Origin of the sequence: Mesorhizobium sp. BR-1-1-10 (assembly GCF_020165595.1) — a bacterium.
Lineage (GTDB): Bacteria > Pseudomonadota > Alphaproteobacteria > Rhizobiales > Rhizobiaceae > Mesorhizobium > Mesorhizobium australicum.
The window spans coordinates 169,799-227,469 of record NZ_JAIUIL010000009.1 but is presented as its reverse complement, the minus strand read 5'-3'; the positions used below and the strand labels follow the sequence as shown (position 1 = coordinate 227,469).

Genomic DNA, 57,671 nt, shown 5'->3' with positions numbered 1-57,671 from the left:
GGCTACTGGGGTTCTCGAAGGCATTCGTGAATTCAACGTCTGTGTATTCGTACAATTTCGGGCTCCCAAGTCCGGCGCCACTATCGTTTGGTCTCTCGGCGGCGCTTCCGGCGGCGGTGCTTCTTGGGGCTGGCGTGTCTCTCGTCAACGCTTATGCCGTTCTTTTTGCTGGCTGGCTGAGCGTCGCTTTCGCGGGGGCATATTTCCTCGCCCGCTATCTGGAAGCGGGCGTCCTAGCGTCACTCTTTGCGGCATTAATTTGGTGCAGCTTCCCGATGATCACGCAGCATCATTTATTCTGCGCCTTGGCCCTCGGGATGGCCCTGCTGCCGTTGTATTTTTGGTCCTGCATGAGGGTTGTTTTCTCTGAAAGGCTCTCCCTTTGGAGCTCTGCCTGGCTGGTAGTTATAACGATCGTGGCTGCTTTCATGGACGGGTACACGTTCATGATGTTCGCAACTGGAACGGCCATTATCTGTGTCTGCGAATGCGTGAAAAGAAGGCGAAGCGCCAGGGTTGACCTGATCTACCGAGCGGCAACAATTACTACAGCCTTCGGGGTCGCCTATGGACTTTACGCTCTGTACGAAGGAACTCCAACGCTCGCCCCGGTCGAGCTCGATTTTTTCCGGGGTTGGGCCGCCAACGTTGAGTTCTTCTTCATCCCGACAAAGATGGTGCTGGCCCTCCCGGACCTGCTGAACTTGAGTGTCGAGCGGGCTCAAGACGATTATTTCGGAGACTACACAGTCTACCAGGGCACCTTCTGCACGGCGATAGCCGGCGTGGCTGCATATGGCTTAGTGACAGTCAAAGGCAACCGATTCTGGCTGGTGGCCTTTGGGTTAATAGCTCTATTTGGATTTTATATGGCGCTCGGGCCTACGGTGAAATTCTTCACATATCGCCCTCCTAATGGGCCGACGATCATGCCGGCCGAATACGGATGGTTTCCAACCGGCAGTGCTGTGATCTCAAAATACTTGCCGGGTTTCAACAACATGAGGGCAAGCTATCGATGGGCCGTCGTTGCCATATTCGGGTGCTGGGCCGTCTTCGTCGTCATGATGGCAAGTGGCAAACTCTCAACGGATGCGAAAGCTGCGCTGGTCGCCTTCCTTTTTATGTTCAACATTCCGAACCCTCACCAATTTAGCGAGGCAAAGCGGTTCCATGATCTGGTCCAGGACGTAAGCGACGAGGTCGCGTCATGGGACCCATACTTTGCCGACGGCGAGAAGGTGGCATTCCTTCCGTACCGCAACGACTTTCTAATCAACTACGTCGCGGCTGATCTGAACATCAAAACGTACAACATTGGCGGAGACAAAAACCTTGAATGGGCCGTTGGCGACTGGCCGCCCGAGATGGCGGCGTTCCAGCAAGGCGCAATTTCCCCTGACTTTGAGAGTAATGTGCGCAGTCTTCTAAAATCGAGAAAGGCTGACGCCGTAGTGCTTTCCTACGCAAATATGATGCTTGGCGCTTATGTTTGGCCGTTCGATGATGACGACAAGGATCAGTTATTGCCCATAGCGCGCAAGCTTGATGCAGACAGCCAATTTCATGTAGTCTTCGCCCCGCATTTCGCGATCGTGCGATTGGCGGACAACCTCCAGGCTGGTGGGTAACGGACGTCTCGTCGTGATCTTGCAATGTGTTGTCGCACTCGCCGCTCTCGCGCGTTCTGTGCTCTGTATGACTACCCAACCGGCATCAGCTACGCGAGCCCCTGGCGCCTCCCCCAGTGGCTGGCCAGCCCGGCCTAGGAGTGGAGCGAGACAAGAGGTCAAGGCTAGAGACGTCGCCGACTAGGGTGACAATGATATTGGCGCTGGGCAAGGACCATGTCCGCAGCTTGATGTAGTCGGCCTCTAGCCAGACACGAGGCTCTTTATAGTAGACGGATAGGCACGGAGAATAGTGTCCCAAGTCAAATTGCGAACATCATTAAAATCTCTTTCGCTATTCGCTCCAAATAATAGTATATCTCTGATGTGCTGTTTAAACTCGGCTGGGTCATCAGATATATTAACCCCTGGAAGAGTTGCATAATCTTCAAAACCAGAAAAGCTCTTGGAGGTGCCGACAACTGGCTTCAAAGAAAGGAGGGCTTCAGCTGTTTTCAGGTTAGACCCACCGCCGGAGGTTACCGGCAGCACGACAACCTCGGCCAATCCAAATAGCGCGTTTAGTGCATCTTCCTCTTGGCGCCCAATTAGCAGCGTTGTCTCAGCAAATATGGCGCGATTCGTAGAGTATAGTGGTGAAGACGTGATAAGGTCACAAACCCCGCCAACGACAACGAGCTTAGCTTCTGGCGGTATACATCCAGGGGCGGGAAGAAACATCCGAAAAAAACCTTCCGCGTTAGGGGGGTGCGCGCTGCCGGTAAAGATCGCAATCTTCTGATACCGGAGTTCATGCCGCCAAGAGCGCAATAGACTCTCGGACGCGTGGCGACGAATGTGACCGTTGCCAAATACACAAACCTTCCGGGCTCCCCATTTAACGTAGATGTCGGCGTCGCGTCTTGTGCAGGCCAGTACCAAATCCGCCGCTTCCACCAAATCTCTTTCCAGCTTCTCCGCCGCCTTTCGATCATGCAGAGACGGCATAAGTTGCGACTCGACGTTCTGGCTCGAGTAAACGATCTTCACGTCTTCCAAGCCGCTTTCGCGAAGATCGGATAGCAAGGCCGAATGCCACGGCTGTTCGAAGATTATTACCTTAGGTGAGCATCGATTGATCCTAGCCAAAAGACTGTTCTTGTACGAGGGCTCTGCGTCAAAAATCGAGTATGCATGAAGATCGAGCTTTCTTCCGTCTGAAAAAAGCGCCGTATGAAGGTCCCTACCAAAAGCAAATTCCCTCTCCTTCTCATCATACTCGGGATAAGAAACCCCCGAAAAGATCGGTATGTAATCGACCCGGATCCCACTGTCGATTAGCGCATCAACAAGTGCTCTGACCCTCCTCTGCCCACCGTGATACGGCTTGCTGATGGGATAGATTCCGATGTAGCAAACGTCATAAGTCATTTCGAAACTTCTGTAATTTCCAGTCTAGTCTATTCGCCTGTCAGCGGCAGACTGCATTCCCCCAAGCATATGCTGTATGATTGGAGCGGTAAAATTGTCCCAACTATAAGGCCTGTAATTCTCTATAATAAACCTTGATCGATTCTGCAAACAATCATCGTCAAACATATATTCTTCAATCTTCCTGATCCATTCCAAGCCATCAAGTGTATCCACGTGGTCGGCAAGTCCCTGGCCGGCTTCTTCTATAGACGATCCTGTCGACGCTACGCAAGGTTTTCCAAATGCCAGACTTTCGGCCACCGTCATGCCGAAGCCCTCGTAGTGAGACGGAAATATTGTAAAGGCGCAATTGGTGTACAGCCAGCGCAGCTGATTGTCGCTGACGCTACCGAAGTGTATGATGTGGTGCCCCCCGATAACAGGATCGTGAGAGATTCTCTTCAGGAGACTCTCTGTGTCCCAGCCTTGTTTACCGGCAAAAACCAAGGGAAACAGATTGGTGCCATGCTTCAAGGCAAGGCGCCGCCACAAAAGGTATGCGAACTCGTGGTTTTTTCGCGACTCAATAGTGCTTACAAAGAGTACGAATTTTCCTGGAGTGATGGCATCTATACCGGGAATGCGGGGATGTTCCGCTAACGCACCGGCGTCGAGGACAAACCGCGCAGGCCCCAGTTTGCAAATTTGCGTCTTACTCTCCGAGATTGAAGGGTAGCCGCATGTCTCAGCATAGCGTCGGAGATCTAAGGCGGTGCTGGAAGAGATACAGAAAAAGTGATCACATGACCACAACAGGTAATGAAGACATTTAGCAAAATTTTGAGCAGCCCCGGATTCCGAAAATTGTCGAACGACAATAGGAATCAGATCGTATAACAATACACCTATATAAATATTTCTTTTCGATTTTGTTTTCCAAATCCATTTTGCTTTGTTTCCTTCCCAGAAGACGCCAGGCAGGAGTATTGCAGAAATCGTGTCCATCGAGATCGGGGTCGAGTCAGGTGGAGGGGCACTGTGGACTAGGGTCATACGAAGACCACCCAATGATGCCTTCAAATCGACATTACGACCAACCGACCAAAATCTAGCAAATCTGCCTAACATCCCGAAGTCGATAGAATCGAAGTGATCTGCCACAAACTGCTTGGCACGTGTTACCCCTCTGACGCGCCATGCGCTGGATCTCGAAGCGCGCGCTATCATGTAGTTAGCAAATAAAACTCCGGCGAAGAAGGTATTTACATAAGACTTTGTGGAAACGGGTTCCTGCAGCGACCGCTCAACAGGAGCTTCTTTGCCAAGCTCGGGTGCGTGACCGGCAGATGCCGAGTTCGTGATCATCTGGACAACGATATCTTGTGAGATTTCGCTATATTGCTGCGCGTCGTCGGAATAAAAGCCAAAAACTACGCTCTCTGCAGACGTCGCAAGGAAATGCCTAGCAACCTCGTGCTCGCATCGAATTATTCCAACAGGAGGAGAGGACCGATGACGCCAGCTGGTGCTTAGGTCAACAAGTATACGACCGCCAGGCGAATTACGATCGAAATTGATGTTAGATTTATATATACCGGTTCCAACCATGCCCGTAGTCACAATTGTCCTCTGAACACTGATTTTGTATTTATCATTTAAAGGCACTAAGGAAAAGGCGGTGAATTCTGCTTAGTATCGTCTTTTGTAAATTGGCAATATCATTGTGAATAAATGATATCGTTGAGTCGACGCCGGTCATTTTTACGCTAAGCCGATCAATTTCGCCGCCTTGCATTTCTAACCGACTTTCCAAAGAAGCGGTGATATCCCGAAGTGTAGTCCGTTCCGACTCCATCAATTCCATCTGTGCGATCAGGCTTTCGAGCAACTGTCGGGCGTGATCTGCATCAGCTAATTTTCTGGCTATTTCGTTGTCAGCGGAATGAAGCCAACCCTTAATACTTGCAAGGTCGGCGGGCGTCTCTTGCGATATAGCCCTTACAAAATCAGCGAGAGGCTCGGTTCCGAATTTCGAATGCTCCTTTCTTGCTAAACACGCATAGTCTCTTGCGCCCTCAAACATGAGATGGACGCTGCGCTCAATCGGGCCTGCCTCGATCATCGGCGCGCCGTTCAGCCTCAGGATCGCCGTCTCCGCAAAGCCGGCCTGTCCCACCAGGAACTCAAGCAAGCCCGGCGGCAGGGGGCTTTTATGGGTCGGGTCCAAATGGAAGGTATTGGTGCTGACCGAAATATTTTCGGGATTGGGCGTTTCCAAGATCAGCAGGCCGTCCTCGGCCAGCACCCTCTGGCATTCGTCTAGCAGACCGATCAGATAATCGGTCGGCACATGCTCGACCATGTGAAAGGCTGTAATGATCGCCACGCTGTTGTTAGGCCTGCCCCCGAGATGTTCAAGCGCGTCCTGCAATTCTATTCTGAGGCCGTTGTCGGCGGCCTCCTGCGCCATTCGCGCATTGGTGTCCACGCCTATCGCTTCCAGCCCGGACTCTGCAAGTATCTCCAGCCATTCGCCGCGTCCGCAGCCGAGATCAATCGCAAGGGGCGGTCCTTCGGCCTGCCGAGGCACCTGCGCTAACAAAGGCTGATAGATCTGGAGGCGCTCCTTAACGTGCTCCCTTGACCCACGAAAGCGGTCCTCGAAGGCCTTGTACAGATCGTCAAAATTCTTTTTCATCGGACGATTTCGAACGCGTGCTCAAGGCGGCTCGTCCCGACAAAGAAGGGGCGGTCTGAATTGATGACGTCGAAAACCTCCACATTTTCAATCCAGTCGAAATTGTTGTCGATGTGAACATCTCCCGTATGGAGCGAAATAGAAAGCCCGTATGAGCCTTGGCCAAGGGCGCAGGCAAGGTGCAGGTTACATTCGAACCCGCTGCCTGCTGCAATATTTGAAAGCACCTGACCCGTATGCCACGTATTGGTTCCCCAAACAGTGTGGCCGGCGCGATCTTTCAACATGAACCCGATGACAAGTTCCGAAATATCCTCTTTTGCAGCGACCCGGGCTCGAATTGTCAGGCTCTGTCCTGAAATGGCGGTTTTGATCGGCTTCCCACTTTCGCCGTCGATCAGCGCGACCGACTCAACAGCGGCCGCCTTAGTTCCACTCCTGCTGTAGAGCCAATTGTCCTTTTCCCGCCGTTGCTCGATGGTCAGCCTCGCGTTCTCTTTGGTTGCGATCAGGGCGTTATAGTAATCGACCACCTCGTCAGGCGGCCCATCCTTCAGCACATGTCCCTTGTCCAGCAGAATCACCCTATCACACAATGATCTGACATCGCCCAAACCGTGAGTGACCAGAATGATCGACGTGCCTGCGGCCCTGAAACTGCGTATCCGGTCAAAGCTCTTGTGCTGGAAATAGCTGTCGCCAACCGAAAGCACCTCGTCGACGATGAGCACGTCCGGCCGTTCCGCTGTGGCGAGCGCGAAGGCCAGGCGCGCCTGCATGCCGCTCGAGTAGGTTCGCAGCGGCTGGTCGAAGAAGTCGCCGATTTCTGCGAAGTCCTCGATATGCGGCATGAGTTCGGCCAGGCGCGCCTGCGAGAGACCCATCAGCCCGCCGGCATGGTAGGCGTTCTGCCGCCCGGTGAATTCCGGGTTGAAGCCGAGCCCGAGTTCCAGGATGGCGCTTATGCGGCCCGAGACGCTTGCCGCACCCTTCGTTGGCCGTACAGTGCCGGTAATCAGCTTCAAAAGCGTGCTCTTGCCGGCGCCGTTCTGCCCGATCAGCCCAAGCGCTTCCCCGTGGGACAGGGAAAACGAGACGTCCCTGACTGGCCAGAATTCCTCCGTCGGCGTAACCGGCGCTCCGAACCAGCCGGCAAACCTCTCGAGGTTGCTGGCATAGTTCGCATAGCGTTTCGACAAATGACTGACGGAAAGCACGGTCATGGTTACAGCACGTCGACGAGTTCGGGGCTTGCACGGCGAAAAAACATCATCGCGAAGACCATGCTGAGCAGCCCCAGAATGGCCGGCATGATCAGGCTTTCAAGGCTGGGCCAGCGGTTGAACAGCAGCGCATCTTGATAGAGCGCCACCAGCGGTGCGATCGGATTGAAATTGATCATGAAACTGTATCTCTCGGGCACTACGTTAGCCGGGTAGACGATCGGCGTCAGCCAATACCAGAGCTGCAGTAGGATCGTCATGACCTGCGCGACATCGCGAATGAACACATTCATCACGCCGAGGATCACGCCAAGGCCAAATCCGATCGCCGCGATCAAGATGATTCCAATCGGCAACAAAATCAGAGCACGGCCCGGAACATGCCCGAGGAATATGAAGATGACGAACAGGGCGACGAGCAGCAACAGATGGTTGATGAGTGCCGTTCCCCCTACGATCACAGGCAGGCACAAACGCGGAAATGCGATCTTCTTCATCACGGGTGCTTGCTCGATGAAAACGGTCATGCTCCGCGTGAGGATCTCACTGAAGAGCGTCCATGCGGCCATGCCAGAGAGGAGATAGATGGGATAGGCTGCGGGACTGTTTGCTTCGGGAAGTCGTGCCTCGAGAACCTCCGAAAGAACGATGGAAAAGATGAGCGCCTGCGCAAGCGGGTGAAGGATGAACCAAAGGCCGCCCAGGCGCGACCGCACGAAACGCCCCTTCAAGTCGCCTCTGATGGAGGAAATGATGAAATGGCGGTAGTGCCATAAGCTTCGCAGCATGTGATCGACCCTTTGCGCGCTGCGTCTTGCCGTCAGCGGGCGTTACATAGCCGGTGCCAATATCCGAAAACGTCGGCAATTGTCTGTTCGAACGGCACCAAAGGCGTCCAATTCAGCCTATTGTGTGCTTTTGCCGCATCACCGCACATGACGGGAATGTCATTGGGGCGGAATTTGGCCGGGTCGGTACGCACCTCGATGTTGATGCCCGACTGCGCTATGAGCATGTCCAGTATATGCTGGATCCTCCGCGGTCGTCCTGATGCGATGTTATAGACATGGTCGGGCCCGGCATCCAGCTCCAGAAGCGCCGCACTCGCATAAGCGCGCACCACGTCGCGAACATCGAGGAAGTCGCGCTCGGCTTCGAGATTTCCGACGTGAATGACGGGCTCGCTTTTTCCCGACACGATCTCGGCAATCTGCCGCGCGAAGGCGGAAACCACATAGGCGTCCGACTGACCAGGGCCGGTATGGTTGAACGGGCGAAAGCGCACCGCGCGCAGGCCGTCATAGGCCATTTGCCCGATCATCAAGTCCGCAGCCGCCTTGGTGGCGCCGTAGACCGTCATCGGTTGAAGCGGCACGGTTTCCGTCACTGGGCCGGCCACGCTCGCAAACGAAGCCCCATAGGCTTCCGAACTGCCAATGTAGACGAACCGGGCCTTCGGCGCGTGGCGCATCACCGATTCGGCAAGGTTCATCGTTCCCGTGAAGTTGACGTTCCAGGCATGGCGCGGCGCGTTGCGGGCATCGGAAGGTGCTGCAACCGCGGCCAAATGAATGAGCGAGGTGGGCTGGACCTCCCGCACGGCGGTGTCGACCGCATCCCGGTCCAGCAGGTCGATGGCATTTCGCTGGCCTTCGCCATGGCCAAACGCGAACACCTCGCAGGAACTGTGTTCCCGTTCCAGGAGGCGCAACAGCGCAGAGCCGACAAATCCGCTTGCCCCGGTAATCAGGATACGATGCTTCAAATTACCGACCATGAGGCAAAAACGGTTCCCATCCAGCTTAACGTCTGGCTGGGTTCGCGTGGCGTTCGAGATCCGCATCCACCATTTCGCGGATCATCTCTTCCAGCGAGATCGTCGCCTCCCAGCCCAGCTTCGCCTTTGCCTTGGCTGGATTGCCGAGCAGGATTTCGACTTCCGCCGGCCTGAACAAGTCGGGGTCGATGACAAGGTGATCGTCAACATTGAGCCCGACGTGCTCGAATGCAATCCGGCACATGTCGCGCACAGTCGTCGTCCTGCCTGTCGCGATCACGTAATCATCCGGCTGGTCCTGCTGCACCATCAGCCACATCGCGCGGACATAGTCCTTGGAATGACCCCAATCACGCTTGGCGTCGATGTTCCCGAGCCGCAATTCCTTTGCCATGCCCTTCTTGATGCGCGCGACCGCGTCAGTGACTTTGCGGGTGACGAACTCAATGCCGCGAAGCGGGGATTCATGATTAAACAGGATGCCGCTCGAGGCATGCAAACCGAAACTTTCACGATAATTGATCGTAATCCAATGGCCATAAAGTTTCGCCACCGCATATGGAGAGCGTGGGTGGAAAGGTGTCGTCTCGGATTGCATCGGTTCCTGGATAAGGCCGTACATCTCCGAGGACGATGCCTGATAGAAACGGGCTTCAGGCGATTCGAGGCGGATGGCCTCAAGCACATTGGTCACGCCTATGCCGGTCACGTTGCCGGTCAGGATCGGCTGCTGCCACGACGATTTGACGAAGGATTGAGCGGCAAGATTATAGACCTCATCCGGCTTCACGTCGCGCATCGTTCTAGCCAGACCAGACAAATCCGTCAGGTTTCCGTCCACGATCCGAACATCTTTTTCAATGCCAAGCCACTTCAGGCGCGTGGTGTTCACATCGGCGGTGCTTGAACGCCGCGCAAGTCCGTGAACCTCATATCCTTTGGCAAGCAGGAGTTCCGCCAGATAGGCGCCGTCCTGCCCGGTAATGCCGGTAATCAAGGCTTTCTTTGTCATCAATGTTCTCGGTTCTATCTAGTGGTTGCTCGCCAAGCACAGCGAGCCAACCGGTTGTCAGGCGCGGCCGTATACGTCGTCGAAGCGCACGATGTCATCCTCGCCGAGATAATCGCCGCTTTGTACTTCAATGATCACCAGGTCGATTCTTCCCGGGTTTTCCAGCCGATGTTTGTGGCCGCAGGGGATGTAGGTCGATTCGTTGGTCGCCAGAAACAGCTCCTGGTCGCCATTGACTATTTTCGCGGAGCCGCTGACCACGACCCAGTGCTCGGAACGATGGTAGTGCATTTGCAGGCTCAAACGTCTACCGGGCTTCACCTCGATGCGTTTGATCTTGAAGCGCTCGCCTTCCTCCAGAACCGTATAGGTACCCCACGGGCGGTGCACCGTGCTGTGAAGCAGGTGCGCTTCATGTCCAGAAGCCTTGAGGTCGTCAAACAGCTTCTTGACGTCCTGAACACGGTCGCGGGATGCGACAAGCAACGCATCCGGGGAATCCACGATCACCAGGTCGCTGACGCCGACCGTGCCGATGACGCGCTTATCGGAGCTCACATAGCTACCGGTCGTGTCGATCATGTGAACATCGCCGCGTATCCTGTTCCCGCTTGCATCGGGAGCGATCAGGTCGGCCATTGCGTTCCACGACCCGATGTCGTTCCAATCCATGTCACAGGGAACCACGGCAAGATTGTTTGTCTTCTCCATGACCGCGTGGTCAAGCGAGACTCGCGGGGCGGAGCCAAAGTGCTCGGGCGCGAGTTCGATCTTGGCAAAGCCTTCGCCTTGACTGAAGTGGCCGTTCTCATAGCTGTCGGAGACAGCCTGGATCACCGCGGGACAATGCAAAGCCATTTCGTCGAGCATGGTTTGTGCGCTGAAGCAGAAGATGCCGCCGTTCCAGAAGAAGCGCTTGGATGCGACATAGGCCTTGGCCGTCTCGAGATCAGGTTTTTCAACGAAACGGACGACTTTCTCACCATCCGCTTCGATATAACCGAATGCAGTGTCCGGTCTGGTCGGGCTGATGCCCAATGTGGCGATCCGCCCCAGCTGCGCGTGTTCGATGGCCCGGCCCATCACGGCCAGAAAAGCAGGCAGGTTGCCAATCATGTGATCCGCCGGGAAGACACACAGAATCACCTCAGGACCCTGCGTTGCCTTGGCATGGATAGCGGCCGCCGCCACCGCGGCGGCCGTATCGCGGCCTTCCGGTTCGAGCAGAAATGTGCGCGGCAACATCACGGAATCCAGTTCGTCGAAATCGTCTTTCGTCAGGAACAGGTGTTCTCCGGACGTTACCACGACGAGTTCCACGACATGCTCTATCGAAGCTGCGCGCAACACTGTGTGCTGAATAAGAGAATGTCCGTCAGCCACTTTGAGGAAAGGTTTGGGGTGCGATTGCCTCGAGGCGGGCCATAGTCGCGATCCGGCTCCACCGCTGATGATGACGGGAACCACTTTCATTACGCGACCTCTGCTTCGTTTGTGGATGTGATTGCCCGCGCTCTTTCGAGCGTCAGCGCCACGATCGCTGTCGCTCTGCTTGGGTCCATAGCCTCTGAATAACAGCGAAGCTCCGGCGCGTTGCCGGACGGCCGCAGATGGATGATCTCGCCGGTTTCCATTTTTGTCCTTAGCCCGTCAGTCTCGTCGACGTCGGCAACGGTCCCGAACGGCGCCAGAAATCGCTGCAGTGCATCCCGGTCCGCAAGCCGGCGCATCAAGCTGCGGGAACTCTCCACCGGAAAATTTTCGAGACGTTCGCTTGCGCAGGCGGGAAGATTCCACAGTTCGCGCAAACGCGACAGGGATTTTCCTGTCGACGCGACCATACCGAGAACGGCGAGGATGGGGAGCAGGGAATCTCGTGTCGGCAATGCCGTCAACGTTTTTCCGTGAAGTGAACAGTCCGCCCCCAGGAGAACGCCACCATTAGCCTCGAAGCCAATGACGGTTTTTTCGGGATGGTAGGAAGCTTCCATGGCTTCAACGACAAATGGAGATCCCACCTTTGTCCTCAGAACCGTAAAACCGAAAGCTTCCGAAATGCCTGAGTTGGAGGTCACGGGCGTCACTACGCTATCAGCCCGCAAGAACAAGGCCGTGGCGAGGCCGATCAGGTCGCCACGAAACAGATCGCCATTCTCGTCGGCGATAAGTGGTCGATCGGCATCGGCGTCGGCCGACACGATGGCGTCGAGCTTGAATTCTCGAGCCCAACCCTTGAACTTTGCAATTGTGGTCGGGTCAACGGCTTCGGTGTCGACAGGTACGAAGGTATCGGATTTCCCGACAGGTATCACATGGGCGCCAAAAGATTGGAGAACCTTCACGAGAAGGTCCGCCGCGACCGAACTGTGCTGATAGACGCCGAGCCTCATGCCTGAAAGGGATCCAGGCTCCAGGATGTCGTCAGCGCGCGCGCGATAGGCGGTAATCGCCTGGTCATGATGTCCTGGCAAAGCCGTTCCTATTGCCGGCGGGGCGTTATAAGCGTCTGACCTTTCCGCGGCATAGCGTGCTATAGCGGCTTCATCGGCCTTGCTGATCTCACCCTGCGGGTTATAGAATTTGATGCCATTGCGGTCAGCGGGTATATGCGAACCGGTCACCATAAGCGCCGCTGCGCCATGCTGCCGAGCATACAACGCCAAAGCTGGTGTTGGAATGGCACCGCAATCGATCGGTTGAAATCCACCAACCACCAAGGCAGCCATGCAGTTGGCTGCAATGGTCGGGCTACTATCGCGCAAGTCGCGACCTATGAACACCTTGGCCTTCGGCTGGAGCCCGCCTGCTGCTAGGCGCCAAGCGAAGGCTTCAGTATAAAGTCCACTCGGTTTGCCGACCAGTTCCGAAGCCAAGCCTCGAAGGCCACTCGATCCAAATTTCATTACTTCACTTTGGCTAGTGTGGGGGAAGGCCGTCATATTGCAGTGCGCCCATCTGTCAACCGGAAATCGTTTGGCCAGCCGTCCAGTGTTCCTCGGGCTCTCCAAATAGTGCGTCGGTAATGGCTTGGGCGAGACTTCGTGAGTAGTTGACCAGAAAGGCGGCGTCAAATCCGCCGAAATTTCCAATCTTTCGGCCGGTCTTGTAATCCACCTGAGTCGCGCGACAGTGTTTATAAGCGGAAGCTACTTTTCCAGTCGCTGTTACATGATATCTTCATCAACGCGCTCGTTCATGAGACGCCGGTGAAAAAATCCCTGGCGATGGCTTCAAGTCCACGCTATGCGATAAAGGCGGCGGGGGCCGAGAAATTTGCGCTAACATAGGTGGCCGGTGGCGAATGGTATTCGACCTGGCGCGGCATTGGTGTTGAAGTTCTCACGTCCGGAGTTCAGTACTGCCCAATGGTATCCTATATAGAAGCTGTGTTCGGGCTCAGGCCTCAGATGCGGCGCGCCTTCATCATGGTCCAGGACGTGGTCATGGTCCTGGTCGCCGTGGCGCTCAGCCTCGTCCTGTCGCGGTCGGATCTTTCCTTTGGGGCGCTCTCCACGGAGGGCCTTGTCACCTGGGCCGGCATCGTGGTCATCAGCCATCTGCTGTTCAGATATTGCGGCCTCTACACCACGGTCTGGCGCTTCGCTTCGACGCCTGATTTCTTCAACATCCTGAAGAGCTGCGCGATACTGACATTCGTCCTCTACGCCGTTTCACTGTTCGTGCGTTCCTTTCAGCCTGTCGCGGGGCTCAACGAGCGCCAGTTCATCGTCTTCCTGCTCGTCTCCTTCACCGTCATCTCGGCGCCCCGGCTGTTCTACCGCTTCCTGCGTGACGGCGCGAGCTGGGGTGTCCTCAGCGGCAAAGCCGACACGGCGCGCACCAAGCAGGCCCTGTTCGTCGGGCGGCTCGGCGAGGCCGACCTGATCATTCGTTTCACGCGCACGGCGCAACCCCCCGATCATACCATAGCCGGCATCATGGCCACCGAGCATGGCGCGCCGCTCGGCACGCGCATTCAAGGGGTCCCGGTGGTGGCGACCCGGCCGCGCCTAATCGATGTCCTGGAGGACTATGCGAGCGGCACCAAAAGCCTCGATCTGCTGATCTTCGGCAGCGGCGCCGAGCATGAGATCGAGGAATACTCGGAGCTGGTCCGTGTCGCGCGTCACGCCGACATAGCGGTCGTGCAGTTCGCAGGCCTTTCGCAGCTGGGCCAGGAGGGAAAGCTCGTTCTCGATGCCGTCGAGATGGAAACGATCCTGCGCCGCCCGACTGTGCCATCCGACATCGAGCGCATCGGCGCCTTCGTCGGCGGCAAGCGCGTCCTGGTCACGGGAGGCGCCGGCTCCATCGGGCGAATGCTGGTCAAGCGGTCGCTGGAGCTTGGAGCCGAGGCCGTGCTGGTCGCCGACAATTCCGAATTCGGCATCTTCCAGTTGAGCCAGTATATCGACGAGAAGCATCATGATCGCCTCAAGGTCCGCATCGTCGATGTCGCGGACCGGCGCCAGATGACGCGCGTCGTCACGGAATTCAAACCTGACATCATCTTCCATGCAGCGGCGTTGAAGCATGTTCCGCTGCTGGAGGAGAATTGGGAATCGGCCATCCAGACCAACGTCTTCGGCACGCTTGTCTGCGCCGAGGTCGCGGCTAAATGCGGAGTGGCGCAATTCGTAATGGTCTCGAGCGACAAGGCCGTCGATCCGACCTCCGTGCTCGGCATGACCAAGCGGGCCGCCGAACAGATCGTCAGCGCCCTGCACGGCACGCCGGCCGGCGAACCGGGCGGGCGTCGCGCCTCCACCAAGTTCATCGCCGTGCGCTTCGGCAACGTCTTCGGCAGCAATGGCTCGGTGGCGACCATATTCCAGGCGCAGATCGAGGCCGGCGGGCCGGTCACCATAACCGACCGGCGCATGACGCGCTATTTCATGACTGTCGCCGAAGCCGTCGATCTCGTCATCATGTCGGCGGCCGATGCCGCCTCGCGGCCGGCCGGCCAGGATTACGCCGTCTACATGCTCGACATGGGCAAGCCCGTGCCGATCGTCGAAGTGGCCGAAACGATGATCCGCATGGCGGGAAAAAGCCCCTATACGGACATTCCAATCCGCTTCACAGGCATCCGCCCGGGCGAAAAGCTCCACGAGACCCTGCACGGCGAGGACGAGGAACTGGTGGAACTCAGCATTGCCAAGATCTTCGGCCTGAGCACCGATGTCGCGCAGTGGTCGGATGTCCAGACAGCACTTGCGGCGCTTCAGCAGGAGATGAAGAGCCAGAACAAGGCAGCTTCGCTTGCCGCGCTTGCCGGTCTTGACCGCGCCAAGAAGGCGAGGGGGGCCACGCCTCAAGAGGTGATCCCGAAAACGGCTGGGCAGGCGACTTAGGCTGTGCAGAAAATAATCTTGAGTGCTTGATCTGGTCGGCGCCAATGCATCGTGGCAGGCGCGGATCTCCCGGCTGGGTCGCCTGTTCAAGGGCCAGTTCGCGGACTGGACCGATCTCAATCTTGCCGGCCTTGCCGTCAATCGCGATCTCCTTACGAAGGATGCGGTGGCGTGCCTCGACCTGTTCGCGAACGGTCGGCGAGGTTCCCTTTTCCAACGCCTGGGCGCCCTGCGCAAAAGCGGCGTCTATCGACAGACTTTTGCCGGCACCCTTGGACTCTATCTCGCCTTTGTCCTGGGTCGTATCTGAAATCGAGGACCGCGCGGCGCGCTTGGTTGGGAAGGCGACCTCGTGCTACGCCGGCCGGATTGACGGGCATCGCTGGCGGTTATCGCGTAGAGCCCTGGCAGGGAGCCCTATCGGCCACATGAAGACAGCCAAGAAAATCTTCGATCTCGCCGGTGCGGCTGTGCTGCTGGTGGCAACCTCTCCCATTCTATTGCTGGCCATTGTCGCCGTCCGGGTATCCTCGCCCGGTCCGGTGATTTTTTCACAAACGCGGATTGGCCGCGAAGGTGTGCTTTTTCGCTGCCACAAGTTGCGGACGATGTACCAGGGAACGCCATCCTTGCCCTCGCATGAAACCCCGGTGAGCGCCGTGACATCGGTTGGAAGGGGCTTGCGGAAATTCAAGCTCGACGAGTTGCCGCAGCTGTGGAATGTCCTGCGCGGCGAAATGAGCCTGGTCGGGCCGCGTCCTTGCCTGCCGACCCAGACGGAACTGATCGAATGCCGCAGGCGGCTGGGCGTTTTGCAGGCTTTGCCCGGGATGACAGGCTTGGCCCAGATCAGGGGCATCGACATGTCGAACCCGCAACTTCTGGCCGAAACCGATGCCACCTATCTCAGGAGCGCGTCGTTCTGGCTCGACCTTCGGATCCTGTTTGGAACACTTTATCGCGGCTGAGCAGCCCCGCTCCAGAAGCGGAACCGGTCTTTGGGCCGGGATCAAACAGGACGTCGGGGGTTTCGGAGCCGCGCTATCTCGGTCAGCCGCTCCAGCGTGCTGGGTTCCGGCGCCCAGCCTTCCGAGACAAGCAGCGACGGGTCGCATATTTGCGTCGCCGTCAGGCTGTCCCAGAACATCCGCTTGCCAAGCAGTGTGGCGGCTGTCCGCATCGGTCCAGCCGGCACGGTCATCAGGCGCGTCGGCCTCCGCAAGCCGCGGCGAAAGGCACCGATGACGGCAGCGACGGACACCGGCGGCTCGTCGCTGGCGAGATAGATCGGACGAAGTGGCTCGGAATGGCAAAGCAGATGCCACACCGTCCGTGCCGCGGATTGCGATGATAGCAGCGAGCGGTTCGCCGTCAATGCGCCCGTTGGCATCGGCAGAGCCGTATCGGCGAGCCGCATCAGCGTCGCCAGGTTTCCTTTCATCCCGATCCCGTAGACTGGAGGCAGCCGCAATATGGCCGCGTCGGCACGGCCATGCGAGGCATAGGCGCCCAACACGGCGATTTCTGCTTCACGTTTCGAGCGCCCGTAGGCGTCTTGTGGGTCGGGGATCGTGTTTTCGTCGATGGTTGCGCTGGCACGCGCGCCGATCACGGCCCGGATCGAGGAAAGATGAATGAACCGTCCGCTTGCCTGCGTGGCGGCGGCATGCGCCAGACGTGCGCTCAATTGCGCATTGGCTGCCCGAAAATCAGCTTCGGCGGCATTGCCCTGATCATTGTTCAGACCCGCGCAATGGACGACATCCGTAACATCCCTGGTCAGCGCCAGGAAAGCCTCGGCAGGTGCATCGTACCCCGGCATCTGCATCGTGTCGGGCCCGGCATCAAGTCTCTCCGGCTGACGGGAGGCAAGGCGAAGTTCGACACCGGCCTCACGAAGCCGATGGACCACCTGGCGGCCGATGAAACCCGTCGCGCCCGTAACCAGGACTTTCATTGTCTTGCCAGGACCGGCTATCGGGCGGCTGGCGGAGGTGCCAGGTCTGATGGAATGGCTTCCGTCACCAGTGGAACGGTTTGGCTTTTCGGTGGTGACGTCGCCTGGGCTCCCACCACTGGTGGAAGGGCTTGCCTTTCCACCAACGCGGCCTGGCGGCCACAGGCAAGATATGTTCCCGACACCAGGAAGACCATAAAGACCGAGTCAAGAATGTCATGGCCGATCAGGATGCCCGTCATGCCGGCAGTCAGGTAGGTGATCACGACGGCGACGATCATGGTGGCGCCGAACCGTTCGATCGGATCGGTGCTGTCACGGAGGACCAGGGCTGCATTTCTGACGGCAGCCACAAAGATCGCCGCCAGCGTCACCGCACCCAAGATTCCCGCTTGTACCAAGGCGGTCAGGAAGCCGTTGTGGAAATGACTGAAACCTGCATCCATCCCGAACTGATCCTGAAAGCCCTGCTTGATCAAGAGCCGGGTGGCACCCACCCCATGTCCAAACAATGGCATCTCATGAAATGCCTTCAGGCCGATATCCCAAAGCGCGACGCGTAGTCCCAAAGCAGTCGTGTGGTCACCATGGGCCGCCAGCGCATCCCAGTCGGAGTGCAGAAATGCGACGCGCCCCGCTATCGTCTGGAACCCGAAAAACGCGATAGCGACCGCAATCGCGGCCAGCAGCAAAAGCACGCGAACGGCATCTCTCCCTCTTAGCTTCTGCTGGTTGATCAACAGAACGGCGACACCGACAATCAGCAGTGCCAGCCAGACGATGCGCGTACCGGAGTAGATGATGGCGATCGTTCCGCCGAGTGCGGCGCAGGCGAGGGCGATCCTGTATTTCTCTATACCGGATAGGGCAGCGGCCACGCAGATCACCACCGCAAGGCAGAGGACCTCAGCAAAAACGATCGCATTCCCCGCCCCACCCTCGGCGCGCATACCAAGTCGATATTGCTGATAAACCGCCAGCAGCAGCGCTCCGAAACAAGCCGCCATGCTGGCCAACACAATGATGCGGACGAGCGTTGTTTTTTGCGTAGTGCTCCAGGTCGAATAGGAAATGGGAAAAAACAGAAAGGTGATCAGCGGGACAAGATGCCGTGCGTCCTTGACGATCGCGTGGTTGACGATGGACGCCAGGACATTGCTTGCGCAATAGGCGTAGATCGCGATCGTTAGCGCCATCATCGCCCGGTCGACATTGAAGTGCCTTCTCTTCAAGGCGATCAACAGGACGGACCATAGTCCGCCGCCGTTGAACACGAAGCTGACCGCCGATCCCAGGATCGGGGGAGAAAAGAAGCAGAGAATGGAGAAGTAGACATTGATCCGCGAAGGCGTGATTTGCTGCCTTATGAATGAAAGCCGGTTCAATTTCCGGACCCGCTATTCTCGAGAAAATTTATGCGGCACATCGTGTTCGGTGAAACCCCAACATGCTTACCTCGAAATTGCCCATTCATAATGCATCTTGCCCTCTCTCAAAAAGCGTATAGCGGCTGTGCCGCTGTTTCGATAGTGCGCCCTGATCGAAACCTGCGGTCGGCACCGGTTGACCCTGAAGCATCCCCAGCGATCTCGCAGGCAATATTTTTCCAGCCTTTTCACGGCTGGAAGCTCTCCAAGCAGAAATTTCCGGGTTTTGTCGCAACCGTGGAAAATTCATTCCCGAACGAATGGCTGTCGGGCTCGTCCTGCATTGTTCTGGGCCGCGACGATCTGCTAGAACGCCCGCACGAAACACTTGTCCAGAAGCGAAGCTTTGAACCGGGCGCAAAAGGCTCGATGATTTGACGCAGGATCTTCTGTTGCAAGGCATGAGAGAACGCTCACGGTCCATGATACCAGCGCTTACGCATCTGCAGCGGCTTGAAGCCGAGTCCATTCACATATTCCGCGAGGTCGCGGCAGCCTTCACCAAGCCGGTCATGCTCTATTCCGTCGGCAAGGATTCGTCGGTGCTGATGCATCTGGCGATGAAGGCGTTCTATCCGGCCAAGCCGCCATTCCCGTTTCTTCACGTCGACACCACCTGGAAATTTCGCGAGATGATCGCATTTCGCGATCAGATGGCGAAGAAGCTGGGTTTCGATCTTCTGGTTCATGTCAACGAAGATGGCGTGCGCGACAACATCAATCCGTTCGATCACGGCTCGAACACCCACACTCATGTGATGAAAACCGTGGCGCTGCGCCAGGCGCTCGACAAATACGGCTTCGACGCTGCCTTTGGCGGCGCCCGCCGCGACGAGGAAAAGTCGCGCGCCAAGGAGCGCATCTTCTCTTTCCGCAATGCCCAGCATGTGTGGGATCCGAAGAACCAGCGGCCCGAAATGTGGAAGATATTCAACACACGTATCGCGCAGGGTGAATCGATCCGCGTCTTCCCGCTGTCGAACTGGACCGAGCTCGACATCTGGCAGTACATTCTGCAGGAAAACATCCCGATCGTGCCGCTCTATTTCGCCAAGCGGCGGCCGGTTGTCGAACGTGATGGCATGCTGATCCTCAAGGATGATGATCGCATGAAGCTACTGCCCGGCGAGGTCGTGGAGGACAGGTTGGTGCGATTCCGTACGCTTGGCTGTTATCCGCTGACCGGCGCCATCGAATCCGACGCCGACACACTTGAAGCCATCGTTGGCGAGATGCTGACGGCACGCACCTCCGAACGGCAGGGTCGATTGATCGACCGCGATGAAGCCGGTTCGATGGAAAAGAAGAAGCGCGAGGGGTATTTCTGACCATGCGCCACATCATGGCAAAGAGCCTCGCTCCAACGGACGGCGTCCGCGATTATCTGGCCGCGCAGGAGAAGAAGTCGCTGCTGCGCTTCCTGACCTGCGGTTCGGTGGATGATGGCAAGTCGACGTTGATCGGACGCCTGCTCTCCGACACCAAGCAGATTTTCGAGGACCAGCTCGCCGCGCTTGAACGCGATTCGCGCAAGCATGGCACGACGGGCGACGACGTCGACTTCGCGCTGTTGGTCGACGGCCTCGAGGCGGAGCGCGAGCAAGGCATTACCATCGACGTCGCCTACCGCTTCTTTGCCACGCCGAAGCGCAAGTTCATCGTCGCCGACACGCCCGGCCACGAGCAATATACCCGCAACATGGCGACAGGCGCTTCGACCGCCGACTTGGCGATCGTGCTGATCGATGCCCGGCAGGGGGTGCTGCGCCAGACGCGGCGCCATTCGATCATTGCCTCGCTGCTCGGCATCCGCCACATCGTGCTGGCGGTCAACAAGATCGATCTCGTCGGCTTTGATCAGGCGGTCTTCAACAGGATCGTCGAGGACTACCGGCAGTTCTCACGCGATCTCGGCTTCCAGGCCATCGCGCCGATTCCGATGTCGGCCCGCTACGGCGACAATGTCAGCGGCCGCTCCGAAAACACGCATTGGTATTCCGGCCCGACATTGATCGAGCATCTCGAAACCGTCTCCGTCGACGCAGCCACGGCCGAGCTGCCGTTCCGCTTTCCGGTTCAGTACGTCAATCGCCCCAATCTCGATTTTCGCGGTTTTGCCGGCACCATCGCGTCCGGTATGATTGCGCAAGGCGACGAGGTCGTGGTCGCCAAGTCGGGCAAGTCCTCGCATGTCAAACGCATCGTCGCCTATGGCGGCGATCTCAAACAGGCGGTGGCCGGCCAGGCCATCACGCTCGTTCTCGACGACGAGGTCGAGGTTTCCAGGGGCAACATGCTGGTTTCGCCGTCCGCACGGCCGCAGGTCGCCGACCAGTTCGCCGCCAACATCGTCTGGTTCGACGAGCATGCGCTGTTGCCGGGCCGTTCCTATATCCTGCGCACCGAGACCGATCAGACCAGCGCCACCGTCACCGACTTGAAGTACCGCATCAATGTCAACGACTTTGCGCATGAGGCGGCCAAGTCGCTTGAAATGAATGAAGTCGGTATCTGCAACATTTCGACCCGGGCGCCGATTGCCTTCGATCCGTTTGGCGAGAACCGGACCACTGGCGCCTTTATCCTGATCGATCGCATCAGCAACGCCACGGTTGGCGCAGGCATGATCGTGCACTCGCTGCGCCGCGCCGAAAACATCCATTGGCAATCGCTTGATGTCGGCAAGCGCGTGCGTGCCGACATGAAGAACCAGCGGCCCGCCGTGTTCTGGTTCACGGGGCTTTCGGGCTCCGGCAAGTCGACCATCGCCAACCTGTTCGAGAAGAAGCTTTTCGCCACTGGGCGTCATACCTACATTCTCGATGGCGACAATGTCCGCCACGGTCTCAACCGCGACCTTGGATTCACCGATGCCGATCGCGTCGAGAACATTCGCCGCGTCGCCGAAGTTGCCAAGCTGATGGCCGACGCCGGGCTGATCGTCATTGTCTCCTTCATTTCCCCGTTCAGCGCCGAGCGGCGGATGGCCAGGGAATTGATGGCCGATGGCGAGTTCATCGAGGTGTTTGTCGATACGCCTTTCGAGGAATGCGCCAGGCGTGATCCGAAGGGCCTCTATGCCCGCGCGCTGAATGGCGAGATCAAGAATTTCACCGGTGTCGATTCGCCTTACGAAGCACCGGAGAAACCGGAGATCCATCTAGAGACGCTCGGCAGATCGGCTGAAGAGATGGTAGATGCCCTGGAACACTGGCTGAACGAGCGTGACATTGCCGAAGACCAATATGACAATGGCGGCGGTATCTGACGACACGTCGATGCTTGAAATCTTCGAGCGGCTGGCGCTAGCGGCCGGGCGCGAGGTGATGCGCGTATTCCACGCCGGGTGCGCGGTCGACCGCAAGTCGGACGCCTCGCCGGTCACCGAGGCGGACCGCGAGAGCGAGAAGATCATTCTTGCAGGCCTGCGCGCCGCATTCCCCGATATTCCCTGCGTGGCCGAGGAGGAAGCGGCGGCCGGCGTCATGCCGGGCGAACTTGGCGAGACCTTCTTCCTCATTGATCCGCTTGATGGCACCAAGGAATTCGTCAACCGGCGCACCGACTTCACCGTCAACATCGCGCTTGTCCGCCATGGCGTGCCGGAAGTCGGCGTTGTCTTCGCACCCTGCAGCGGCCGGTTTTTTTCCGGGCGACCGGGCAGGGCGGAAGCCCTCGAAGTCGATGGCGACTACCAGATCGTTTCCCGCCGGCCGATTTCGGTGAGAACGGCCGCGACGCCGCTGGCCGTGGTTGCCAGCCGCTCGCACAACACGCCGGAAACCGAAGCCTATATTCGCGACCTTGGTGCCGCCGAGATCGTCTCGGTCGGTTCGTCACTGAAATTCTGCCTCCTCGCCAATGCCGAGGCGGATGTTTATCCGCGGTTCGGTCGCACCATGGAATGGGACACCGCTGCGGGTGACGCGGTGCTGCGTGCCGCCGGCGGCACGACGCGGACGCTGGACGGCAAGCCCTTGACCTATGGCAAGCGCAACCAGGCCGATGACGCGGACTTCGCCAATCCGCATTTCATCGCCAGCGGCGAGGCTGCAATCCAGGGACGTATCGGACGTAGGTGAAAAGCCCTCGTCGATGGCCTATCCTTTGTCGACGTCCCCTGAGTCGGTAAGTGAATGTCCTTGTTTCAGAAATGCCATGCCGTCATTTTGGGCGGCTTTCCCGCATGGACCAGCAATCGTGATGAAATAGTCTTCAGGATGTTGCTGGGCCTCTACGCCCTCTCTCCCGCCCTTTTCGCCTTCGTCGAAATGTCTCCAACGGTCTTGGCGCTTGTCGGGGCACTCATGGGCGCTCTCGCCCTTTTGACGAAGCGTGCGCATTTTGGAAAAGGCACGATAGGCCTTGCAATTGCTCTCGCTGTCTTGTCAGGCTTTGTCCTTGCGAGCGCCCTGTGGTCGGTCGATGCGAGCCGCTCTCTCATGGCGGCGAGGGGCGTGTTTGGCTACTCGATCGCCGCTATCCTGCTGTTTCAGGGCGTCCTCGCGCTTGCCAGCGCTCAACGCGAGCGGCTCGCGCGGGTGTCATTGGCCGGCATGTTGATCGGCGTCGTATCGGTGATGGGCTGGGAACTGTATTTTGCGTTTCTGACCGAAGATCCACGCTTTGTGGAGAACGTTTTCACCCTTCACAAGATCACGGTGTACGGAGCTTTTTTTGCCGTCATATTTCTTGCCCAGCCGAGGCTGGTCTGGAAAGGGCTTGCGGCTCTCTTTGCCGTTCTGACATTGCTCTACGGCCGATCGACCGGCGTCAATCTGGCGATTGTCCTCGTGGCGGTGATGTTTGTCATGCCCGCGAAATACCGCCAGCACGTTTTGGTTGGATTTTTCGCCGTCTATTTGTCTCTTGCCCTGATTGCCCCCTTCGTCGTCGCGCCGCTGTTCGCCTACCTCAAAACAACGGGATGGCTGGCTTTCTATCCAGGAACCTTCGCAGCGCGGCTTGATCTATGGCAGATGATTTCGCCCCGCATCGCGGACCAGCCGATCCTCGGCCATGGCGCCAATACGATCAGAAACGCGGCCGGGGTTGTCGTGAGTCCGACATATTATGCGCAGGCGGATCTCCCAAGCGCACATAATATCGTATTCGATTTGTGGTACGAACTGGGAGCGCTGGGCATCATCGTGTATGGGGTGCTCCTGGCGGCGATCATAAGAATGATCGGCGGTTTGAGCGGCCCCTGCCATTTCATAGCCAGCTGCTACCTGATCATAGCTGTCGTCGAACTCTCGGTCGACCATCGGATCTGGTTGTCATGGGTGCTGGGCACTTTGGTCTTCGCGGCGGGGATCTGCATAGTGCAGTGCCGTTCCATGACCCGATCGGGAATGGAAGACGGGACCACAAGACACGCGGCGGCCTTCTCAAAATAACGGGCGAAGCGCACGGCCTGCGCCGTCGTCGCTCTATGCCAAGGAGGTGTCGGTCGGGTATCCGTGCCCGACGCCTATTCGGCCGCGGCCTGCGCCGAATTCGAGCCGATATAATTGCGGATCGTTTCGATGATCCGGTCCTGGTCGGCCTCGCTGAGATAGGGGTGCATCGGCAGGCACAGGATGCGTTTCGGCAGGTCCTCCGAAACGGCAAGACCGGTCGGCGTGCGCGGGTAGTCGCGATAGGCGATCTGCTCATGCAGCGGCTTGACGTAGTAGATGACGGACGGAATGCCCTTTTCGCTCAAATGCGCTTTAAGCCCGTCGCGTTTCGGCGTTTCGATCGCATATTGCGCCCAGGCCGAGCGGCTGCCACCCAGGTTGCGGGCTGCGGTGACGATGTCACCAAGGCCTTCAGCGTAGCGTTGGGCCACCACCTGCCGCGCCACCATTTCTTCCTCGAGGATGGCGAGCTTCTCGAGCAGGATCGCCGCCTGCAGCGTGTCGAGCCGTGAATTGATGCCGACGCGGATGTTGTCGTACTGCGTCTCGCCCTTGCCGTGGAAGGCGAAGGATCTGAGCGCGTCGGCCAGCGCGTCATCATTGGTGAATATCGCGCCGCCGTCGCCATAGCAGCCGAGCGGCTTGGCCGGATAGAAGCTGGTCGAGCCGACATGGCCGAACGCGCCGCACATCCTGCCTTCGAGCGAGCCCCCCATGGACTGGGCTGCGTCCTCGATCACCAATAAGCCTTCGCGATTGGCAATAGTCATGAGCCCCTCATAGTCGGCGGCAAGACCGAACAGGTCGACGGGGATGATCGCCTTAGGCTTCAGTCGACCTTCCTTCTTGATGGCCGCGATCGCCGCCTCGAGGCTGGCGATGTCGATGTTGTAGGTTGTCGGATCGACATCGACGAAAACCGGCTCGGCCTTGGCCAGCGCCACCACTTCCGCCGTGGCGGCGAAGGTGAAGCTCGGCACGAACACCGCGTCACCCGGGCCGATGCCGGCGGCGAACAGCGGCAAAAGCAGTGCGTCGGTGCCGTTGGCGCAGGCAATCACATGCTTGACGCCGACATAGGCGGCGAGCTTCTTCTCGAATTCGGCGACCTGCGGGCCAAGGATGTAGCGGCCATCCTCGACCACGTGGTCGATCGCGGCTTTCAGCCGGTCGCGGATTCGTTCGCGCTGCGCGCCAAGATCGATGAATTGCATGTCGGCCTCAATACCTGCCAATAACCGGCCCGCTGGTACCAGACTTGGCGCGGCTGAAAAAGCCGGCTGCGGATCGGGGACTTGGTGCAAGTGTCGCAGCCCGTTACCACGTTTTGCCGGTATATTGTCCCACAAAGCCGGGAATCCGGGCTTGGCGGTGCAATTCAGCCCATTCTTATCGAGGTTTTCCGGCGCCTGGAAACATAAAGTGATCGCGCTGGAGAGCCGATCAGCCGATCTCGTGCCGCCACGGGGGATTGGCGCCGGCTCGTGATACCGTCACTGCCGCCGCCTTGGCGCCGAGCGTCAATGCTTTGCGGATGGCGTCTTCGGACAGGCTGGAGATGGCCGCCTTCGTCAACAGGCCTTGCTCATGCAGGGAGGCAAGGATGCCGGCGTTGAACGTGTCTCCGGCGCCGACGGTGTCCACCACCTTCACTGCCTCCGGCATGACGGTGACACGATGCTGTTTGCTGTAGCCAACGGCACCCTCGCTGCCATGCGTGACGACGATCAGCTTCGGGCCGCGGTCGAGCCAATTGCGCACGACATCCTCGTGCGAGCCGGCTTCGCCGAACCAGTGGAGATCTTCGTCCGACAGTTTGACGATGTCGGCCATCGCCATCATCTCCCGGATGCGCCTGAGGTGCTTGGCCTTGTCGGGAATGAAGTTCGGCCGGATGTTGGGATCGAGCATCATCACGCGGGCCTCATGCTCGCGCTGCATGAATTCCTCATAGGCCGACCCAGCCGGCTCCGAGATCAGGCTGATGGCGCCGAACAGCATGGCCTCGATCTCGCTGCCGAGTTGCGGCAGGTCTTCGATGGTCAGCATGCGCCCGGCCGTGTTCTCGTCATAGAAGGTGTAGGTCGCCTGGCCATTGTTCAGCCGCACGAAGGCCAGGGTCGTCGGTCGGGGCGAGGTGTGCGCGTAGGTGGAACTGACCTTGCTCGCCCCCAACGCGTCCCTGAACTGACCGCCGAACAGGTCCGACGACAGGCCCGAGAAAAAGCCGGCCGGCGCGCCCAAGCGGCCGAGCGCGATCGCTGTGTTGAAGACAGCGCCGCCGACATAGGGGGCAAAAGCCGGCTCATTCTCCGTAGTGGTGCGCGGCAGCATGTCGATCAGGGCTTCGCCGCAGCAGAGGATCATGGCTTCTCGGTCTCCGGCGGATAGATCACGCCCTTGCGGATGATGATATTGGCGTAAAGCCGCGGCTCGCTTGTCGCGACGATGGCATGCGCCGATTTGACCCGTGCATAGAAGTCGGCGCCGGCCAGTGCAACCACCTTGCGGCCAGGCGCGCGTTTGGCGCAGATCGCCTCCATTTCACGATGGACGGGGTCGGCAAGCGACGGATCGCCTTTCACCGAGGCGCGAAACAGCGCCTCCGGCACGACATCGTCGACCGGAAGCAGCGTCAGTATCGCGTCGAGTACGGGCATGAGGGCGTGGCCATCGGTCCTGATGAGGCGCCTTGCCTGCTCCTGTGCCGGATAGTTCCCGTCGACCACGGCAATCTCGTCACCATGGCCCATGGCGCGCAACGTCGCCAGAAGCTCCGGACCAAGCAGCGCCGGAATCCCGATCAGCATTTCACGCGCCCCTGGAGATCGTCGTCGAACCGATCAGGAAGCGTTCGGAAAGCGGCAGGCTGGCGCCGCCGAGCGCCCGGGCATGGATACCCACGCTTCCCTCGCGGACGGCCGGAAGTTTCAGCCCTTCGCCGTCGATCGCGCCGATTGCCGTCACGACCGCCTCGACCAGCCTCTGGCGCACGGCCTTCGGCATCCAGCCGTCGATCACCGCGGCTTCGAAATCGATGACCGAGGACGCTGCCACGATGGCGTAAGCGAGCGCCTGCGAGGCGCTGGCGATCCACTCGTCCAGCGCGGCGCCGATCTCCCCCCAATCCTCGGGTGAGGTCCACAGATAAGAGGCCTCGACGCCACGCGCGTTGAGTGTTTTTTCGAGCATGGCGATCGAGGCCACGTCGATCAGCTGGGTCGGTTTTCCATCCAGCCCCGGCACAGGCATGGAGCCGAGCGCGCCGGCGTTGCCCGTCGGCCCGCCAAACAGCCGGCCGTTGAGCACGATGCCGCCGCCGGCAAAGGCGCCGATATAGAAATAGACGAAATCCCGCGCCGCGCCTGTCTGGCCGAAGACCAGTTCGGCGCCGCAGGCGGAGGTGGCATCGTTCTGCAGATAAACCGGAAAATCGCATTGCGCCTGGATGTCGGTCCTGATGTCACGATGGCGCCATTCGTCCATCACGTCGCGCGGCGCGCCGGCGGTGTCGGCCCAGTTCCAGAGCTCGAACGGCATTGCGATGCCAAGTCCGGCGATGCGCTTGTCCTGTGCCGGCGTCAGCTCGCCGCGCATCGTCTTCATGCCTGACGTGACGAACTCGACCGTCTCGCGTGGGGCAGGGTAGCGGTAGGAATGCTGCAGCATCGCGCGCACCTGTCCGAGGAAATCGATCAGCACGAGTTCGGCGCTGCGGCGGCCGATCTTGAGGCCGATGAAGAAGGCGCCTTCGGGGTTGAGTGCCATGGGGATCGAGGGCTGGCCGATCTTGCCGCGCAACGGCGCCTGGCGCACGAGCAGGCTTTCTTCCTCCAGTTCGCGCATGATGACCGAGACCGTCTGCGCCGAAAGTCCGGTCATCCGGGCAATGTCGGACTTCGCCAGACTGCCGTGCTGGCGCACCAGCGAAAGCACCAGGCGCTCGTTGTGGTCGCGCATGCCACTCTGGTTGGTGCCGCGGTGAATGAGGCTCTCGTTCGCTTCGGGCGAACCATGCCTCGCAGTGGCCGTCTCCACCCTGTTCCTCCCGTCGTTTCCCCACAATGCTTTTGGGTCAGAATGAGTGAACGACGCAAGGGTGTCAATAATAAATAAGAGTGATTTAATTATTGACAGATGCGCTGGCGTGGTGTTCCTTGAGGGAGCATCCGCGCTGGGAGAAGTCGCTGGATGCCGTGCGGGTGCCGGTTGGCCGGCATTCGAAAAATGTTCCACTGGGAGGAAATCGTGACCAATACAAAATTGTTGAAGTCCACCGTTTTCGCGGCGGCCGCGCTGGGTCTGATGGCGTTCGCTTCGTCTGCGTCCGCGGCCGGCGTCGGCGCCTGCCTGATCACCAAGACCGACACCAATCCGTTCTTCGTCAAGATGAAGGAGGGCGCGACCGCCAAGGCCAAGGAACTTGGTGTCGATCTCAAGACCTATGCGGGCAAGATCGACGGTGACAGCGAGAGCCAGGTGGCGGCGATCGAAAGCTGCATCGCCGACGGCGCCAAGGGCATTTTGATCACCGCGTCCGACACCAAGGGCATCGTGCCGACGGTGAAGAAGGCGCGCGATGCGGGCCTGCTGGTGATTGCGCTGGACACGCCGCTCGATCCGATCGACGCCGCCGACGCGACCTTCGCCACCGACAATCTGGAGGCCGGCAAGCTGATCGGCGCCTGGGCCGCCGCCACGCTCGGTGACAAGGCCAAGGACGCCAAGATCGGCTTCCTCGACCTGACACCCTCGCAGCCGACCGTGGACGTTCTGCGCGACCAGGGCTTCATGATGGGCTACGGCATCGACGTGAAGGACCCCAACAAGATCGGCGATGAGACCGATCCGCGCATCGTTGGCCATGATGTGACGAACGGTAACGAGGAAGGCGGCCGCAAGGCGATGGAAAACCTTCTGCAGAAGGACAACACCATCACCGTCATCCACACCATCAATGAGCCGGCCGCGGTCGGTGCCTACCAGGCGCTCAAGGCTGTCGGCCTCGAAAGCCAGGTGCTGATCGTCTCGGTCGACGGCGGTTGCCCCGGCGTGAAGTCGGTCGCCGAAGGCGTCATCGGCGCCACCTCGCAGCAATATCCGCTGCAGATGGCCGCACTTGGCATCGAGGCGATCGCCGCTTTCGCCAAGGACGGCACCAAGCCGAAGCCGACCGAGGGCAAGAACTTCTTCGACACCGGCGTCAACCTCGTCACCGACAAGCCGGCGACGGGCGTCAAGTCCATCGACACCAAGGAAGGCCTCGCCAAGTGCTGGGGCTGATACTGGCCTGACCGGCAACGGAACCGATGCGACCGGGGGGACTTGATCCCCGGCCGCATCGGGTGGACGATGCATCACTGTAAACGCGAATAATCCCGGCGACAGACCGGAAGGCGTGGACGGCGTCAGCGTGTGGCTGAAGCCCTACGGGGAGGAAACATGGCTCAAGCTCAGGAATTCGAGAAGGTTCTCTCGGCCAGCGATACAAGTGTAGCCGCTTTTGACGAGCACAAATCAGCCGTCAAGCGCATCCAGCATTTTCTGCATTCGACGCCGGCGGCGGTGCCGCTGATCGTGCTGCTTCTGTCGATCGTCATCTTCGGCATCACGATCGGCGGGCGGTTCTTCTCGTCCTACACGCTGACACTGATCCTGCAGCAGATCGCCATCGTCGGCATTCTCGGCGCCGCGCAGACACTGGTCATCCTGACCGCCGGCATCGACCTGTCGATCGGGGTGATCATGGTGATTTCGGCCGTGATCATGGGCAATTGCGCGGTCAGCTACGGCATGCCGAGCGTGCTCGCCGTGGCGATCGGGCTTGCCGCCGGTGCGGCTTGCGGGCTGCTGAACGGGCTGCTGGTCGCCTATATGAAGCTGCCGCCCTTCATCGTGACGCTTGGCACCTGGAACATCGTCATGGCCACGAACTTCATCTATTCGGCCAATGAGACGATCCGCGACACCGACGTCGACAACCAGGCACCGCTGCTGCACCTGTTTGCCCTGAGCTTCAAGGTCGGCACGGCCGTGCTGACGCTCGGCGTCATCGCCACGGTCGTGCTCGTGCTGGTTCTTTGGTACGTGCTCAACCACACCGCATGGGGCCGCCATGTCTACGCCGTCGGCGACGACCAGGAGGCGGCGAAGCTGTCGGGTATCCAGACCAAGAAGGTGCTGATGACGGTTTACACCCTTGCCGGGCTGATCGCCGCTTTCGCGGCCTGGGTCTCCATCGGCCGCAACGGCTCGATCTCGCCGTCCGCCGCTGTTACCGACTACAATCTGCAGGCGATCACCGCGACCGTGATCGGCGGTATTTCTCTCTTCGGCGGCCGCGGCTCCATCCTCGGCACGCTGTTCGGCGCGATGATCGTCGGCGTCGTCTCGATGGGCCTCAACATGCTCGGCGCCGATCCGCAATGGAAAGTGCTGCTCACCGGCGTGCTGATCATCGGCGCCGTCGCCATCGACCAATGGATCAGAAAGGTTTCGGCATGACCCAGGAACCCATCCTCACCGCGCGCGGTCTGGTCAAGCGCTATGGCCGCGTCACCGCTCTCGACAATGCCGATTTCGACCTTTACCCCGGCGAAATCCTTGCCGTCATCGGCGACAACGGCGCCGGCAAGTCGTCACTCATCAAGGCGATTTCCGGCGCGGCCGTGCCGGACGAAGGCGAAATCCGGCTTGAAGGCAAACCCGTCTCCTTCAAGTCGCCGATGGAAGCCCGTGAAGCCGGCATCGAAACCGTCTACCAGAACCTGGCCTTGTCGCCGGCGCTTTCGATCGCCGACAACATGTTCCTCGGCCGCGAGATCCGCAAACCCGGCTTCGTCGGTCAGTGGCTTCGCATGCTGGACCGTCCGGCAATGGAAAAGCGTGCCCGCGACAAGCTCACCGAACTCGGCTTGATGACCATCCAGAACATCAGCCAGGCGGTGGAGACCCTGTCGGGCGGCCAACGCCAGGGCGTGGCGGTGGCCCGGGCCGCCGCCTTCGGGTCGAAGATGGTCATCATGGACGAGCCGACGGCGGCGCTCGGCGTCAAGGAGAGCCGCCGCGTGCTTGAACTGATCCTCGACGTGAAGAAGCGCGGCCTGCCGATCGTGCTCATCTCGCACAACATGCCGCACGTCTTCGAGGTGGCGGACCGTATCCACATCCACCGTCTGGGCCGTCGACTGTGCGTCATCGACCCCAAGCAATATACGATGTCCGACGCCGTTGCCTTCATGACCGGGGCAAAAACACCCCCGGAGGCGGCATTGGCGGCCTGACTGCCAACTTGCCGCAGGGTAAGTAGATGACGGCGTTCTCTAAATCGATTGAAAAGATGTTGCAATGCACTAGGGTGGGCTGGGAGAAACGGTGAAAGCCGGTATGATCAGGCCAAACCGAACGAGAGGCGATATGACATCCGCCATGACGATCGAAGCCCCCGCTCTCGACAATCCCGATCCCAAGACGCTTGCTGAAGAAGTCTTGATGTCGCTCAAGTACCGGGTCGGCAAGGACACCACCGTCGCGACCCAGTACGACTGGCTGACCGCCACGATCAAGGTCGTGCGCGACCGCGTCGTCGACCATTGGATGCAGGCGACCAAGGAAGCCTACGACCAACAGGAAAAGCGCGTTTATTACCTGTCGCTCGAATTCCTGATTGGGCGTCTGATGCGCGACGCCTTTTCCAACCTCGGCCTGATGGAGAACATGCGTGAGGCGCTGTCGTCGCTCGGCGTCGATCTCGACCTGATCGCGGCGCTGGAACCGGACGCGGCCCTCGGCAATGGCGGCCTTGGCCGGCTCGCCGCCTGCTTCATGGAAAGCATGGCCACCGTCGACATCCCCGCGCATGGCTACGGCATCCGCTATGCCAACGGCATGTTCCGTCAGGAAATCCACGATGGCTGGCAGGTCGAGTTGCCCGAGACCTGGCTTGACCACGGCAACCCCTGGGAATTCGAGCGGCGCGAGCGCTCCTTCGAAGTCGGTTTCGGTGGTTCGGTCGAATCGATCACCTCGAAGGACGGCCGCCTCGAACGCCATGTCTGGAAGCCGAGGGAGCATGTGCTTGCGGTCGCCTATGACACGCCCGTGGCTGGCTGGCGGGCCAAGCGCGTCAACACGCTGCGCCTTTGGTCCGGCATGCCGATCGACCCGATCCGGCTCGACAAGTTCAACGCCGGCGACCACATCGGGGCGCTGGCCGAAAGCAACAAGGCCGATGCACTGTCGCGGGTGCTCTATCCAGCCGATTCCCACATGGCCGGCCAGGAACTCAGGCTTCGCCAGGAATACTTCTTCTCCACCGCTTCGCTGCAGGACATCCTGCAGCGCCATCTCAGCCAATATGGCGATCTCAAGTCTCTGCCCGACAAGGCGGCGATCCACCTCAACGACACCCATCCGGCGATCGCCGTGCCCGAGCTGATGCGGCTCTTGATGGATGTCCATGGCATGGATTTCGATCTCGCCTGGGATGTCACCAAGCGCACCTTCGGCTACACCAACCACACGCTGTTGCCAGAGGCACTGGAAAGCTGGCCCGTGCCGCTGTTCGAGAGGCTTTTGCCCCGCCACATGCAGATCGTCTACGCCATCAACGCGCAGGTGCTGCTCGAAGCCCGCGCCACCGATCAGTTCTCGGACGAGCAGATCAGCCGTATCTCGCTTATCCAGGAGAATGGCGACCGCAGGGTGCGCATGGGCAATTTGGCCTTTGTCGGCTCGCATTCGATCAACGGCGTGTCGGCGCTGCACACCGAGTTGATGAAGGAGACAGTCTTCGCCGACCTCCACAAACTTTATCCCGATCGCATCAACAACAAGACCAACGGCATCACGCCGCGGCGCTGGCTCATCCAGTGCAATCCAGGCCTCACCGCGCTTGCCCGCGAGGCGATCGGCGACCGCTTCATGGATGACATCGAAGCGATCAAGGGGCTCGATCCCTTAGCCGACGACACCGCCTTTCGCGAAAAATTCGCCGCGGTGAAACGCCAGAACAAGGTGAGGCTTGCCAATCTGGTCGCCGATCGCCTTGGCATCAAGCTCGACCCTTCGGCGCTCTTCGACATTCAGGTCAAGCGTATCCACGAATACAAGCGCCAGCTGCTCAACATCCTCGAAGCGATCGCGCTCTATGACCAGATCCGTTCGCATCCCGAACGCGACTGGATGCCACGCGTGAAATTCTTCGGCGGCAAGGCCGCGCCCAGCTACCATAACGCCAAGCTGATCATCAAACTGGCCAACGACGTCGCCAGGGTGATCAACAGCGACCCTTCGGTGCGCGGCCTGCTGAAGGTCGTGTTCGTGCCGAACTACAATGTCAGCCTGGCCGAGGTGCTGATGCCAGCCGCCGATCTTTCCGAGCAGATCTCGACCGCCGGCATGGAAGCCTCCGGCACGGGCAACATGAAGTTCGCGCTGAACGGCGCGCTGACCATCGGCACGCTCGACGGCGCCAATGTCGAGATCAAGGAGCATGTCGGCGACGACAACATCTTCATCTTCGGCCTCACCACCGAAGAAGTCGCCGAGCGGCGCAACAATGGCTACAATCCGCGCGGCGTGATCGAGGCATCCCCTGAACTGGCGCAGGCGGTTGCGGCCGTTTCATCGGGCGTCTTCTCGCCCGATGATCCCAATCGCTACCGCGACCTCATCAATGGCCTCTATGACAGCGACTGGTTCATGGTCGCGGCGGATTTCGACGCCTATGCCGCCTGCCAGCGCGAGGTGGACGCTGTCTGGCGCAACAGCCCGGACTGGTACGCGCGCGCCATCCGCAACGTCGCGCGCGTCGGCTGGTTCTCCTCCGATCGCACGATCCGTCAATATGCGAAAGAAATCTGGAACGTACCCGTCTGATATGATTGCATAAGGCCACGAACGATGGCCGCAAAAACAAACACTTGGTGCCCGGGGAGGGCGACCGCCTGATGAGGAAGCCGCGCGCGACCGCTGCGACAAGCGGGCCGGACGGACTGGCGCCAGCCAGCGATGTCGAGGCGATTGTCGCCGGTACGCACGGCAATCCCTTTGCGGTTCTCGGTGTCCAGGAGGCCGGCAAGAGCCTGTTCGCACGCTGCTTCGTTCCGCACGCGCAGTCGGTTACGGCCTACACCCTGACCGGCGTCGAGGTCGGCGAATTGACCAGGCGCGACGAGGCCGGTTTCTTCGAAGGCAAGCTGTCGATCAAGAAGCGCCAGCCGCTGCGCTACCACGCCCGCAATGCCGGCGGCGACTGGTGGCTGACCGACCCCTATTCGTTCGGTCCGGTACTCGGGCCGATGGACGATTACTACATCGCCGAGGGTTCGCATCTCAGGCTGTTCGACAAGCTTGGCGCGCATGTCATCGAGCACGAAGGCGCGTCCGGCGTGCATTTCGCCGTATGGGCCCCAAATGCCAGGCGCGTTTCGGTGGTCGGTGACTTCAACGACTGGGACGGCCGCCAGCATACGATGCGCGACCGTCGCGACACCGGCATCTGGGAGCTGTTCATTCCCGATATCGGTGCCGGCCGGCCCTATAAATATGAAATCATCGGTCCCGATGGCGTGAGGTTGCCGCTGAAAGCCGATCCGTTCGCCTTCAAATCAGAACTGCGCCCGGCCACCGCCTCGGTGACCGCGATGCCGCCGGCGCATGCATGGGGTGACGAGGCGCATCGCAATTTCTGGCGCAACGCCGACCCTCGCCGCGAGGCCATCTCGATCTACGAGGTCCACGCCGGGTCCTGGCAGCTTGGCGATGACGGCTCCTTCCTGTCATGGGATGAACTGGCCGACCGGCTGATCCCCTATGTGATCGAGACCGGTTTCACCCATATTGAATTCCTGCCGATCTCCGAGCATCCCTATGACCCCTCCTGGGGTTACCAGACAACCGGCCTCTACGCGCCATCGGCCCGCTTCGGCGATCCGGACGGCTTTGCCCGCTTTGTCGACGGCGCCCACCGTGCCGGCGTCGGCGTCATCCTCGACTGGGTGCCGGCGCATTTTCCTGTCGACGAGCACGGTCTGGTCCATTTCGACGGCACCGCGCTCTACGAGCATGCCGACCCACGCAAGGGCTTCCATCCGGACTGGAACACCGCGATCTACAATTTCGGCCGCCGCGAGGTGGTGTCGTTCCTGGTCAACAACGCGCTGTTCTGGGCCGAAAAATACCATGTCGACGGTCTTCGCGTCGACGCGGTCGCCTCGATGCTCTACCTCGACTATTCGCGCAAGGCCGGCGAGTGGATCCCCAATGAGAAGGGTGGGCGCGAAAACCTCGAGGCGGTCAGCTTCCTGCAGAAGATGAACAAGGAGGTGTACGGCCACCATCCAGGCGTCATGACCATCGCCGAGGAATCGACCTCATGGCCAAAGGTCTCGGCGCCTGTCCATGAAGGCGGGCTGGGCTTCGGCTTCAAATGGAACATGGGCTTCATGCACGACACGCTGGAGTATTTTTCCAAGGAGCCGATTTTCCGCAAGCATCACCACAACGAGCTGACCTTCGGCCTGACCTACGCCTTCTCGGAGAATTTCGTGCTGCCGCTCTCGCATGACGAGGTCGTGCACGGCAAAGGCACGCTGCTGGGCAAGATGGCCGGCGACGACTGGCAGAAATTCGCGACCTTGCGTGCCTATTACGGCTTCATGTGGGGTTATCCCGGCAAGAAGCTGCTGTTCATGGGCCAGGAATTCGCGCAGCGCCGCGAATGGAGCGAAGCGCGCGCGCTTGATTGGGACCTGCTCGATTTCCGCCCGCATCGCGGGGTCTGGCAGACGGTGCGCGACCTCAACTATCTCTATCGTTCACGCCCGGCCCTGCATGGCCGCGACTGCGAGCCGGAAGGGTTTTCCTGGCTGATCGTCGACGACAGCCAGAATTCGGTTTTCGCCTGGGTGCGCAGCGCTCCCGGCGGCGATCCGGTCGCCGTCATCTCCAATTTCACACCGGTGCCGCGCGACAATTATCGTGTGCCGCTGCCGAAGGCCGGCAAGTGGCGCGAGATCATCAACACCGACGCTTCCGAATATGGCGGTTCCGGCATGGGCAATGGCGGCATGGTCGAGGCAAGGGCGGAGGGCAAGGGCATCTCGGCAACGATGCTCCTGCCTCCGCTGTCGACGATCATGCTTGAACTCGCTGCTGACTGAACTCGTTAAGGCTGGTTAGCGCATCGATACGAGTAACTTGGGAGGGTATAAATGGCAGACTTGAAGAGAACCCAGCCGCTGGCCCGCGACGCCATGGCCTACGTGTTGGCCGGCGGGCGCGGCAGCCGCCTCAAGGAACTGACCGACCGGCGCGCCAAGCCCGCGGTCTATTTCGGCGGCAAGACGCGCATCATCGATTTCGCGCTCTCCAATGCGCTCAACTCCGGCATCCGCCGCCTCGGCGTCGCCACCCAATACAAGGCGCATTCGCTGATCCGCCACCTGCAGCGCGGCTGGAACTTCCTGCGGCCCGAACGAAACGAGAGTTTTGACATCCTGCCGGCCAGCCAGCGTGTGTCGGAAACGCAGTGGTATGAAGGCACGGCGGACGCCGTCTACCAGAACATCGATATCATCGAGGCCTATGGCCCGGAATACATGGTAATCCTGGCCGGCGATCACATCTACAAGATGGACTACGAGATGATGCTGCGCCAGCATGTCGATGCCGGCGCCGATGTCACGGTCGGCTGCCTCGAAGTGCCGCGCATGGAGGCGACCGGCTTCGGCGTCATGCATGTCGATGCCAAGGACAACATCATCGCCTTCGTCGAAAAACCCGCTGACCCGCCCGGCATTCCGGGTAACCCGGAATTCGCCTTGGCCTCGATGGGCATCTACGTCTTCAAGACCAAGTTCCTGATGGAGCAACTGCGCCGCGATGCCGCCGAGCCGGGCTCCAGCCGCGACTTCGGCAAGGACATCATCCCCTATATCGTCACGCACGGTAAGGCGATCGCGCACCGCTTCACCAAGTCCTGCGTGCGTTCGACCGCCGAAAACGAGGCCTACTGGCGCGATGTCGGCACGGTTGATGCTTATTGGGAGGCCAACATCGACCTGACCGACGTGACGCCCGAACTCGACCTCTACGACCGCGATTGGCCGATCTGGACCTATGCCGAACTGAAGCCGCCGGCAAAGTTCGTGCATGACGAGGACGGCAGGCGCGGTTCCGCCATTTCGTCACTGGTGTCGGGCGATTGCATCGTCTCGGGCGCTTCGCTGAAGAAAAGCCTGATCTTCACCGGCGCGCGCATCAATTCCTATTCGACGCTGGAAGAGGTTGTCATGCTGCCCGACGTTCATGTCGGCCGGAACGCAAAGTTGAAGCGCGTCGTCATCGACCACGGCGTAAGGATACCCGAAGGGCTGGTGGTCGGCGAGGATCCCGTCCTCGACGCCAAGCGCTTCCGGGTTTCGGAAAAGGGTATCTGCCTGATCACACAGGACATGATCAACAAGTTGTCAACCTGAACAGGTGATCAACAGGCTGTCACTTTAGGGTGTTTTGTGCATGTCGTGGTCCAAACCGCACACGGTTTGGGCGGCATGGATGGGAAGCGGATCGTTAAGCGCATGCAGGTTCTGTCGGTCACTCCCGAAATCTTCCCGCTGATCAAGACAGGCGGGCTTGCCGATGTAACCGGCGCGCTGCCCATTGCGCTCGCGGCGAAGGGCGTGGCCATGCGTACGCTCGTTCCGGGCTTTCCCGTGGTGATGGGCGCCTTCAAGAAAAAGAAGGCCGTCTATCAGTATCCCCTACTGCAAGGCGGCAAGGCGTCGGTCCATGCCGTCCAGGTCGCCGGGCTCGATTTGTTCGTGCTCGACGCGCCGCATCTGTTCGACCGCCCCGGCGGCCCCTATGGTAACGCCTCGGGCGCGGACTGGCCGGACAATTGGCGGCGCTTCGCGGCGCTGAGCCAGGCCGGCGCCGATATCGCCGGGGGCGCCATCTCGGGCTACCTCCCCGACATCGTCCATGCCCATGACTGGCAGTCGGCGATGACGCTGGCCTATATGCGCTATGGCAAGGCGGTCGGCACCCCATCCATGATGACCGTCCACAATCTCGCCTTCCAGGGCCAGTTCGGGGCCGGTATCTTCGGCGAGCTCGGCCTGCCTGCCGCGGCGATGGCGCTTGACGGCGTCGAATATTATGGCGGCGTCGGCTTCCTTAAGGCTGGCCTGCAGGCCGCCTGGGCGATCACCACGGTGAGCCCGACCTATGCGCAGGAGATACGTTCGCCGGAATTCGGCATGGGCCTCGACGGCCTTATCAACATGCGTTCCAGCGATCTCCATGGCATCGTCAACGGCATCGACACCGCCATCTGGGATCCGGCAACCGACAAGCATCTGGTATCTACCTATACGGCCGAAACGTTGAAGGCCCGCGCGCCGAACAGGGCCGCGGTCGAGGACCGTTTCGGCCTCGACCGCGACGGCAGTCCGATTGTCTGCGTCGTCAGCCGCCTGACCTGGCAGAAGGGCATGGACATATTGGCGACGGTGGTCGACGGCATCGTCGCGACAGGCGCAAGGCTGGCCATCCTCGGCTCGGGCGACGCCGGCCTCGAAGGCGCGCTGCTGGCCGCGGCCGCACGCCATCGTGGCCGCATCGGCGTGGTCGTCGGCTATGACGAGGGGCTGTCGCACACCATGCAGGGCGGCTGCGACGCCATCGTCATCCCGTCGCGCTTCGAGCCTTGCGGGCTGACGCAGCTTTACGGCCTGCGCTATGGCTGCGTGCCGGTCGTCGCCCGCACCGGCGGCCTGGCGGACACCATCATCGATGCCAATGAAGCAGCGTTTGCCGCCGGCGTGGCGACCGGCTTCCAGTTTGCCCCCAACAATGGCGGCGCGCTGCTGCACGCGATCCGACGCCTGGCCGACGCCCACGCCAGTCCCGCAATCTTCGAAACCATCCAGCGCCAGGGCATGAAGACCGATGTGTCGTGGGATCGAAGCGCCGAAAAATACGTCGAACTCTATCGCCTGCTGCTTTCGAAAAGGGTTGCCTGAAGCATGATACGCACCGTTTCCACCAAGCCCTATTCCGACCAGAAGCCCGGCACGTCGGGCCTGCGCAAGAAGGTGCCAGTGTTCCAGCAGGAGCACTATGCCGAGAACTTCATCCAGTCGATTTTCGATGCACTCGACGGGTTCAAGGGCAAGACCCTGGTGATCGGCGGCGACGGCCGTTTCTATAACCGGGAGGTCATCCAGAAGGCCATTGCCATGGCGGCCGCCAATGGCTTCGGCAAGGTGATGGTCGGGCAGGGCGGCATCCTGTCGACGCCCGCGGCCTCGCATGTCATCCGCAAATACAAGACCTTCGGCGGCATCATCCTCTCGGCCAGCCACAATCCCGGCGGCCCGCACGAGGACTTCGGCATCAAGTACAATGCCGGCAATGGTGGCCCGGCGCCGGAAAAGCTGACTGACGCCATCTTTGCCAAGACCAAGACGATTTCGAGCTTCAAGATCGCCGACATCGACCCGATTGACATCGATACGGTCGCGACAGTCAAGGCTGCCGGCATGACCGTCGAGATCATCGATCCGGTTACCGACTATGCCGAGTTGATGGAGAGCCTGTTCGATTTCGATGCGCTGCGCAAACTGTTCAAGTCGGGCTTCCGCATGCGCTTCGACGCCATGCATGCGGTGACCGGGCCCTACGCCAAGGAAATCCTCGAACACCGCCTCGGCGCACCGAACGGCACCTGCCGCAATTTCAAGCCGCTGCCCGATTTCGGCGGTCATCACCCGGACCCCAACCTGGTCCATGCCAAGCACCTTTATGATGAGATGATGGGACCGGACGCGCCCGATTTCGGCGCCGCCTCCGATGGCGATGGAGACCGCAACCTGATCATCGGCAAGGGCATTTTCGTCACCCCTTCGGATTCGGTCGCCATGCTCGCCGCCAATGCCCGCCTGGCGCCGGGCTACAAGGATGGGCTGAAAGGCATCGCCCGTTCGATGCCGACCAGTGGCGCGGCCGACCGCGTCGCTCACAAGCTAGGTGTCGGGATTTACGAGACGCCGACCGGCTGGAAGTTCTTCGGCAATCTGCTCGACGCCGGCATGGCGACGATCTGCGGCGAGGAAAGTGCCGGCACCGGCTCCAACCATGTCCGCGAAAAGGACGGTCTGTGGGCGGTCCTCTTGTGGCTCAACATCCTCGCCGCGCGCGGCGAAAGCTGCAAGCAGATCGTCACCGAGCATTGGGAGACCTATGGCCGGAACTACTACTCGCGCCATGATTACGAGGAGGTTGAGAGCGGCCGCGCCAATGCGCTGGTCGACGAACTCAGGGCCAAGCTCGGCTCGCTACCGGGCACCAGCGTGCGCGGCCTGAAGATCGCCAATGCCGATGATTTCGCCTACCACGACCCGGTCGACGGCTCGACCAGCGAGCACCAGGGCATAAGGGTGCTGTTCGAAGGCGGCTCGCGTGTGGTCTTTCGGCTTTCGGGCACCGGTACGTCTGGCGCGACCTTGCGCGTCTATATCGAGCGCTACGAGCCGGACAAGTCGAAGCACGACCTCGACACGCAGGAGGCGCTCGCCGACCTGATTTCGGCGGCCGACGACATTGCCGGGATCAAGAGCCACACCGGGCGCAACAAGCCGAGCGTCATTACTTGAGGGCGGTGGAGCGCTCTTGACCCAGCTCGGCCCCACCATCACCAGCGAAGGCATCCGCTTCGCCGCATGGTCCTCGTCGGCAAGACGGCTCTGGGTTTCGATCTTTGACGAGCAGGGAAACCGCGAACTCGATCGTCTCGAGCTGGCGTCGGAAGGCAACGGCGTCCATTCACTCTTTGTCTCCGGCCTGGCCGCGGGCGCGCGCTATGGCCTGCGCGCCGATGGCGACTATGCGCCCGAGCGGGGGCTGTGGTTCGACCCCGACAAGTTGCTCACCGATCCCTACGCCGTCGAAATCGACCGGGCCTACGCCTATCACTGGCGGCTCGCCGCGCGGCGCAATGAGGGCGCCGACACCGCGTCGCTGATGCCCAAGGCCGTGACCAAGGCCTCGCCCACGGCTCCACCGATCCTGCCGCCCCTGTTTCGCCCGGGCGGCCTGATCTACGAACTGAACGTCCGCGCTTTCACCAAGCTGCATCCGGATGTACCGCAAGAAAAGCGCGGCACGATCGCCGCTCTTGCCCATCCGGCCATCATCGAGCATCTGCAAAGGCTCGGCGTCTCCGCCGTGGAACTGATGCCGATCACGGCCTCCATCGACGAGCGGCATCTGCCGCCGCTCGGCCTGAGCAACGCCTGGGGCTACAATCCCGTCACCTTCATGGCGCTCGACCCGCGCCTCGCGCCCGGCGGCCTGACGGAATTGCAGGACACGGTCGCCGCGTTGCGCCGGGCCGGCATCGGCACCATTCTCGACCTGGTCTTCAACCACACCGGCGAAAGCGACAGGCTGGGGCCGACGCTCTCGCTGCGCGGCCTCGACAATAAGGCCTACTATCGGCACCGGCCGGATGGCGGGCTGGTTAATGACACGGGCACCGGCAACACGATCGCTTGCGACCATCCGGTGATGCGGGAAATGGTGCTCGACACACTTCGTCACTTCGTTCGCCAGGCCGGTGTCGACGGCTTCCGTTTCGATCTGGCCCCGGTGCTGGGCCGGGTCGATGGTGCCTTCGATCCGGAAGCGCCGCTGCTCCAGGCCATCACCCATGATGCGGTGCTTTACGACCGCGTGCTGATCGCCGAGCCTTGGGACATCGGGGCAAACGGCTATCAACTCGGCAATTTCCGGCCGCCTTTCCTTGAATGGAACGACCGCTATCGCGACGATGTCAGACGCTTCTGGCGCGGCGATGCCGGCATGGTCGGTGCTCTCGCAACGCGCCTTGCTGGTTCGTCCGACGTGTTTAACAGGGCAGGGGAGCCGGCAAGCCGCGGCGTGAATTTTATCGCCGCCCATGACGGCATGACGCTGGCTGACATCGTCGCCTATGAGCGCAAGCACAACGCGGCCAATGGCGAGCAGGACCGCGACGGCCATAACGAGAACCTGTCCTGGAACAATGGCGTCGAAGGCGAGACGGACGACGCGGCGATCGTCAAGGCCCGTTTCGACGACCAGCGCGCTCTGCTCGCCACGCTCTTCGCCTCGCGCGGCACCATCATGCTGACCGCGGGCGATGAATTCGGTCGCACCCAGAAGGGCAACAACAACGCCTACGCACAAGACAACCCCACCACCTGGCTTGACTGGGCAGGCCGCGATCAAGCGTTGGAGCATTACGCATGGACGCTCGGAGCCCTTCGCCAGGCGGTGCCGGCATTGTCGGACACGCGTTTCCTGACCGGAGAACCGATTGAGGCTTCAGGCGTTCCCGACGTCGCCTGGCTGACCGAGACCGGTGAGCCGCTCGACGCGACCGACTGGAACGACACCAGCCGGCATCGCCTCGTCATGCTGCTTGGCGGCGAGGAACGCAGGCTTGCCGTCCTGATCAATGGCGACCGCCGCCAATGCGTCTTCACCTTGCCGGCGCGGGAAGGTTTTCGATGGCATCCGGCGATCGAAACGCACGTGACTGACCTTGCGCGCCCGCTGCCGGGGCGCAGCGTCAATTTCGTGATCGAGAGCCGAACCGGAAACGGCGGCGTCAGGAAGGGTTCGTGATGACCGGTGAGAGTTTGGGGCAGGGAGCCGAATGGTGGCGCGGCTGCGTCATCTACCAGGTCTATCCGCGCTCTTTTCAGGACACGACCGGTGATGGCAGCGGCGATCTCGGCGGCATTACGTCAAGGCTCGCTTATATCGCCTCGCTCGGCGTCGACGCTGTCTGGCTGTCGCCCTTCTTCAAGTCGCCGATGGCCGACATGGGCTATGATGTATCGGATTATCGCGACGTCGACCCGATGTTCGGCACATTGGCCGATTTTGATGCGCTGGTCGCCGAAGCCCACCGGCTCGGCCTGAAGATCATCATCGACCAGGTGCTGTCGCATTCATCCGACAAGCATGAATGGTTCATCGAAAGCCGGGCCAGCCGCGATAATGCCAAGGCCGACTGGTACGTCTGGGCCGATGCGAAGCCCGACGGCGGCGCGCCCAACAACTGGCTGTCGGTCTTCGGGGGGCCGTCCTGGGAATGGGACGCGACCCGCCGCCAATATTACATGCATAATTTCCTCGCCTCGCAGCCAGACCTCAATTTCCACAACCCGGAAGTCCAGGATGCGTTGCTTGACACGGTGCGGTTCTGGCTCGATCGCGGTGTCGACGGCTTCCGGCTCGACACGGTCAATTACTATGTCCACGACCGCTGGCTGCGCGGCAATCCGCCCTTGGCCTCGAGCGTCGCCGGCACCAACACGGAGACCAACACCTACCTCTATCAGGAGCATCTGTTCGACAAGACCCAGCCCGAAAACCTGGCATTCCTGCGGCGCTTCCGCGCGTTGCTCGACGAATATGGCGACCGCGCCGCCGTCGGCGAAATCGGCGACGAGGGCCGCTCGCTGCAGACGCTCGCCGCCTACACCTCCGGCGGCGACAAGCTTCAGATGAGCTACACTTTCGACCTGCTGGGTTCGCAGTTTTCGGCGGCGCATGTGCGTGGCTGCGTCGAGGCCTTCGAAAGCGCGGTGGCCGACGGCTGGGTTTGCTGGGCGTTTTCCAACCATGACGTGGTCCGCCATGTCAGCCGCTGGATGCGGCCTGCTGGCGATCCCGATCTTGTGGCCAAATTCTCGATCATGCTGCTCGCCTGTCTGCGCGGCTCGATCTGCCTCTATCAGGGCGAGGAACTCGGCCTTGAGGAGGCGGAGCTTGCCTACGAGGATCTGCGCGATCCGGTCGGCATCCGCTTCTGGCCCGGCGTGAAGGGCAGGGATGGTTGCCGCACGCCGATGGTCTGGGAGGCCGACGCCGACAATGCGGGCTTCTCCACTGCAAAACCCTGGCTGCCTGTGCCGGCAAGCCATCGCGCCCGCGCGGTCAATATGCAGATCGGCGACGAGCAATCGGTGCTGTCGGCCTACTGCTCGGCGCTTGCCTTGCGCAAACAGCATCCGGCGCTGGTCGGCGGCTCGATCCGCTTTCTCGATACCGAGGGCGACGTGCTCGCCTTCATCCGCGAAGGTGGCGGGGAGAGGTTGATCTGTGTCTTCAATTTCGCTGAGGAGCCGGCGACCTTGCCGTTGGTGGGTGATATCGGACCCGTCACGGCTGTCTTCGGCGGGACCGCTTCTGTCGAGGAAAACACCCTCTCGCTGCCAACTCTCGGCTGCTTTCTCGGTCGGCTCGACTGATTGGCACTTCGGTTGTGGCTAGGCGGTCCTACTGAACGAGCACCGCCCGGCCGCAGGTCGCGCCGGTGACGCGCACGTCGGCCTGGCCGACACGCACACCAAGGGCTCCGAGCAAATTGTAAACCAACTCGTCGACCGGCGCCGCCACGCCGTTCAAGAGCGCAACCACTGCCGGCCGCACGGTGGAAAGCAAGGTATTCAGATTCAGCAGCGGCAAGCCCAGCAAATTGGTCGTCAGCGACAGATCAGTGATCAGGGAGGTCGTCAAAGACTGTGTCAGGTTTTGCGTGGAGACTGTCTTTATCGTTTTGGCGTCGATGTCGGCCTTGTTGAAGGTCAATGCGGTCGGCGCGTTGTTGGCCATTTCAAATGCCGCTGAGCCCGTCACTGAAAGTAGATTGATCAGAAGACTGACCTTTGCGATTTCAGTGTCGGAGAACGATTCCGGTTTGGTGAAATCGGCAAAGCCGGAGCTACTGCTGTCGGCCAAATGCGCTTCCACAACACCGGGGCGGGCAGAAACGGTGACCTTGATGCTGTCGGGACCCGTAGGACAGCTTATGTCGGTGAGTTTGGCTTCGGCGTAGGCGACTTCCACATGCAGTGGCAGGTTGACCGACACCAGAGTAATGCCCCCACCGACATTGCCGCCTGCGCCGCCGACTGTCGCGGCTACTTTGATGCGCGTCTGGGCGGTCCGCACGACAGTGCCGATACCATCGATCGCCAGCCAGGGCGAGGACTGCATCGGCTCGCCGATGGCGATGCTGAGTTTGGTGGAGAGCAGCCCCGGGATGGTGGCGCCGAGATCGATCGCGGCCTGGTTGGTACCGTTGGCGAGCACGGCGGCTGCCGTCAGCATGCCCATGGCGCTTGCGTCTACCCCAAGCCCGGACGGCTGTTGGCCGAGGCCCAGGCTGCCGACCGAACCAAGGTCGACAAGGCTGCTGAGCGGGATCTTGACGGTGCTGGTCGATTTGGAGGCGATGGTCTGCAGGGCGACCTTGGCCGTATTGCCGAGGCCGGGAACATTGGCCATGGCGGTAGCGATCTGGCCGACCGTCGCCTTCGATGCCAGAACGTCGGAATAGGTACCGGCCGTGATGTTCAGTTGCGTGGCGAGCGCACTGATGAAGGAAAGCACGCTCACATCCGCCGAGATCAGCCCGTTGTAGTCCATGACGCTGAGCGAGATGTTGCCGCCGAGAAGTCCGCTCAAAAGTGCGTTGAGGATGCCGCCATTGACGCTGAGCAACCGCGATCCGACCGAGAACGTCGCCAGCGGCGTCATGCTGGCCGTGGCCTGGGTGCCGATGACGGGAGTGGGGATCAGCGAACTTGCGAAATAGCGGTTCGGAATCTTTGCCAAAGTGACGCGGACGGCATTGTAAGGCGTCACACCCGCCTGGAAGCGCTGGCTGACATTGGCGGTCGATGAGGCATATCGGCCCTGCGTGACCGTCACCACCGTTTTGCCGGTGGCCGGGGCAATGGTCTGGCCCGAAGCTTGAACGACGACGCCCGGCATGCCGTTGTCGGTCAGTGTGGTGACGACCGCGGTGTTGACGTTGTTGATGTTCGAGGCGGCGGTAATCGCCGCCAGGTCGACCATCGCCTGGGCTTCCCGGCGCTCGGTATAGATGGAGGCTTCGTCAATGGCCACAGCCGCCAATGCCAATGCGACCGGCGCGCTCAATGCGGTCATGACGGCGAAGTTCGCCTTCCTGTCTCCCATCATCGACCGTGCAAGCCGGTCGATACCCTTGCCCGCCCGCCGCAGCATTCAGATACCCCCGACCCTGATCGTTGACTGACGCTTGATGGTCGTCCCTGGCATGGCTATGCCGGGGAACAGGTTCCAGATCGGCAGGTTGCGGGCATCGTAGGAGATGGACACCACGAACTGGCTTCCGTCGGCGATGCTGTCGTTGGCCTGGTAGGTCAGTTTGCTGGCGTCCACGAAGGGGTAGCCGCCGGCATTGTTGGTGAGATAGCTGGCCACGAGCGTCTGCCGCTCGGTCTGGTTCACCCCAGCGATGGCTGTTCGGGCAGCGTCGGCTGCAATTTGCTGGATCGAATTGGCGGCGCCAAAATAGATGCCGTACGCAACCATTCCGAGCAGAAGAAGGATGAAAAGCGGGGACAGCAAAGCGAACTCGACCGCTGAAGTTCCCGAATTGTTTGATCGGAACCGGCGCCTTCGAGCCTCGAAAATGGGGTGGTGAACCATGGCACCAGCATGCCCAAATTCGCATGCAGAAAGCGAAAACTCTGGGTGCAACCAAAGGGTGCGGTCGATTGAAAACGAATCTCTAATTTAGCCGTTGCTTTCTCTACAATGGGGATTGACTTAGGGTCAATCAGTACTCGGTTGAAAAGAGCTTACCTCCTGTCTAGTCTCCTGCCACCAGCCGCCGGAGGGAACCGGGGGCGCGCTCAAAGGAGCCAGTCATCGGCTTCGGGGCGTCAACACGTAAGGCGCGCCGATGGCAGCGCCGACAGGGAGAACTTCATGCTGAAAAACATGCTGAAGGCGACGGTATTCGCCACCACCATGGCCGTAACCGCCGGCGCATTCTACACGCCGGCTTTCGCGGAGAGTGTCTATAACAGGGGCACCGCCGCTGAATCGGAGTCGGTCGATCCGCACAAGACCTCGACGGTCTATGAAGCCAATGTGCTGCGTGACCTGTTCCAGGGATTGGTCATGCAGGACCAGAAGGCGAACCTCATTCCGGGCGCGGCCGAAAGCTGGACGGTATCGGATGACGGCACCGTCTACACCTTCAAGCTGCGCAAGGACGGCATGTGGTCGGACGGCAGCCCGGTGACGGCGGAGGACTTCGTCTATGCCTTCCACAGGCTGGAAGATCCGGCGACCGGCGCCGAATACGCCTCGATGCTGTATCCGGTTAAGGGCGCGGAGGACGTCAACACCAAGAAGGGCAAGCCCGAGGACATGGGTGTCAAGGCGATCGACGCCGGCACCCTGGAGGTGACGCTGAAGGCGCCGACGCCCTACTTCCTGGAGATGCTGACCCATCAGGCGACCTATCCGGTCAGCAAGGCCTCGATTGAAAAGCTTGGCGCCGACTGGATCAAGCCCGGCAATCTGGTTTCGAACGGCGCCTATACGCTGGCCGAATGGGTTCCCAACGACCACATGAAACTGGTCAAGAATCCCAAGTTCTGGGACGCCGCGACTGTCAAGTTCGACGTCGTCAACTACATTCCGACCGAGGATCGTTCGTCGGCGATGAAGCGCTTCGAGGCCGGCGAACTCGACAGCTATGACGATCTGCCGACCGAACAGCTCGCCGACCTCAAGACGAAGTTCGGCGACCAGATCCATGTCGGGCCGTATCTCGGCACCTACTATTATGCCATCAAGACCGACAAGGCGCCGTGGAACAACCCCGAACTGCGTAACGCCATCTCGATGGCGATCGACCGTGATTTCATCGCCGAGAAGGTCTGGCAGAATTCGATGCTGCCCGGCTATTCGATGGTGCCCCCCGGCATCGAGGGCTACACGCCCGCAATGGCCAAATACGCCGACATGCCGCAGATCGACCGCGAGGACGCGGCCAAGAAGATCCTCGAGAAGCTTGGCTACACCCCCGAACATCCGCTGAAGATGGAAATCCGCTACAACACCTCGGAAAACCACAAGAACACGGCAGTGGCGATCCAGGAACAATTGAAGCCGCTTGGCGTCGACGTCACGCTGCTCAACACCGACACCAAGACCCACTACTCCTTCCTCGAGCAGAAGGGCGACTATGACGTGGCGCGTGCCGCCTGGATTGCCGACTATAAGGATCCAGAGACCTTCCTCGGTATCACGCGCAAGGCCAGCGGCAACAACTATTCCAACTACAACAGCCCGCAATACGAAGCGGCAATGGACAAGGCCGCGGCCGCCGGCGGCAAGCCCGAAGAGCGCATGAAGGACCTCTCAGCGGCCGAGCGCATCCTCATCGACGATGTCGGCCAGATCCCGCTTCTCTACTACAGCTACCACGACATCGTTTCCTCGAAGCTGCATGGCTTCGTCGACAATGTGATGGACGTGCATCCGTCGCGCTTCGTCAGCAAGGATTGATCCCTGGCCAAGCCGCCGCGCTCTAAAGAGCGCGGCGGTGCTGGTTTGCCATCGCATCGGCCCGGGAAGCGGAAATCGATTTTCGGAAGAATCCGGTGTGAAGATTTGAAGGCTGGAGCGCAATCGTCCGAGTGGAAGGGCGTGCTCTGGATCAAGTGGGGCACCGATGCTGCGATACGTATTCCGGCGGCTTTTGACCGCCATCCCGACGCTGTTCGTCATCGTGACGATGGCGTTCTTCCTGATGCGCGTCGCGCCGGGCGGTCCATTCAACCAGGAGCGGGGGCTGAGCCCAGAGATCAAGGCCAACTTGGAAGCCCAGTTCGGCCTCAACGATCCGCTCTGGCTGCAATATGTCCATTATCTCGGCAATCTGCTGCGCGGCAATTTCGGCCCGAGCTACAACATGCCGGATTTCACCGTCACCGAACTGTTTGCCAAGGGCCTGCCCATTTCCGTGCAGCTCGGAGCCTCGGCGCTGATCCTGGCGCTGCTGCTCGGCAGCGTGCTCGGCACCATCGCCGCGCTCAACCAGAACAAGCTTGGCGACTATACGGTGATTGCCCTGGCGACCGCCGGCAGCACCATCCCGACCTTCGTCATCGCGCCGGTGATCCAGCTTGTCTTCGGGCTGACCTGGAGGCTGCTGCCGATCGGCGGCTGGGGTGACGGCGCCTTCATCAACAAGGTCGGCCCGGTGCTGACACTTGCCTTGCCGCAAATCGCCATCGTTGCCCGGCTGATGCGCGGCTCGATGATCGAATCGCTGCGATCCCATCATATCCGAACGGCGCGCGCGCTCGGCCTTTCCGACTGGTCGGTGGTGGTCAAGCACGCGTTGCGCGGCGCCATCCTGCCGATCGTCTCCTTCACCGGCCCGGCGGCGGCGGCACTGCTGACCGGCTCGGTCATCGTCGAGACGATCTTCTCCATTCCCGGCGTCGGCCGCTATTTCGTCGATGCCGCGCTCAACCGCGATTATACGCTGGTGATGGGAACGGTGGTGGTGATCGCCATTTTTACCATCGTCTTCAACCTGATCGTCGACGTCATGTACGCGGTCGTCGACCCGAGGGTGCGCTATGACTGACATCGCAGCCACGGCCCCCGCAATCGTTGGTCGCTCGCTTTGGGGCGATGCCTGGGCGCGCCTCAAGGCCAATCGCGCCGCCATGTTCAGCCTCTACTACCTCGTTCTGATTGGGATCATCAGCGTCTTTGGCCCGTGGTTCGTGCCGCATCAATACACGACCATCTACGCCGACTACGTGCGCATGCCGCCAAGCCTCTCGGCCTATCCGAAACCCGATATGATCGAGACCGCGCTCACTGAAGCGATCAAGCGCATGCGGGTCGACATCAACGAGTGGCATCAGGAGGGGAGCCAGGTCTTCGTCACGGTCAAGTCGACCAAGCCGATCGACGACCGCAACATCCGCTACCTCGACCGGTCCGATGCCTTCGACGACACCAAGATCGAAAACAAGTCGCCCGACGGCCTCGAAGTGACGATGAGCGCATCGGTCAAGCAGCAGTATTTCCTGTTCGGCACCGACAATACCGGCCGCGATCTTCTCTCCCGCACGCTGATGGCCGGGCGCATATCGCTGGCCATCGGTCTGCTGGCCGGTGTCGTGGCGGTGGTGATCGGCGTGATCTACGGCGCCGCCGCCGGCTTTTCCGGCGGCAAGGTCGATGAAGTGATGATGCGCATCGTCGACGTGCTCTATTCCTTGCCGTTCATCTTCTTCGTCATCATGCTGGTGGTGTTCTTCGGCCGCAACTTCGTGCTGATGTTCCTGGCGGTCGGTGCCGTGCTGTGGCTCGACATGGCGCGCATCGTGCGCGGCCAGGCGCTGTCGATTCGCCGGCAGGAATATGTCCAGGCGGCGGAAGCCATGGGCATTGGCCAGCGTGGCATCCTGATCCGCCATGTCATCCCGAACCTGCTTGGCCCAGTGGTGATCTACATGACACTGCTGGTGCCGCAGGTCATCATCCTGGAGAGCTTCCTGTCGTTCCTCGGGCTTGGTATCCAGGAGCCGATGACCAGCTGGGGCGTGCTGATCTCGGTCGGCGCCAAGAACATCGGCACCGCCAACTGGCTGCTCCTGTTTCCCGCCTTCTTTCTGGTCTCGACGCTGTTCGCCTTGAATTTCGTCGGCGACGGCCTGCGCGACGCGCTCGACCCACGGGATCGATAAAGATGGGGACCGCTGAAATGGCTGCTTCCGAAACGATCCTCAGCGTCAAGGACCTTCGCGTCCGCTTCCGCACGCTCGACGGTACGGTCGAAGCGGTCAAGGGAATCAACATCCACGTCAACGCGGGCGAAACGGTTGCCGTGGTCGGCGAGTCCGGTTCCGGCAAGAGCCAGACGATGATGGCGGCGATGAGCCTGCTGGCCTCCAATGGCGAAGCGTCGGGCCATGTCGACTATCGCGGCCGCAACCTGCTGACCCTGAGCAAGTCCGAGCTGAACAAGGTCCGCGGCCGCAAGATCAGCATGATCTTCCAGGAACCGATGACTTCGCTCGATCCGCTCTATTCGATCGGCAACCAGCTGATCGAGCCGATCCGCCGCCATCGGGGCCTGAGCGCTGCCGCAGCGCATGAAGAGGCGCTCAAGCTGCTGCGGCTCGTGCATATTCCCGATCCGGAGCGACGGATGAAATCCTATCCGCACGAAATGTCCGGCGGCCAACGCCAGCGCGTGATGATCGCGATGGCGCTCGCCAATGACCCCGACATCCTGATCGCCGACGAGCCGACGACGGCGCTTGACGTCACCATCCAGGCGCAGATCCTGATGCTTTTGGCCGAACTGCAGCGCAAGCTCGGCATGGCGATCGTCTTCATCACCCATGACCTCGGTATCGTCCGGCGCTTTGCCGACCGTGTCTATGTCATGCGCCAGGGCGAGGTGGTCGAGGAAGGCGAGGCGGAAGCCATTTTTGCCAATCCGCGGCACGCCTACACCAAAATGCTGCTGGCGGCCGAGCCGACGGGAACCAAGGCGCCGCCGCCAGCCGATGCGCCGGTGGTGCTCGAAGGTAGGAATGTCGAAGTCACATTCAGGATCGGCGGTGGGTTTCTGGCCGGCGAACCGCTGATGCTGCGGGCCGTCGATCACATCTCGATCCGGCTGCAGCGCAACCAGACGATCGGCATTGTCGGCGAATCCGGCTCGGGCAAGTCGACGCTCGGCCGCGCCTTGCTGCGGTTGCTGCCGAGCGATGGGCTCATTCAGTTCGGCGATCGCGACATCTCCACTGCCGACCGGCAGCAGATGCGGCCGCTGCGGCGCCAGATGCAACTTGTCTTCCAGGATCCGTTCGGCTCGCTGTCGCCGCGCATGACCGTCGGTCAGGTCGTCACCGAAGGGCTGCTGGTGCATGAGCCCAACCTTTCAGGAAAGCAGCGCGACCAGCGCGCGGTCGAGGCCCTGCGCGAGGTCGGCCTCGACCCCAATGCCCGCAACCGCTACCCGCACGAATTTTCCGGCGGACAACGGCAGCGCATCGCCATTGCCCGCGCCATGATTCTGAAGCCGAAGATGGTCGTGCTGGACGAGCCGACATCGGCGCTTGACCGCTCGGTGCAGAAACAGATCGTCGAACTGCTGCGCAAGCTGCAGGCCGACCACGAACTGTCCTACCTCTTCATCAGCCACGATCTGTCGGTCGTGCGCGCCATGGCCGACTACATCATCGTCATGAAGCAAGGCAAGATCGTCGAAGAGGGGCCGACGGAAGAGATCTTCAGCAATCCACGGGCGCCTTATACGCAGACGCTGATGAACGCCGCGATCGACGTCACACGGTTTCGACTGAGCGCGTAAGGCGCCGGCAGGGGCAATTGTCGTGGCGTCGTCTGTCGCTCAGCTCGCGCACTTGCGTGCGCGCACAGCGACAATGGCATCCTGCTGTCGCTTCAGCCGGTCGATCCTGGCCGTTTCACGGTTGGCGACCGCGGTCTTGACGCGCGATCCGCCCAGCAGCCAGCGCGGCACGCTGGTGTTGGCGACCTTGCCGCGGGTGATCGCCGTCTGCGAGATGTCGCGCGCGCTGCTTCCCAGCGCACTGTTGAGGTCGCTACAGCTCATGCTCTCGTATTTGGCCGGATTGGCCGTCCTGCCGATCGATGAGCATCCGGCAGCCATGAAGGCCGCAGCCAGAAGAGCGGGTGCCGACCTTGTCCTTGAAATCAAACTCATGCGCGCGTCCGGCCCGGCCGTTTTTGCCGCCTCCCCGATCTTCATCGATCAACCTAGCGCTGATAGCCAATTCGTCAAAGTTTCACCGGCCGGCCAGTGCTCGCGTTCTGCACTGGCTATCGGCCAATTATCGCTGTCGGAATTTTTACGCTGCTTGGGCGGCCAATTCGGTCATGAAGTCACAACCGCCGAGCATCATCTGGGCAATGTCGGTCGCATTGTCGTCGACATGCGCCGTCACCAGCACAATCCCCCCGCCAATACTTGGCCGCTCGGGTCTTCTGGCGGCCGCTACAATGGCTTCGAGCAATCCGCCAAGGCCGCCGCAGAACACGCTGGCCAAGGCTATTGCCGATAGGCCGGTCGGGAAAAGGTTGATGTCGTAAACAGCAACGGCGCCGAGACACGCCAACAGCCCGGCGGCAGCGCCCAGCATGACACCCGGAGACCTCAGGACATCGATTTCGTCACGATAGGGCCCGATAATGGCGACCTGTACGCGCGGAACCCCGGCCGCCAACAGGTCGCCGGCAATCCGCGCCGCTTCGGCATGGGATTCGAAAAGCTTACTGATTGTTGGCATGGTTACTCGGACATCGCGTCCGTCAGCGTGTCGGTAACGAAGGATGCGGCGATCAGATCGTCGCCGTCGATGCGGCCTCGCCCGCCTTCAATCACGGCCGCTACCTTTTGGAAGGTCTTCATTTCACCCTCGGTGATCTGAGCGTGTTGCATTCTGGTTTTGAGGCTATCTATGCGCATCCCCAACACATGGGATGTTACAGTCTCATGGTTCGACATGGTGGTGCTCATCCATTCCCGCTTCGCTTGGTTTTCCCGCGCCCGATCTCGAACTTGGGCCGAGCGGAAACGTTCCCAGGGCAGGGCTTCGGTCGGGCGGAGGTCGGACCTAAGTCTGGGCCTGGAACGCATTGGTCTTGCCAAGCGGGCCGGCCGGAACAGTCGCTCTTCGTCACCGTTGTCTGCTGCAATACCGGAGGAATTTGATGGAGAAGAGTGTTGGTCAGGCGCGCTGGTTGCTCGCACCGATTTTCGCGGTTGCCATCACCTTCATGGTGGCTGGAATAGTCCTCAGCTAATCTCTTGGCACATTAGCGCAGCCCAGTTCTTTCCCAGGCCGATAGGCTTCGTGAGCGAGCATGGATCTGGCGAACCCTGAAGTCTTGGCCAGGCCAGCTCAAATGACCTGGTCACCGAGCAGAATTCCCGCGACGCTTCCGAGCGGTATGGGAGATTCGAAGTTGAAACGATCGCTTCGCATGGCTGCATTTCAGCCGCGGGCGAGAACTCGAAGCTATTCGCATGAAACGCGCGCGAGCGTGCTGGGCAAAGTCACCTGGTGGCCGGGCTCGCGAGAGCCGGGCCACCAGTTGGGCATCAGTAACCGCCGTTTTCCATTACCACCGGATGATGGTGACGGTGGTGGGTGGAAACGGAGCTGGTGACGACGACTGCATTCCGATCGTGATGCCGCCGGCCATGGTCATAGAACGCCACTGTCCCGTGGTGTCGGTGATGCAGGCGCTGGCCTTCCTCATTGATGATCCTGACGTTGTGGTGGTGCCGATGGTGGGTCCTGATGACGACGTCGGCCTCGGCTGCCGAAGCCAAAGCGGGCAATCCCATTGAAAGCGCCAAAGCGCACATGATCATTGTTTTCATTGCAAGTTCTCCAACTGCTTTGATTAGCCCTTCGTTGGTTACAACTGCTGCTGATCCCTTTGGTTCCGGTTCCCCGGGGGACAGCCGCACGCAAGCGAAGGGCTGGCTATCGCGTCGCCACGATTGGCAAAGAGGAGGCTTGCTTCCGGCCATCTGCCCAGGCGGCGGCAAACGTCACCCGCGTTCTGTCACTGCCAGGGAGGAACGCTCTGCCGCAATTGTTAAGACAGTTCGCCCACCTGTCGCCAGATCCCCGTCAGGCGACGGAACATTAGGCCGGCCTAACAGTTCTTCCCGCAGCGGACATCACGGTTTGGTGTTCGCTGAAGATCAGCAGGCAAAGGCTGATCGGCCCGCGTCCTCCGCCAGAGGCGCGGGCTTCACCAGGCAACAGGAGTGAGATTATGAACAACATCATTTGGCTTGTGGGAGCGGTGGTCGTCGTCATAGCGGTATTGAGCTTTTTCGGCCTGCGTTAAACGCCTGCATATGAGGGCAGGGACTTCGTGGCCCATGCCCCCAAAGAGGAACGAATCTCGTGTCCGTTCCCTAGGAACAGGCATCATCTTGGACAAGGCTCTATCTCTGGTGAATCTCGGGTGGGGCGCCAAAGTCGGGATGCGCTAACACATTGTTTTTTCTGGTCGGAGTGGCAGGATTTGAACCTGCGACCCCCTCGTCCCGAACGAGGTGCGCTACCAGGCTGCGCTACACTCCGTGACCAGATCGCGGGCTTATAGCCGCCACACATCGTTCCTGCAAGCGGCAATGGCAGCCCTTCTGTCGCATTTCGTCCGCTTTCTGCGGGCGTTGCCGGAAGACCCGAATTTCCATCCGGGATAAACGTGGCTTAAAGCCTTGTGTGCTAAGCCGCTGCCTTGATGGATCGTATTTCTGCCGCTAGGAGCCCTGCCGTCTTGCCCCTAAATATTGTCGGCGAAGCGTGGCCAAACAGCTTCGAATTCGAAACCGCGGCGCTGATCAAGGCATCCGGTTTTCGTGAATATGATGCGCGCTGGTGGTTCGGCCATCCCGGTTCGGCAGTGCCGCCTGAACTCAATCTGATCGGCGTCCAGGCGCTTGGCATGGGGCTCGGCACGCTGATCCGGCGGCTCGGCGCCGGGCCTGACATCGTCACCGGGCATGATTTCAGATCCTATTCGCTCGGCATCAAGCTGGCGTTGGTTTCCGGGCTGATGGCGGCCGGCGCACGGGTGAAGGATATCGGTCTGGCGCTGTCGCCGATGGCCTATTTCGCGCAGTTCGCGCTGGAGACGCAGTCGGTGGCCATGGTCACCGCATCGCACAACGAGAATGGCTGGACCGGCGTCAAGATGGGAGCGGCGCGGCCGCTGACCTTCGGCCCCGAGGAGATGAGCGCGCTGAAGGCGATCGTGCTGGCCGCCGATTTCGACCTTACCGGCGGCGGCTCCTATGATTTCGTCGACAATTTTCGCGCCACCTATCTCCACGATGTGACAAGGGACAAGCGCATCACACGAAAGCTGAAAGTGGTCGCCGCCTGCGGCAACGGCACTGCTGGCGCCTTTGCTCCGGAAGCCCTGCAGCGCATCGGCTGCGAAGTGATCCCGCTCGATGTCGAGCTTGATCATACGTTTCCAAACTACAACCCCAATCCGGAAGACATGCAGATGCTGCATGCAATCCGGGACAAGGTGCTGGAGACCGGCGCCGATGTCGGGTTGGGATTCGATGGCGACGGCGACCGCTGCGGTGTCGTCGACAATGAAGGCAACGAGATCTTTGCCGACAAGGTCGGCGTCATGCTTGCGCGGGATATTTCGCGGCTCCATCCGGGTTCGACCTTCGTCGTCGACGTCAAGTCGACCGGACTGTTCAACACCGACGCCGTGCTGCGCGCCAATGGCGCCGTTACCGACTATTGGAAGACCGGCCATTCCTACATCAAGCGCCGGGTTGCCGAACTCGGCGCGGTCGCCGGCTTCGAAAAATCAGGCCACTTCTTCTTCAACTCCCCGATCGGGCGCGGCTATGACGACGGACTGGTCACGGCAATCGCCATCTGTCAGATGCTGGACCGTAACCCCGCCAGTTCGATGGCCGATCTCTGCGGGGCACTGCCGCTGACCTTCGGCACGCCCACAATGTCCCCGCACTGCGCGGACGATGTGAAGTACGGCGTGGTCGAGCGGGTGGTCTCCGATTTTCAGGCGATGAAGCGGGACGGCTCCAGTTTCGCCGGCCAGAAGATCGTCGACCTTGTCACCGTCAATGGCGTGCGGGTCGTTGCCGAGGACGGCACCTGGGGTCTGGTGCGCGCCTCGTCGAACAAGCCGGAACTGGTCGTGGTCGTCGAAAGTCCGGTCTCGTCCGAGCGTCGCCGGCAGATGTTCGATGCCGTCGATGCCGTGCTGCGCCGCAGTCCGGAAGTCGGCGCTTACAACCAGACTTTTTGACAGGGCATCCATGGGCCAGCGCATCGTCAGTTTTGTCATGAGCGGCGGCGTCGGCTCTCGGCTGTGGCCGCTGTCACGCGAGGACAACCCCAAGCAGTTCCACGATCTGTCGGGCGACGGTTCCATGCTCGCCAAGACCTTGCGCCGCCTGACGGCGAGACCGGCTGGCGAGACGCCGATCTTCCTGATCGCATCGGAGCGTCACGCCGATCGTGTCCATGTCGACTTGGCCGGTCTCGATCTTGCCGGCGGCGGCCCGCTGTTCGAGCCGGCGGGACGCAACACGGCCGCCGTCGTCGCACTGGCGACCCTGCGCACGCTGTCGGAATTCGGCGACAGCCTGGTTCTGGTGGTGCCCTCGGACCATGAAATAGCGACGGCAGGGCAATTCTGGCAAAGTATCGAGGCGGGATCGCAGGCGGCGCGCGCCGGCCGTCTGGTGGTGTTCGGCATCAAACCGACCCAGCCGGAAACCGGTTACGGCTATATCGAGGTATCGGCCGAGAAGGGCGGGGTGTTCGACGTTTCGCGCTTTGTCGAGAAGCCCGACCTTGCGACGGCCAACGACTATCTCAAGGCGGGAAATTTCTACTGGAACACCGGCATCTTCCTGTTTCGGGCCGGTGCCATGCGCGACGCCTTCAAGACATTCCAGCCCGACATCTGGCACGCCACCGAAGCGGCCTACGAGGCGGCCACGACGGACCTGTCCGGCCTCTATATGCCGCTGGAACTTTACGCGGCGATCCCGTCGAACTCGATCGACTATGCCATCATGGAGCGGGCAAAAGACATAGCCATGGTGCCGGCCGGCTTCCGCTGGAACGATCTCGGCTCCTGGCAATCGCTCCTCGATGTCGGTCCCGCCGACGACCGGGGCAACGTCGTTGTCGGCGATGTCGTCGCCATAGATTGCGAGAATTCCTATATCCGCAGCGACGGCCGCCTGCTGTCGGCCATCGGCATGAAGGACGTTGCCATTGTCTCGACGGCGGATGCCACTTTCGTTGCCCCGGTGAGCCACAGCCAGCACGTCAAGAAGATCGT

Annotated in this window: 46 protein-coding genes and 1 tRNA gene (2 of these 47 running past the window's edge); 25 read left to right on the top strand and 22 right to left on the bottom strand. The window is 60.5% G+C overall.

Annotation, left to right across the window (positions count from 1 at the left end):
• Positions 1 to 1,631, top strand: partial view of a hypothetical protein gene (locus tag LB555_RS21060; protein WP_224683654.1) — the 3' portion only. 112 nt of this gene lie to the left of the window's left edge; 1,631 of the gene's 1,743 nt are visible here — the last part of the coding sequence; its start codon lies beyond the left edge, outside the window; its stop codon occupies positions 1,629 to 1,631.
• Positions 1,632 to 1,874: 243 nt separating this feature from the next.
• Here the strand turns inward: LB555_RS21060 and LB555_RS21055 are convergent, their stop codons facing one another.
• The 9 genes from LB555_RS21055 to LB555_RS21015 all read right to left on the bottom strand — a co-directional run bounded on the left by LB555_RS21055 (position 1,875) and on the right by LB555_RS21015 (position 12,636).
• On the bottom strand, positions 1,875 to 3,041 hold the full coding sequence (locus tag LB555_RS21055; RefSeq protein ID WP_224683653.1) for a glycosyltransferase: 1,167 nt from the start codon (positions 3,039 to 3,041) through the stop codon (positions 1,875 to 1,877).
• A gap of 24 nt (positions 3,042 to 3,065) precedes the next feature.
• Positions 3,066 to 4,388, bottom strand: coding sequence for a glycosyltransferase (locus LB555_RS21050; RefSeq protein ID WP_224683652.1), 1,323 nt, complete (start codon positions 4,386 to 4,388; stop codon positions 3,066 to 3,068).
• Positions 4,389 to 4,674: 286 nt separating this feature from the next.
• Complete coding sequence (locus LB555_RS21045) at positions 4,675 to 5,721, bottom strand: class I SAM-dependent methyltransferase (RefSeq protein ID WP_224683651.1); 1,047 nt, start codon at positions 5,719 to 5,721, stop codon at positions 4,675 to 4,677.
• Positions 5,718 to 6,944 carry an ABC transporter ATP-binding protein gene (locus LB555_RS21040; protein ID WP_140663226.1) on the bottom strand — a complete coding sequence of 409 codons (1,227 nt, stop codon included), beginning with the start codon at positions 6,942 to 6,944 and terminating at the stop codon, positions 5,718 to 5,720. Before LB555_RS21040 ends, LB555_RS21045 begins: the two co-directional genes overlap by 4 nt.
• A gap of 2 nt (positions 6,945 to 6,946) precedes the next feature.
• A complete protein-coding gene (locus tag LB555_RS21035) occupies positions 6,947 to 7,732 on the bottom strand; it encodes an ABC transporter permease (protein WP_224683650.1) in 786 nt (261 codons plus the stop codon).
• A 32-nt stretch (positions 7,733 to 7,764) separates the two neighbouring features.
• Entirely contained in the window at positions 7,765 to 8,721 is a 957-nt protein-coding gene (locus LB555_RS21030) for a GDP-mannose 4,6-dehydratase (RefSeq protein WP_224683649.1), read from the bottom strand.
• Positions 8,722 to 8,746: 25 nt separating this feature from the next.
• A complete protein-coding gene (gmd, locus tag LB555_RS21025) occupies positions 8,747 to 9,733 on the bottom strand; it encodes a GDP-mannose 4,6-dehydratase (RefSeq protein WP_140663224.1) in 987 nt (328 codons plus the stop codon).
• A gap of 57 nt (positions 9,734 to 9,790) precedes the next feature.
• A complete protein-coding gene (locus LB555_RS21020; RefSeq protein ID WP_140717793.1) occupies positions 9,791 to 11,206 on the bottom strand; it encodes a mannose-1-phosphate guanylyltransferase/mannose-6-phosphate isomerase in 1,416 nt (471 codons plus the stop codon).
• A complete protein-coding gene (locus tag LB555_RS21015; RefSeq protein ID WP_041163887.1) occupies positions 11,206 to 12,636 on the bottom strand; it encodes a phosphomannomutase in 1,431 nt (476 codons plus the stop codon). Before LB555_RS21015 ends, LB555_RS21020 begins: the two co-directional genes overlap by 1 nt.
• A gap of 462 nt (positions 12,637 to 13,098) precedes the next feature.
• Here LB555_RS21015 and LB555_RS21010 point away from each other — a divergent pair, with 462 nt between their 5' ends.
• The 3 genes from LB555_RS21010 (at position 13,099) to LB555_RS21000 (ending at position 16,055) form a co-directional block, all read left to right on the top strand.
• Complete coding sequence (locus LB555_RS21010; RefSeq protein WP_041163495.1) at positions 13,099 to 15,087, top strand: UDP-N-acetylglucosamine 4,6-dehydratase; 1,989 nt, start codon at positions 13,099 to 13,101, stop codon at positions 15,085 to 15,087.
• Between the two features lie 22 nt (positions 15,088 to 15,109).
• Entirely contained in the window at positions 15,110 to 15,397 is a 288-nt protein-coding gene (locus LB555_RS21005) for a hypothetical protein (protein WP_023771497.1), read from the top strand.
• A 118-nt stretch (positions 15,398 to 15,515) separates the two neighbouring features.
• A complete protein-coding gene (locus LB555_RS21000; RefSeq protein ID WP_015318705.1) occupies positions 15,516 to 16,055 on the top strand; it encodes a sugar transferase in 540 nt (179 codons plus the stop codon).
• A 41-nt stretch (positions 16,056 to 16,096) separates the two neighbouring features.
• On the opposite strand, the gene LB555_RS20995 is transcribed toward LB555_RS21000, so the two are convergent.
• The gene (locus LB555_RS20995; RefSeq protein ID WP_224683648.1) at positions 16,097 to 17,044 is read right to left on the bottom strand and encodes an NAD-dependent epimerase/dehydratase family protein; all 948 of its coding nucleotides are present in this window, start codon (positions 17,042 to 17,044) and stop codon (positions 16,097 to 16,099) included.
• Between the two features lie 17 nt (positions 17,045 to 17,061).
• Positions 17,062 to 18,429 (bottom strand): O-antigen ligase family protein, encoded by a 1,368-nt coding sequence (locus LB555_RS20990; protein WP_015318703.1) that lies wholly within the window; start codon positions 18,427 to 18,429, stop codon positions 17,062 to 17,064.
• 30 nt (positions 18,430 to 18,459) lie between these two features.
• On the opposite strand from LB555_RS20990, the gene LB555_RS20985 reads away from it, so the two are divergent.
• From LB555_RS20985 to LB555_RS20965, 5 genes are read left to right on the top strand one after another with little or no spacing between them, the layout of a single operon-like run.
• On the top strand, positions 18,460 to 18,849 hold the full coding sequence (locus LB555_RS20985) for a hypothetical protein (protein ID WP_157163665.1): 390 nt from the start codon (positions 18,460 to 18,462) through the stop codon (positions 18,847 to 18,849).
• Between the two features lie 44 nt (positions 18,850 to 18,893).
• Entirely contained in the window at positions 18,894 to 19,799 is a 906-nt protein-coding gene (gene cysD / locus LB555_RS20980) for a sulfate adenylyltransferase subunit CysD (RefSeq protein ID WP_015318702.1), read from the top strand.
• Positions 19,800 to 19,801: 2 nt separating this feature from the next.
• Complete coding sequence (gene cysN, locus LB555_RS20975) at positions 19,802 to 21,739, top strand: sulfate adenylyltransferase subunit CysN (RefSeq protein WP_224683647.1); 1,938 nt, start codon at positions 19,802 to 19,804, stop codon at positions 21,737 to 21,739.
• Between the two features lie 10 nt (positions 21,740 to 21,749).
• The gene (gene cysQ / locus LB555_RS20970; RefSeq protein ID WP_224598438.1) at positions 21,750 to 22,553 is read left to right on the top strand and encodes a 3'(2'),5'-bisphosphate nucleotidase CysQ; all 804 of its coding nucleotides are present in this window, start codon (positions 21,750 to 21,752) and stop codon (positions 22,551 to 22,553) included.
• A gap of 54 nt (positions 22,554 to 22,607) precedes the next feature.
• Positions 22,608 to 23,870 (top strand): O-antigen ligase family protein, encoded by a 1,263-nt coding sequence (locus LB555_RS20965; protein WP_224683646.1) that lies wholly within the window; start codon positions 22,608 to 22,610, stop codon positions 23,868 to 23,870.
• 74 nt (positions 23,871 to 23,944) lie between these two features.
• Here the strand turns inward: LB555_RS20965 and LB555_RS20960 are convergent, their stop codons facing one another.
• The 4 genes from LB555_RS20960 to LB555_RS20945 all read right to left on the bottom strand — a co-directional run bounded on the left by LB555_RS20960 (position 23,945) and on the right by LB555_RS20945 (position 27,911).
• On the bottom strand, positions 23,945 to 25,087 hold the full coding sequence (locus LB555_RS20960) for a DegT/DnrJ/EryC1/StrS family aminotransferase (protein ID WP_224683645.1): 1,143 nt from the start codon (positions 25,085 to 25,087) through the stop codon (positions 23,945 to 23,947).
• Positions 25,088 to 25,316: 229 nt separating this feature from the next.
• Positions 25,317 to 26,240, bottom strand: coding sequence for a carbohydrate kinase family protein (locus LB555_RS20955; RefSeq protein ID WP_140878456.1), 924 nt, complete (start codon positions 26,238 to 26,240; stop codon positions 25,317 to 25,319).
• Positions 26,237 to 26,683: an RbsD/FucU family protein gene (locus LB555_RS20950; RefSeq protein WP_015318696.1), complete on the bottom strand. Its 447-nt coding sequence runs from the start codon at positions 26,681 to 26,683 to the stop codon at positions 26,237 to 26,239. The genes LB555_RS20955 and LB555_RS20950 overlap by 4 nt, the downstream gene beginning before the upstream one ends.
• 1 nt (position 26,684) lies before the next feature.
• The gene (locus tag LB555_RS20945) at positions 26,685 to 27,911 is read right to left on the bottom strand and encodes an ROK family transcriptional regulator (RefSeq protein ID WP_140878458.1); all 1,227 of its coding nucleotides are present in this window, start codon (positions 27,909 to 27,911) and stop codon (positions 26,685 to 26,687) included.
• A gap of 189 nt (positions 27,912 to 28,100) precedes the next feature.
• Between LB555_RS20945 and LB555_RS20940 the strand changes: the two genes are divergently transcribed.
• The 10 genes from LB555_RS20940 to LB555_RS20895 all read left to right on the top strand — a co-directional run bounded on the left by LB555_RS20940 (position 28,101) and on the right by LB555_RS20895 (position 44,182).
• Entirely contained in the window at positions 28,101 to 29,156 is a 1,056-nt protein-coding gene (locus LB555_RS20940; protein ID WP_411908817.1) for a sugar ABC transporter substrate-binding protein, read from the top strand.
• Positions 29,157 to 29,315: 159 nt separating this feature from the next.
• Positions 29,316 to 30,377 (top strand): ABC transporter permease, encoded by a 1,062-nt coding sequence (locus tag LB555_RS20935; protein WP_015318693.1) that lies wholly within the window; start codon positions 29,316 to 29,318, stop codon positions 30,375 to 30,377.
• Positions 30,374 to 31,156: an ATP-binding cassette domain-containing protein gene (locus LB555_RS20930; protein ID WP_015318692.1), complete on the top strand. Its 783-nt coding sequence runs from the start codon at positions 30,374 to 30,376 to the stop codon at positions 31,154 to 31,156. Before LB555_RS20935 ends, LB555_RS20930 begins: the two co-directional genes overlap by 4 nt.
• Positions 31,157 to 31,289: 133 nt before the next feature.
• Positions 31,290 to 33,752, top strand: a complete 2,463-nt coding sequence (locus tag LB555_RS20925; RefSeq protein ID WP_015318691.1) for a glycogen/starch/alpha-glucan phosphorylase — start codon at positions 31,290 to 31,292, stop codon at positions 33,750 to 33,752.
• A 71-nt stretch (positions 33,753 to 33,823) separates the two neighbouring features.
• On the top strand, positions 33,824 to 36,037 hold the full coding sequence (glgB, locus tag LB555_RS20920; protein ID WP_015318690.1) for a 1,4-alpha-glucan branching protein GlgB: 2,214 nt from the start codon (positions 33,824 to 33,826) through the stop codon (positions 36,035 to 36,037).
• Between the two features lie 51 nt (positions 36,038 to 36,088).
• The gene (glgC, locus tag LB555_RS20915; RefSeq protein ID WP_015318689.1) at positions 36,089 to 37,354 is read left to right on the top strand and encodes a glucose-1-phosphate adenylyltransferase; all 1,266 of its coding nucleotides are present in this window, start codon (positions 36,089 to 36,091) and stop codon (positions 37,352 to 37,354) included.
• Positions 37,355 to 37,456: 102 nt separating this feature from the next.
• Positions 37,457 to 38,902, top strand: a complete 1,446-nt coding sequence (gene glgA, locus LB555_RS20910) for a glycogen synthase GlgA (protein WP_015318688.1) — start codon at positions 37,457 to 37,459, stop codon at positions 38,900 to 38,902.
• 3 nt (positions 38,903 to 38,905) lie between these two features.
• Positions 38,906 to 40,534 (top strand): alpha-D-glucose phosphate-specific phosphoglucomutase, encoded by a 1,629-nt coding sequence (locus tag LB555_RS20905; protein ID WP_224683644.1) that lies wholly within the window; start codon positions 38,906 to 38,908, stop codon positions 40,532 to 40,534.
• A gap of 16 nt (positions 40,535 to 40,550) precedes the next feature.
• A complete protein-coding gene (gene glgX / locus LB555_RS20900) occupies positions 40,551 to 42,548 on the top strand; it encodes a glycogen debranching protein GlgX (protein ID WP_224683643.1) in 1,998 nt (665 codons plus the stop codon).
• A complete protein-coding gene (locus LB555_RS20895) occupies positions 42,548 to 44,182 on the top strand; it encodes an alpha-glucosidase family protein (protein ID WP_224683642.1) in 1,635 nt (544 codons plus the stop codon). Before glgX ends, LB555_RS20895 begins: the two co-directional genes overlap by 1 nt.
• 28 nt (positions 44,183 to 44,210) lie before the next feature.
• On the opposite strand, the gene LB555_RS20890 is transcribed toward LB555_RS20895, so the two are convergent.
• Together LB555_RS20890 and LB555_RS20885 are read right to left on the bottom strand one after the other, a co-directional pair.
• Positions 44,211 to 45,965, bottom strand: a complete 1,755-nt coding sequence (locus LB555_RS20890; RefSeq protein WP_140663196.1) for a TadG family pilus assembly protein — start codon at positions 45,963 to 45,965, stop codon at positions 44,211 to 44,213.
• A complete protein-coding gene (locus LB555_RS20885) occupies positions 45,966 to 46,412 on the bottom strand; it encodes a TadE/TadG family type IV pilus assembly protein (protein ID WP_083883080.1) in 447 nt (148 codons plus the stop codon). It abuts the gene before it with no gap.
• 282 nt (positions 46,413 to 46,694) lie between these two features.
• Here LB555_RS20885 and LB555_RS20880 point away from each other — a divergent pair, with 282 nt between their 5' ends.
• From LB555_RS20880 to LB555_RS20865, 4 genes are all read left to right on the top strand, one after another.
• A complete protein-coding gene (locus LB555_RS20880; RefSeq protein ID WP_015318682.1) occupies positions 46,695 to 48,287 on the top strand; it encodes a peptide ABC transporter substrate-binding protein in 1,593 nt (530 codons plus the stop codon).
• A 166-nt stretch (positions 48,288 to 48,453) separates the two neighbouring features.
• Positions 48,454 to 49,377 (top strand): ABC transporter permease subunit, encoded by a 924-nt coding sequence (locus LB555_RS20875; RefSeq protein WP_015318681.1) that lies wholly within the window; start codon positions 48,454 to 48,456, stop codon positions 49,375 to 49,377.
• Positions 49,370 to 50,491 carry an ABC transporter permease gene (locus LB555_RS20870; RefSeq protein ID WP_224683641.1) on the top strand — a complete coding sequence of 374 codons (1,122 nt, stop codon included), beginning with the start codon at positions 49,370 to 49,372 and terminating at the stop codon, positions 50,489 to 50,491. The genes LB555_RS20875 and LB555_RS20870 overlap by 8 nt, the downstream gene beginning before the upstream one ends.
• A gap of 17 nt (positions 50,492 to 50,508) precedes the next feature.
• The gene (locus LB555_RS20865; protein ID WP_140788222.1) at positions 50,509 to 52,128 is read left to right on the top strand and encodes an ABC transporter ATP-binding protein; all 1,620 of its coding nucleotides are present in this window, start codon (positions 50,509 to 50,511) and stop codon (positions 52,126 to 52,128) included.
• 39 nt (positions 52,129 to 52,167) lie between these two features.
• Here the strand turns inward: LB555_RS20865 and LB555_RS20860 are convergent, their stop codons facing one another.
• From LB555_RS20860 to LB555_RS20840, 5 genes are all read right to left on the bottom strand, one after another.
• A complete protein-coding gene (locus tag LB555_RS20860; RefSeq protein ID WP_140663192.1) occupies positions 52,168 to 52,503 on the bottom strand; it encodes a hypothetical protein in 336 nt (111 codons plus the stop codon).
• 145 nt (positions 52,504 to 52,648) lie between these two features.
• Positions 52,649 to 53,086, bottom strand: coding sequence for a hypothetical protein (locus tag LB555_RS20855; protein WP_015318677.1), 438 nt, complete (start codon positions 53,084 to 53,086; stop codon positions 52,649 to 52,651).
• Between the two features lie 2 nt (positions 53,087 to 53,088).
• On the bottom strand, positions 53,089 to 53,304 hold the full coding sequence (locus LB555_RS20850) for a hypothetical protein (protein ID WP_015318676.1): 216 nt from the start codon (positions 53,302 to 53,304) through the stop codon (positions 53,089 to 53,091).
• Between the two features lie 597 nt (positions 53,305 to 53,901).
• Positions 53,902 to 54,186: a hypothetical protein gene (locus LB555_RS20845; RefSeq protein WP_140663191.1), complete on the bottom strand. Its 285-nt coding sequence runs from the start codon at positions 54,184 to 54,186 to the stop codon at positions 53,902 to 53,904.
• 641 nt (positions 54,187 to 54,827) lie between these two features.
• Positions 54,828 to 54,904, bottom strand: a tRNA-Pro gene (locus LB555_RS20840).
• A 199-nt stretch (positions 54,905 to 55,103) separates the two neighbouring features.
• On the opposite strand from LB555_RS20840, the gene LB555_RS20835 reads away from it, so the two are divergent.
• Positions 55,104 to 56,624, top strand: coding sequence for a phosphomannomutase/phosphoglucomutase (locus LB555_RS20835; RefSeq protein WP_224683640.1), 1,521 nt, complete (start codon positions 55,104 to 55,106; stop codon positions 56,622 to 56,624).
• A gap of 10 nt (positions 56,625 to 56,634) precedes the next feature.
• A protein-coding gene (locus LB555_RS20830; protein WP_224683639.1) for a mannose-1-phosphate guanylyltransferase/mannose-6-phosphate isomerase crosses the window boundary here: on the top strand, positions 56,635 to 57,671 show its 5' end (the start). Its footprint extends 1,198 nt past the window's final position; 1,037 of the gene's 2,235 nt are visible here — the first part of the coding sequence; it begins with the start codon at positions 56,635 to 56,637; its stop codon lies off the right edge, out of view.

Coding starts and splice junctions, on each gene's coding strand:
- LB555_RS20935 (WP_015318693.1), top strand. CDS start 29,316: ATGGCTCAAGCTCAGGAATTCGAGAAGGTTCTCTCGGCCAGCGATACA.
- LB555_RS21020 (WP_140717793.1), bottom strand. CDS start 11,206: ATGAAAGTGGTTCCCGTCATCATCAGCGGTGGAGCCGGATCGCGACTA.
- cysD (WP_015318702.1), top strand. CDS start 18,894: ATGATACCAGCGCTTACGCATCTGCAGCGGCTTGAAGCCGAGTCCATT.
- LB555_RS20965 (WP_224683646.1), top strand. CDS start 22,608: ATGTCCTTGTTTCAGAAATGCCATGCCGTCATTTTGGGCGGCTTTCCC.
- LB555_RS21000 (WP_015318705.1), top strand. CDS start 15,516: ATGAAGACAGCCAAGAAAATCTTCGATCTCGCCGGTGCGGCTGTGCTG.
- gmd (WP_140663224.1), bottom strand. CDS start 9,733: ATGACAAAGAAAGCCTTGATTACCGGCATTACCGGGCAGGACGGCGCC.
- LB555_RS21045 (WP_224683651.1), bottom strand. CDS start 5,721: ATGAAAAAGAATTTTGACGATCTGTACAAGGCCTTCGAGGACCGCTTT.
- LB555_RS21055 (WP_224683653.1), bottom strand. CDS start 3,041: ATGACTTATGACGTTTGCTACATCGGAATCTATCCCATCAGCAAGCCG.
- LB555_RS21010 (WP_041163495.1), top strand. CDS start 13,099: ATGGTATCCTATATAGAAGCTGTGTTCGGGCTCAGGCCTCAGATGCGG.
- glgA (WP_015318688.1), top strand. CDS start 37,457: ATGCAGGTTCTGTCGGTCACTCCCGAAATCTTCCCGCTGATCAAGACA.
- LB555_RS21015 (WP_041163887.1), bottom strand. CDS start 12,636: ATGAAATTTGGATCGAGTGGCCTTCGAGGCTTGGCTTCGGAACTGGTC.
- glgB (WP_015318690.1), top strand. CDS start 33,824: ATGAGGAAGCCGCGCGCGACCGCTGCGACAAGCGGGCCGGACGGACTG.
- cysN (WP_224683647.1), top strand. CDS start 19,802: ATGCGCCACATCATGGCAAAGAGCCTCGCTCCAACGGACGGCGTCCGC.
- LB555_RS20950 (WP_015318696.1), bottom strand. CDS start 26,683: ATGCTGATCGGGATTCCGGCGCTGCTTGGTCCGGAGCTTCTGGCGACG.
- LB555_RS20895 (WP_224683642.1), top strand. CDS start 42,548: ATGACCGGTGAGAGTTTGGGGCAGGGAGCCGAATGGTGGCGCGGCTGC.
- LB555_RS20880 (WP_015318682.1), top strand. CDS start 46,695: ATGCTGAAAAACATGCTGAAGGCGACGGTATTCGCCACCACCATGGCC.
- LB555_RS20925 (WP_015318691.1), top strand. CDS start 31,290: ATGACATCCGCCATGACGATCGAAGCCCCCGCTCTCGACAATCCCGAT.
- LB555_RS21030 (WP_224683649.1), bottom strand. CDS start 8,721: ATGGTCGGTAATTTGAAGCATCGTATCCTGATTACCGGGGCAAGCGGA.
- LB555_RS20865 (WP_140788222.1), top strand. CDS start 50,509: ATGGCTGCTTCCGAAACGATCCTCAGCGTCAAGGACCTTCGCGTCCGC.
- LB555_RS20845 (WP_140663191.1), bottom strand. CDS start 54,186: ATGAAAACAATGATCATGTGCGCTTTGGCGCTTTCAATGGGATTGCCC.
- cysQ (WP_224598438.1), top strand. CDS start 21,750: ATGCTTGAAATCTTCGAGCGGCTGGCGCTAGCGGCCGGGCGCGAGGTG.
- LB555_RS20960 (WP_224683645.1), bottom strand. CDS start 25,087: ATGCAATTCATCGATCTTGGCGCGCAGCGCGAACGAATCCGCGACCGG.
- LB555_RS20870 (WP_224683641.1), top strand. CDS start 49,370: ATGACTGACATCGCAGCCACGGCCCCCGCAATCGTTGGTCGCTCGCTT.
- LB555_RS20890 (WP_140663196.1), bottom strand. CDS start 45,965: ATGCTGCGGCGGGCGGGCAAGGGTATCGACCGGCTTGCACGGTCGATG.
- LB555_RS20855 (WP_015318677.1), bottom strand. CDS start 53,086: ATGCCAACAATCAGTAAGCTTTTCGAATCCCATGCCGAAGCGGCGCGG.
- LB555_RS20850 (WP_015318676.1), bottom strand. CDS start 53,304: ATGTCGAACCATGAGACTGTAACATCCCATGTGTTGGGGATGCGCATA.
- LB555_RS20930 (WP_015318692.1), top strand. CDS start 30,374: ATGACCCAGGAACCCATCCTCACCGCGCGCGGTCTGGTCAAGCGCTAT.
- LB555_RS20940 (WP_411908817.1), top strand. CDS start 28,101: ATGTTCCACTGGGAGGAAATCGTGACCAATACAAAATTGTTGAAGTCC.
- glgC (WP_015318689.1), top strand. CDS start 36,089: ATGGCAGACTTGAAGAGAACCCAGCCGCTGGCCCGCGACGCCATGGCC.
- LB555_RS20995 (WP_224683648.1), bottom strand. CDS start 17,044: ATGAAAGTCCTGGTTACGGGCGCGACGGGTTTCATCGGCCGCCAGGTG.
- LB555_RS21050 (WP_224683652.1), bottom strand. CDS start 4,388: ATGATCACGAACTCGGCATCTGCCGGTCACGCACCCGAGCTTGGCAAA.
- LB555_RS20875 (WP_015318681.1), top strand. CDS start 48,454: ATGCTGCGATACGTATTCCGGCGGCTTTTGACCGCCATCCCGACGCTG.
- LB555_RS20885 (WP_083883080.1), bottom strand. CDS start 46,412: ATGGTTCACCACCCCATTTTCGAGGCTCGAAGGCGCCGGTTCCGATCA.
- LB555_RS20985 (WP_157163665.1), top strand. CDS start 18,460: ATGCGGCACATCGTGTTCGGTGAAACCCCAACATGCTTACCTCGAAAT.
- LB555_RS21035 (WP_224683650.1), bottom strand. CDS start 7,732: ATGCTGCGAAGCTTATGGCACTACCGCCATTTCATCATTTCCTCCATC.
- LB555_RS20860 (WP_140663192.1), bottom strand. CDS start 52,503: ATGAGTTTGATTTCAAGGACAAGGTCGGCACCCGCTCTTCTGGCTGCG.
- LB555_RS20905 (WP_224683644.1), top strand. CDS start 38,906: ATGATACGCACCGTTTCCACCAAGCCCTATTCCGACCAGAAGCCCGGC.
- LB555_RS20955 (WP_140878456.1), bottom strand. CDS start 26,240: ATGATCCTCTGCTGCGGCGAAGCCCTGATCGACATGCTGCCGCGCACC.
- LB555_RS21040 (WP_140663226.1), bottom strand. CDS start 6,944: ATGACCGTGCTTTCCGTCAGTCATTTGTCGAAACGCTATGCGAACTAT.